Below are 53,029 nucleotides of genomic sequence, written 5' to 3'. Positions count from 1 at the left end.
TGGTCCGCCGGCTTCGGCGGGGGGCCCATTCCGGCCATGGTGGTGCCTCCCTGTCGGGACTCGTCGGGTCGCCCGTGACGGGCTTGCCGCTGGTGCGGCGGCGGTCGACGCAGGTTGCGCCGAGGGTGATGCGCGGGAACTCCCAGACCCGTACAGATCGCGAGCGGCAGTCCCGCGGTTCCAGCGATCCGGGCCCGGGGGAGGGGGTCCCGGCCCGGGGGTCAGAGGTCGCGGAGCGCGGGGTGCGGCTCGGGCTGTCGGCGACCGGCGGTCGCGTAGTGGGTCATCGTGGCTCGGTTGCAGCGGCGGTGCTCAGGAGCCGTAGGAGCCGCGCACGCGGCGTCGGGGTGGCCCAGGTCCCACGGAGCGCCGGGAGCGATCAGGACGTCATCCTCGAGGCACCGCGACCCGCGCCGGCAACGAACGGTGCCGCCCTTGACGACGGGCTCCCATGCGGCACGGTCGACTCGGTGTTGCGCTGCGCCCGCGCCGCTCGCCTGACTGGTGTAGCTGCCGTCCGCTCGCCGGGCCATCAGCTGGTCCGGCCGTGCGCTCGGTCCCAGGCTTCCTCAAGCTTGAAGGTGCGGGACATGAACGTGGCGAGGTGGTCGACCATCAGCTCGAACTCGCGGCGCACTCGGCGTGACCAGTCGCGGTGATCGTGGTCGCGCATGTAGACGGCGGCATCGTCGAGCGCGACCGTCGAGACGCGGGCGTGGAGGAGGTGCAGCACTTCGTGGGTGATGCACTCGCGGCGGGTCGCGTCGTCGAGCTTCATCCAGCTGGGGCAGAGGCGCAGCTGCGCGGTGTGCTTCTGGTCGATCCAGTCGATCGTGGCGTAGGCCTCGTCGTCGTCCTGGGTCGGTTCCTCCATGACCAGGATGCGCCAGCCCGGCATGTTGAGCAGGCCTGCGAGGTCGGCGGCGTAGTCACAGATGGCCTGGGCTTCACGCTTGGTGACGTGCGATCGGGCCACGATCACCACCTCCAGGAACGACGAACGCCCGAGCCGTGGTCGGCTCGGGCGTCGGGGTGCTGCGGGTACACGTGTGCTGCTGGCGTTATCTTCCACCATCGGCCCAAGGTTCGAGGCATCTCGGCGTCATTGCTTCTCGGCGCGTCGCCGCTTGTTCTCGTGGTAGGCGTCCGCGAAGGGCTTCACGTCGGCCAGGCGGTACAGCGGGACTAGACCGCCTCGGCCCCGGCCGGGCACGACACCGGCCGGGGTGAGGTGGCGACGGACCCCGTCGACCAGCGCACCCCGGGCCTTCCACTTCCAGATCGCGGACTCGGGGACGTCGAGCTCGACGGCGACGTGCTTGCTGTCGAGCAGCCCGTCGGCGGTCACCTGGCCGCACCCGTCTGGCCGGCCGGGGTGGCGCAGGCGCCGCACACCACCGGGCTGCCGGTCTCGACGTCCTCGTCGAGGCAGCCATGGCGGGAGGCGCGCTCCAGGGTCGGCTCGTGCCAGGCGTGCACCCGCCCGTCCGGCACCCACGCCTTCTCGCGGTCGATGTCGGGCGTCGATCGCTCAGCCACGGTCGGCGCCTCCCGCCGATGGCCGTCCGGGCGGAAAGTCCCGACACGGCTCATGATCGCGCACGCACTCACCGCCGGGACCTCGGCGGTCACAAGCCTCGGTCGCAGCGGGCGGAAGGTGTGGGCCGCGATGACACCCGCAGAGATGCCGACCACAGCCCGAGCACATACCTGCCCACTGGTCACAGCGCACCAAGCCCTCCGGGACTTCGCGCCAGGTTGTGATCGGGTGAGTGCACGGCGGCTCACTCTCGCCCGTCTGGTGGTCAGCCACGGAGCACCTCCTCGGCCGCGTCGAGCAGGAGATCCACGTCATCCACGCCGATCTCCGCGCGCCAGCCCTTGCGCTTGGCTTCCTCGTTGTTGTGACGCAGATCGGCGACCACCTCAGGGGTCAGTCGGGTCGGCACTTGCTCGCCATTCGGCTGCGTGTTCACCAGCAGCTCCCTTCGTGTCCGGCGGGCCACGAGCAGGTGGCGGGGTCGCCGTCCCGGTCGCGGTAGGTCTGGCCGCAGACGGGCTGCGTCGGTGCGGGCGGAAAGAGGAGGCGTGCGCGCATCCGGGTCTCGCCGTAGGGCTCGCTGAACACGAACTCCACGGGGTCGTCCGACGAGACGTCGAGCCCCTTCCTCACCGCCTCAGCAGCAGACCGGGCGCGGATGATGGCGACACCATCGACCTTGTAGGTGCTCCACACCTCGTACTCGCGCAGCCCGTCACTCTCGCCCTTCGGCTGCGTGCTCACCAGCAACTCCCTTCGTGTCCGGCGGGCCACGAGCAGGTGGCGGGGTCGCCGTCCCGGTCGCGGTAGGTCTGGCCGCAGACCGGCGGTTTCGGTGCGGGCGAAGCGGCTTGATCCTCGGCCTCGATCGTGTCCGCGAGGCCGGTCAGCAGGTCGAAGACGAATGACCGGAACAACGCCTCGTGAGTGGCGGCGTAGCGCAGGGCCTCGGGCGTGATTCCCGCGTTGTCGAGGTACGCGCGAACCGCTCCGATGTGCGGGTGCTCGCTCACGTCCTTCTCGCCCGCCTGCGCCGCTTCCTGGCCGGCCATCAGCACGGCACCTCGTCGGGAGGAGAGGCCGCGCGGCGTGCGTCTGCGGCCGCCTTCGCCTTGGTCCACGAGTAGCGGACCCAGGTGGCCGGCTCGCCGTTGGCGGAGACCTCCGAGACCCACCAGGCGTACTCGTCGCAGTAGCACTCGCACGAGCACTCGGGGCCGCGGTCGTGGTCGTCGTCTCGGCAGACACACCCGTCGGCCTCGCACGCGTCGTGGTTGCCGTTGCGGCAGGGCGAGCAGTCGTCCTCGCTGCACGCACAGTCGACCAGTTCGCAGCCCTCGGAGTGGTTGGACCAGGCGACCTGCACTCGGGAGAGGTCGTGGTCGACGCTCGGGGCGTCGTCGCCGGTGAGCGAGGCGACGGCCGCCCACACGGCCGCGTCGTCGTGGTGGCCGAGGACCAGGACGTCCCCGTCCTCGCCGACCGCCGTGCATCGGACCCCGGCGTAGGTGGAGAAGCTGCCGAGGACCTCGTCGAGCGACAGGGCGCGGGGCTTCTCGCCACCTAGCGCCTTGCTCAGGGCGACGATGCGAGCGGCGTGCTCGTCGCTCACCGTGGCGCGGAGTGCGACGGCGTCAGGCGTGCCGAGCGAGGACCGCTCGACCGCGTCGCAGATCGGGTCGCCCTCGCCCTTTGGCGACACGTCCTGGCCGGTCACTGGTCGGCCCCGTGCATGAGCACCGTGGTCGCCACGACCGCGCCGTCCTGCCGCTCGGCCAGGCCGTTGCGGACCAGGTCCGAGAGGTACGTCGAGAACGTCCCGCCGCTCGTCGCGAGGCCGACCGCTTCGCCGAGCTCGTCCCGGGTGAGCGGATCGGGGTACGCCTCGATGAGCGCGTCGAGCATGGACACCGCGCCCGACCGGAGGATCCCGCGGTAGTGGTCCTGCAGCTCCGCGGCGGTCATCGGCTCCGGACGGCCGCCGAGGTAGTCGAAGCCCGCGTCGGTCAGCGTGTAGCCGGCCGCGGTCTCGTCGATCAGCCCGGCCCGGCGGATGTCGGACAGGTAGGTCGACCACGTCCCGCCGCTGGTCTTCAGCTTCGCGACGGTGCCCCACTGGCTCTTGGTGAGCCGCAGAGGCGCCATCCGGCCGAGGGCCTCGACCATGCGGTGCGCGCCGGCGCGGAGCCGGACGTCACCGGAGGGAGCGCCCTGCCCAGCCGCGGGTGTGGGACCGCCTCGCGTGTCTGACCCGCCAGCCGGCCGCGCCCTACGCCGGGTCGTGGGGGCGCGGTCAGCGGCAGGACGCGGCCGGCTGGGCAGGGGAGTCGGGACACGGGCCGCTGCGGTGAGGCGGCCGTCGATCGTGGCGAGCTGCTCGAGGAGCTGCCCGGCGAGCCCGGAGAACACCTCGAGCGTCTCGTCGGGGACGACGTGGACCTCGACGCGCTCGACGGTCGGGGCGGGCGCCGGCTTCGACCGCTCGGCGGCGAGATCCCGCTCGAGCTCGGCGATGCGGCGGTGCAGGTGCTTCGGGTCGTCGGCCTTGGCCTTCTCCACGGTCGCGGTGATCCGCTCGCCGAGCGCCTGCAGGTCGAGCGCGGCGCGGGCGCCGGGCGCGACCCGCTTCTGTCCGGGCTTCGGAGTCGCGTGGGAGTCGAAGGTGCGGATCCGGCGCACGGCGACGCGCTGGAGCAGTCCCTGCATCGGGGACCACACCCAGGCGGTGCCGACGGGCAGCGACGGCAGCGTGGCCATCACCTCGTGGGCGGTGGTGTCCTCGTCGACGTGACCAGAGATCCACTCGCTGATCGACTTCAGCGAGCGGGGGCCGGTCACGCCGAGGAGGAGGAGGGTGTCCATCAGGTCGAGGACGGACTTCGCGACCTCCTGGGGCCGCTGGGTGACCACGGCCATCCCGATGCCGCGTCCGCGGCCGCGCTTCGCGATGTCCTCCATGGCGCCGAGGAGGCGGGCGGTCTCGGCGGTGGCGCGCTGGGGGATGAGGACGTCGGCCTCGTCGACGACGACGAACAGCGGGTCGCGGTTGCGGTGGTAGAGCCGCTCGGCGAACGCGACGGTGAACGCGCGGGCCTTGGTCTTCGACATGTGGGAGAGGTCGAGGACGACGGAGACGCGCTCGTCGACGACGAGGTCGGCGAGGAGTTCCCCGGCGGTGGGTTCGAGGGGGAGGTCGGCGTGGTCGCCGCCGAAGATGTAGAACGGCAGGCCGTCGGCTTGGCCGTCGGCGGATGAGCGGAGGCCCCACCAGTCGCCCTTGACGTCGAGGACGACGACGGGGACGTCGGCGCCGTGGATCTCTTCGACGAGGACGTGGGTGCTGTAGGACTTCCCGCGGCCGCGGTTGGCGAGGATGCCGATGGGCTCGGTGACCATGTCGATGGGGAGCTCGAGGTCGTCGGCGATCCGGAGGCCCGAGCTCATCACCGGATCCATCGGCCGGCCGCCTCGTCCTGGTCGCCGGTGGCTTCGTTGATCAAGGTCAGCGTCGGGCACGGGTAGGCCGTCCACTGAGGGTCGGTCTCGTGGGTGCAGTGCGTGCAGGCGGTCAGCAGGGGCGGGCAGTCGATGCAGATGCCGTCCTGGTGTACGTGCGGCGCGGGCGGCTCGGCAGTCGGGTCCTCGGGCTGGTCGGGGCCGGGGCACTGGTCGGCGGGCGGCTGGATTTCGATGGGGCGGTGGAGCTGCCGGACGCTAGTCACGGCGTCGAGGGCCTTGGTTTCCATCTCGGTGACCTTCTTCTGGTGGTTGATGAGGCCGTAGAGGTCGTGGATCGACTTCTCGGTCTTGGTCTTCGGGTTGTCGAGCCACTCGTGGCGGTGGGTGACGGCGTCGCGCTTGCAGGCGCACATCGGGTCGGGGCAGACGCAGGGCCACGGGCGGGACGAGCGGGACGTGTGGTCGAGCTCGCAGCGGGTCACGCCCTGCTGGAGGTAGCGGACGAGGGTGGGGAGCTCGCAGTGCGGGCAGGGGGAGTCGAGGACGGCGCGGTCGTTGCCCTCGACGACGAGCTCGGCCTGCTGGACGAGGTGCTCGAGCTCGCGGGCGATGGGCTGCAGCAGCCGCAGCGACGGCGCGGCGTGGACGAGCTGGCGGTGCCGGTTGACCAGGTCGGTGAACGTGGGCGCGGTGGGCTCGGTCCATGCGGGGACGGGCCGGTTGGCGGCCAGGAGGGACCGGGTCATGCGCCGGACGTGCTGGGAGACGGTGAACCACATGTCGGCTGCGGCCGCGATGCCTCGGAAGTTGCCGGGGGCGGCGACGTCGCCGGTGCCGGCGATCATGCTGGTGCGGTTGAGCCAGGCGAGGCCGACGACCGGTGCGCCGTCGTCGCTGCGGCGGGCGGGCTGGGCGCGGAGGTCGCGCTTCTCGCGGCGCGTCTGCTGGTCGAGGATCTTGCGGCCCTCGGCGGTGAGGAACCCGCGGCCGCGCTGGACGGTGTCGGTGAGCAGCTCGACGTCGTCGCTGAGGACCAGGAGCCGGGTGAGGTGGCTGGAGATCTCGGCCTGGACCGTGGCGACGTCGACCGTCTCGGCGGCGTGCTGGTCGGGGCTGGTGGCGTTCACCGGGTTGCCTCCTGGGCGTCGTGGCGTGTGCGGGCGGAGCGCGCGGCGCGGCGGCCGTCGCGGACCGCGCGGAGGCGGCGGACGAGCTGGGCGTCGTAGGCGAGGGCGTCGGGGTGGTCGAGGACCCACTGGACGCGGCGGTAGTAGGCCGGTGGTGTGAGGTTGAACCGCTCGAGCGCGGCGGACTCCTTGCGGCCCTGGTGCTTGAACCGGAGCCGCTCGAACTCCAGGAGCTCGAGGTCGCGGCGGGTCAGCGGCGGCTGCCCGGCCGGGGTGTCGGTCACCGGACGTGGCCCTTCCGGATGGTGGCGGGGTCGACCACGCACCAGCCGACCAGCAGGAGCGCGCGGGGGCCGCCGGCGGCGAGGACTGCGCAGCCGACGGGGTGGATGCCGTAGCCGTCGCGGCCGAGCTCGTGGAACCGGTCGTGGGCGCTGCGTCCGAAGTGCTCGGTGAACCAGACGTCGGAGCGGATCCCGCGGCCGGCGTCGGTCATCAGGCGGCCGCTGATGACGGCCCGGATGGTCGTGAGCTTCGGGATGGTCAGGTTGGTGCGGTCCCCGATCCAGAACGGGGCGGCCATCACCGCCTGGCCCGGCTCGACGCGGATGTGGGCGGGGTGCTCGCTGCTCATCGGTCACCGACCCGGGCGTCGATCGCGCAGGCGTTGCAGATGCCGGCGGGGCTGAGGGTGAGGCTGTGGGTCGGGCAGGTGCGGTCGCTCGGTCGGACCACGTGCAGCACCTGGCCGGGCGCTGGGAGCGCTTCCCAGGTGCCGAGGAACGCGGCGACGTAGGTCGGGGCGGGGTTGCGGCAGGTGTCGACCGCGACGCGCACCAGCGCTTCGTCGCCGTGGAGCGCGACCAGCGCGGTGAGGCGGTCGGCCTGGTCGGGGGTGAGCGCGTCGAACCGCAGCCCGCGGAGCGGGGTGTGCGCCTGGAGCTTCGAGCGGAGGATCGCGAGCGGCCCGGGGAGAGCGTCGTCGGCTGCTGCCGCTGCGTCCTCGGTTGCTGCAGCAGCAGCGGGTCGGGCCGGGCCGGGCCGGGAGGATTCGCCCCCGACTCGGCTACCCCGACTCCTACCCGATCGGGTACCTGATCGGGTACCCGATCCGTTGCTGGGGTCGGTGCAGTACGAGCACTCGGGGTCCTTGATCTTCTGGCCGACGTGCCAGCGGACGTGGTTGCCGCGCTTCCCGCCCTCGCTCTCAGCCTCGCGGCGCAGCATCACCGACCGGGCGTCGGGGTTGTAGGCGGCCCAGTCGTGGAAGCGGAAGCCGGGCTCGCCGTCGACCTCGTCGGCGTACCAGAGTCCGGCGTCGACGAGGCGCTGTGCGATGGCCTCGTGGTCGTCGTCCCACGCCTCCAGCTCGTCGGCGGGGACGAAGCCGTCGGTGAGGTTGTCGGCCGACCAGGAAGCGGCAGCCGTCCACAGGCCGAGCGCGGCGGCGTCTCGACGCTTCGTGGTGTGCGACCGGACGGCCTTGCGGGCCTTCCGGTGGCTGTGGAACTTGTCGTCCACCCTGAGCCAGGTCATGGTCAGGAGTCCTCTCGTGGGTTGGGGAAGCGGCTCGTCACCGGCCGGCCGCGCTGGCCTCGCGCGTCGCGCGGTCGGGCGGGCAGGCGTGCAGGACGTGCCAGGGCAGGTCGTAGACCTCGTCCTGGGCCTCGGGCTCGGACACGGAGCGGCGGCCCATGAGCTCGACGACCAGGTCGCGGGTGCGCCAGGCGCGGCGCTGCTCGACCGGGTACGCGGCGCCGCCGACGTGCCGCCGGCCGTCGACCGGCTTCGGGTCGAACGACCGCCACGACCCGTGCAGGCTGAACCACACGATCGGGTGTCGGCACTGGTTGCACAGCGGGTAACGGCTGCGGCGCCGCTTCGGGTGGCGCGGCACGGCCGGTCACCCCGCACCCTGCGGCTTGCCGGGCGGCTGCCAGGCACCGCTGACGCGCTTCGTCTTCGCTCTGCCGCACACGGTGCACGTGCCGTACCGCTCGGTGCGGACAGTGCCGAAGTCGGCGTCGCGGATGTGGCGGTAGGCGTGGAACTCGTACCGGTGCCGGTGAGGCCTCTGGCCCGTGACGATCGGCCACCCCACGGCGGTGCCGCCGACGCCGACTGCAACGGCTACGAGCAGGCCGACAAGTTCGCTCATGACGGCTCCCCGCCTCGGCTGCTACCGGGCGGAAGGAGGCGACGACGCTCAGCGTTCGTCAGCGGGAAGAACGAGCCGCCCCAGGACTGCGGCCGGTCGTCGGCCGTGTTGCCGCAGCACGGGGCCTTCCAGACCGAGCAGTCGGAGTAGCGACCGGTCACCTCGACCTTGCCACCGTCGTAGATCGAGCCGCACCAGCGGCAGCGGCCCGGGTGGAACATCGGCATCTCGCCTACGACCCGCGTGCCGATCCCGGTCTCGGCGTCGAAGATCGTCCACGCCTTCTTGCTCGCGGACTCAGTCATCCGATTCCACCGCCTCGGGTCCGTAGTAGTCCTCGGCGTGCACGCGGGAGCAGGTGCCGTAGTCGCACCACCAGCGGTTGTGCTGGCCGTCCTGACGACTCGTGCAGCCGAAGGCGAGACAACGCGAGTCGGCGCTGAAGCAGGAGTCGCAGTCCGCCGACCTGGTGACGACCGTCAGCGCTACGAGGCGCAGAGCGTCAGGCGAATGGCCGTCGTCGACCATCTCGTCGAGGAGTCCCCGTGCGCTGGCGAGCGACAGTGGCTCGCGAACGTCGTCCATCTCCATTGCGCGGCGCCAGTGCTCGCTCGACGAGCCCTGGTTCCACAGTGCCTCGACGATGTAGGCGTGCGGCTCTTGCTCGCCCCTCTGCTCAGTCATCGGACTCCTCCTCGGCGAAGCTCCACTCGATCTGGGTGCCGTCGCAGCGCACGCCGCGGACGTGCGGGATCACGGCGTCTGGCCGGACGCTGGTCACGAGGACCGGGCTGTCGTGGCGGACGGTTCCGAAGTCCGTCGTGCAGTCGTGGGCGACGGCGACGTGGTCGCCGGGCTTGACCTCAGGCACCGTTGACACCCCCCGTCGAGGCGGGCGATAAGCGCAGTTCGGCGAGGGTCTGCCACTCGCCGTCCCCAAGGTCCAGCACGACCTCCGGCAACTCCTCGTCACGGCTCAACGCCTCGCGCTCGGGGGTCAGCACCTCGCCGTCCCGGTAGCGGAATCCGACGCGGACCTTCGCGTCATACTCGGTCGCCGTCTGGGTGCAGGCGGCGCAGGGCTGGCGCGTCGGGGACGCCTCCTGATGCGCGGCGCAGAGTCGCCGCGCATCCGCGTCGATGTGGTCTATCTCGCCCCTCTGCTCAGTCATCGGACTCCTCCTCGGCGAAGCTCCACTCGATCTGGGTGCCGTCGCAGCGCACGCCGCGGACGTGCGGGATCACGGCGTCTGGCCGGACGCTGGTCACGAGGACCGGGCTGTCGTGGCGGACGGTTCCGAAGTCCGTCGTGCAGTCGTGGGCGACGGCGACGTGGTCGCCGGGCTTGACCTCAGGCACCGTTGACACCCCCCGTCGAGGCGGGCGGACTGATGTGGTCGCCGAACGCCGCGGCGTTCGCCCACTCGTGCATGACGGTGGCCTCTCGGTAGCCCTTGTGGGGTCCGTCGTGCCCTCGGATCGCGGTACAGACCCAGCCCTCATCCGTGGCCTCGCACGCTGCGAGCCAGGACGGGAGCCGCGCCGCTCCTGCGGTGCTCGGCACTTTCTCGCCCATGCGCTCAGTCATCGAACCCCTCCTGTCGGTACGGGTTGAAGGCGTAGACGGACTCGATCTCGCCCCCGTGGACCTTGATGCCGAACGCGGCGCCCTCGTCCCACGCCTCGCGCTTGATGGCCTCGATGTCCTCCATCGCCTGCTGGTGGCCCTGCTCAAAGCCGGCTTCAAACGGCTCAATCTCGCCCGAATGTGCCGTTTTCTGATCGGTCTTGTCGGTCATGCCACGCCTCCAAACAGGGTGTCCTGGCTGAGCCGCTTGGCCGCCAGCTCGCAGTAGCGCTCATCGAGCTCGATGCCGATCGCTCGTCGCCCCTCGTCCTTCGCGGCTCGGAGGGTCGTGCCGGAGCCGGCGTAGGGGTCGAGGACCAGGTCGCCGGGCTCGGTGAAGAGGCGGACCCAGTCGGCCACCATCGGCAGCGGCTTCGAGGTCGGGTGGCCGGTGTTCTGCACCACGGGGTGCGTCCAGACCCAGGCCCGGCCGCCGCCGTTCCAGCGGGGCTTCTCGTCGGCGCGGTGCAGGAAGAGGATCGCTTCCCAGCCCTGCCCTGGTCGGTCGGCGCTGATCTGCGGCATGGGGTTGGGCTTGACCCAGACGCCCACGCGCAGGGAACGGAGTCCCGCAGGCGGGTGCGCGTCGAACCCGAAGGCGTGGGCGTAGTCCAGGGAGGCCACGACCCAGCGGCGGGTGACCCGTCCGCACTCGGCCAGGGCAGCCATGAGGGTCTCGTCCGTGAACGCGGCGAACCCGATCGCCTTGACTCCGTGGCCGGCGCCCTTGTTCGTCTTCGCCATGCCATGCGTGCGCTCGGTGTAGGGCGGGTCGGTGATGACGCAGTCGACGGCTTGGGCCCCGAGGCGGGGCAGCAGCTCGTGCGCGTCGCCGTGGTACAGCGTCACCGCGTCGTCCTGGTAGTACGGCGCGACCGCCAGATCGATCTCGCCAGAGTGCTCAGACACGGTCCGCCTCCTCTGCTGCCTTCCGGCGCTCGTTGATGACCTCGACGAGGTTGCGGTGGAGGACGCCGTCGGGATCCATGTCGGCGGGCGCCTCGTTGCGCATCTCCTCCTCGGAGATGAGGCCGTCGACGAACGCCCAGAAGATGGGCTGCTCGTCGACGGTCGCGCGGTGGTTGAGCAGCCAGTCGACGGCGGTGTTCCACCGCTCGTCGGCAGTACGCGCCTCGAGTTCGTCGATCCGGTCGAGGAGGGCCAGAACGGTCTCCGCGTCGACGGCGGCGAGGTAGTCGGCCACGGGCGAGCGGAACCCGACGATGTCGCCGCGGTAGACCCGCGGGTCCCGCCGGTCGGTGGCGGTCGGGCAGACCTCGAAGACTGGGATCTCGTCGGCGTGTGCGAGGTGCGCCCAGCGGGAGTCGTCGTCCTTGACGGGGAACACGGGCTGCGCGCTCTGCATCCCCTTGCGGGTCTGGCCGAGGACGTACATCAGGCCGCCGCCGACGGTGCTCAGGAAGACGTTGGCGTGGCCGTCGAGGTTGCCGGACCAGCGCCAGCGGCCGCGGAGCTGGTAGTCGTCACGGAGCGTGGTCGCGAGCTCCCGGAGCCGGGCGGTGTCCGGGGCGCTCATCGGGAGCCAGCCGGGGTGCGAGGCCAGGCGGCGTCGATCGCGTCGCGCATCTCGGGGAACTTCACGAGCACGTCGCGGGACTTCGATCCCTGGGCGGGGCCGACGAAGCCGTGCTCCTCGAGCTGGTCCATCAGCGAGCCGGCCTTCACGAACCCGACGCGGAGCTTGCGCTGGAGCATCGAGGTGGAGCCGAACTGCGTGGTGACCACGAGCTCGGCGGCCTCGCGGACGAGGTCGACGTCGCTGGTGTCGTTGAGGACCGCGCGGAGGCCGCGAGCGAGCGGCCCGTCGCCCTCGACGGTCACGCTGATGCCCTCGCCGGGGCGGAGCGACGACCCGAGACCGCTGTCCGCGATCGCCGTGCGTGCCATGTCGTCGGCGAGCTGGTCGATCGCGGCGGTCTCGTCGTCGGGGTCGACGTCGATCGGTAGGCCGTGGAGCGCGCGGAGCGCCTGCTCGGCGTCGTGGTCGTGCTGGGACCGGACGTGGCGCACGGCGTCGGACAGCGAGGCGTCGGCGTCGACCTCGGACACCACGAGGGACCAGTCGCAGTACGGGCACTCCAGGGTCTCGGGCGGGTCGTCGATCGCGGCCTGGTCGGCGCGGGCGCGCTGCTCGTCGTCGGTGAGCTCCTTGATCGGGACGACGAAGCCACGGACGTGGGGCTCGGACTGCTCCCAGTCGATCGAGGCGGCCTTGCCTGCGCCGCCGAAGTGCCAGGTGAGTGGGCCGAAGGCGTGCTTGCGGACCTTCGCGATCCGCTCCAGGAACTCGGGGTTGAGGCTGATCGCGTCGGTCGACACCAGCTCGAAGTCGGCGGTGACCTTCCGCCAGGTGCCGGGGATCGGTGAGGGCTGCCCGACGACCGGGAGGTACACCCGCTCGACGTCGGGGACCTTGATGAGGGTGTACGTCGGCTCGAGGCCCTCCAGCGCGACGTCGTCGCCGGCGCCGGGCGGGATCCGGACGTCGAAGTCGATCTCGACCTGCACGTCGCCCGGGGTGTACTCCAGCTCGGCGTCGGTGTGGCGGGCGGCGAGCGCGATGACGTACCCGAGGAGCGACTTCGCGCGGCCGTCGGGGTCGGCGCTGACGACGATGCGGTCGGCGGGCTCGGACAGGGCGGGCCCGTCGCCGGTGTCGTAGTAGCTGTCGAGGTCGGGCACGAACGCGCCGAGCAGCAGGAAGCCGTCGGTGGCGAGGAGTCGGACGCCGTGCAGGTGCTCCTCGATGGTGATGGCCTTGTAGAGCGGCGCGGGGGCCTTCTTGTCGGTCGCCGCGGCGTTGGCCACGGCGAGCCAGGCGTGGGCCAGGCTGGGTCCGTCGAACCTCATTCGTCGTCCTCGCTGTCGGTGTCGGTGGGGCCGGCTGCGAGCGCGAGCCGGTGCTGGGTGTTGCGGACCGCGGCGGCGAGGTCGGTGAGGAGGTTCGCGATGCCGGGGTGGGCGGGCCGGAGCTGGTCGGCGGTGCCTCGCAGGTAGTCGAGGAGGTCCTGCCCAAGGGGCGCGGGAGCGACGGCGGCGCTGACGAGGTCGCTGATGTAGTCGTCGCGCTGGGCGTCCCACCAGAAGATGTCGATCTGTGGGACGAGGTCGTCCTGGTCGTCGTCGGCGTGGAGGTCGACGGTGGGGACGCCGAGCGGGCCACCGAGCTCGACGTGGCCGACGTCGAGCGCGTCGTACACGTCGTCGCCGCCGGCGAGGACGATGGGCACGTCGACGAACCGGCTCAGGCCGTCGTCGGCGGCGGTCGAGAGGTCGACCTGCACCCGCGGGGTGAACGCGAAGCGGACAGGCCGGTAGTCGGGGTGCTCGGCGAGCTGCGCGCGCAGCTGGCCGACGTTCATCGCCGGCTCCGCAGCACGGTGCGGAGGTGGGCGGCACGCTCGGTCGCGGTGACGTCCATCCCGGGCACGCGGCGGGGGCGCGGCGGGCGGCGAAGTCCACGGCGGCGGTTGTCGCGGGCGGCGTCCCAGGCGGCGTGTGCGCACATCAGCGCGACCATCAGCAACCCGCCGGCGATGAAGATCATGTACGCGGTCTGCTGCTCGTGGCGGGCGGCGTCGGTGGCCGCGGCGGCGAGGGCACGCATCAGGCGCCGTCCGACCCGGCGTCGTCGAGGTCGACGACGGACGCGCTGATCCAGACGTTGATCCGCTTGCAGTGGGTGTTCTTCTTGTGTGAGGGGAGGTCCCCGACGGGCTGGATCTCGCCGCGGGTGTACGCCGCGGAGAACTGCGCACCCATCAGGCCGCGGCAGTTCACGTCGGCGGGCAGCAGCGGCCGGATGTCGTTGGCCGAGAAGGGCTGGAGGGTCTGCGCGAAGAACCCGATGGCCTGGTCGATGAGCGCCTTGTCCCAGTCGGAGGCGTTGTCGGTGGCCTGTGCCATGCCGGCGTCGCGCGCAGCGCGGGCTTCGGCGATGCGCTGCCGGACGGTCGGGAGGTCGAGTGCCTCGACGGTCGCGGTGCTCATGCCTGCGCCCTGACGAGCCGGTCGAGGACGAAGCGGCGGGAGCCCTGCCGCTTCCGCTCGCCGGCGAGTGCCTGCGGGGCGAGCGCGGTGTCGATGTTGTCGAGCACGCGCTGGACGTCGCTGGGTGCCCAGGCGCGGCGGTTGTGGCGGCCGGCGTACTGGACGGTGGGGTCGCCTTCGGCGGCGGCGCCGGTGGCGCGGTGCTTGGGCTGGTAGGTCTCGGGGTGCTGCACGGGTCTGCTCCTCCGGGGTTCGGGTGGTGCGTGATGTCAGGGACGGGCGGTGGCGTTGTTGATGCCGAGGCGTGCGATGCGCTGCTCGCGGTCCTGCCAGAGCTGGTGGCGCTCGGCGCGGGTCTGGGCGTAGCCGGTGGCGACGAGGGCGTGGAACGCCTCGCTGCGGTCGCGGTTCGGGTAGTCGGCGAGCCGCTCGCGGATGTGGCCGATGAGCTGCGTGAGGGTCCGGGCCGGCTGGGTCTCGACGTGCGCGACGGGCAGCGGCTGCTCGCAGGCGGGGTGGCCGAGCAGGACGAGAGAGAGGTGGGCGACGGCTTCGATCTCTTCGAGCGTCTCGGCCATGACGGCGTCGGCCCACAGGTCGCGGCGGGTGAGGTCGCCGTAGGTGTTGCGGTAGTCGGTGGCGGTGACAGGGTTGGGCTCGGCGCGCCGGTCCCGCATCTGGCGGGACAGGCGCGCCGAGCAGCGGGCGCACACGGTGATGGCGGTCGACGGGTCGAGCGATGATCGGCGCTCGGACGAAGGGATGACCGTCAGCCGCCGCGTGTGGGCGCCGCAGGCCGGACGGCAGCGACGAGGAACGCTGCCGCCCGGGGTCAGGGGGCCGGTGTAGATGTGGGCCACACCGGTAGGGCGCGCCACCAGGACGGCGTCGGGGCCAGCGGCGTGCAGCGCGGCTTCGGCGATCACGGTCGGGCTCCTTCGGGCGCGTTCGGTAGAGGTCGCGACGGGGCGACCCCTGCTGGGAAGTGGGCGGGTGGGTGGCCGTCAGGAGGCGGCCGCGACGGACTCCTCACCGAGGAGGAGCGCGGTGGACACCCCGAGGTGGGTGGCGATGGCCTGGAGCTCGGCGACGGAGAACTCGATCTCCCCCGCGAGGCGGCGGCTGATCGCGGGCTGGGTGACGCCAAGGACGGCGGCGAGGTCGACTTGGCGCTGGTTGCGCCGAGCGGCCTCCGCCCTCACGTTCGCTGCGACGACGCTGGTGCGCTGCTGGGAATGCGTCATGCACACATTCTTATTCAGGATCTGCATGAATTACAAGACTGTGAGTCGAATCGGCGTGTCGAAAGATCGGTGAACCCGGCAGCAGTCGTTTACCGCATGCGCGTATCGCATGTACTGTTCGGGCATGACCAGCGAAGCGAACGCGATGAGCGAGACCCTGGCGGATGCAGTCGCCCGCCGTGTGCGAGGCGTCATGGGGGAGAAGCGGATCCGGCAGGCCGAGCTCGCGCTGAAGCTCGGCGTGAGCCAGCCCTCTCTCTCGCGGCGACTCAACGGGGACAGAGCCTTCGAGCTCAACGAGGTCGAACAGGTCGCCGCGGCGCTGGCCGTGAGCCCTGCCTACCTCCTCGGCTTCGCGGCTGATCGCGAAGTGGGACTACCTATGGGTAATCACTAGCGTCCTGGGACGTGAGTGACACAGACCCCCAGGGCGGGTCCCCGACCGGCCGCTCGGTGCTCGTCACCGGCGGCAACCGCGGCATCGGCCGCGCGATCGCCGAGGCGTTCCTGGCCCAGGGCGACCGGGTGGCGGTGACCACCCGCAGCGGCGGCGCCCCCGACGGGGCGCTCGACGTGCGCTGCGACGTGACCGACCCCGCCGCCGTCGACGCGGCGTTCGCCGAGGTCGAGGCCGCGCACGGTCCGGTCGAGGTGCTCGTCGCCAACGCCGGCATCACCCAGGACACGCTGCTGCTGCGGATGAGCGAGGACGACTGGTCCTCGGTCATCGACACCAACCTCACCGGTTCCTACCGGCTCGCCAAGCGCGCGGCCAAGGGGATGCTGCGGCTGCGGCGCGGCCGGATCATCCTGATCTCCTCGGTGGTCGGCCTGCTCGGCTCGGCCGGCCAGGCGAACTACGCCGCCTCGAAGGCCGGCCTGGTGGGCATGGCGCGCTCGCTGGCCCGCGAGCTGGGCTCCCGCTCGATCACCACGAACGTCGTGGCGCCCGGCTTCGTCGAGACCGACATGACCGGCGTGCTCACCGACGAGCAGCGCGACACGATCAAGGCGCAGGTGCCGCTCGGGCGCTACGCCGTGCCGGCCGAGGTCGCCTCCGCGGTGACCTGGCTGGCCTCCGACGACGCGGGGTACGTGACCGGGGCCGTGATCCCGGTCGACGGCGGCCTCGGGATGGGGCACTGACATGACCGACGGCACCGGCATCCTCGCCGGCAAGCGCATCCTCGTCGCCGGGGTGACGATGGACAGCTCGATCGGGTTCGCGACCGCCAAGGTCGCCCAGGAGCAGGGCGCCACGGTGCTCATCTCCAACTTCGGCCGGGCGCTCGGCATCACTCGACGCATCGCCAAGCGGCTCCCCGTCGAGCCGCCCGTGCTCGAGCTCGACGTCACCGACCCTGAGCACCTCGAGCGCCTGCCCGACGTGGTCCGCGAGCACGTCGACGGCCTCGACGGGGTCGTCCACTCGATCGCGTACGGCAACCCCGAGACGCTGCTGGGCGGTCGGTTCCTCGACGGCCCCTGGGAGGACGTCGCGCAGGCCGTCCAGGTGTCGGCGTACTCGCTGAAGTCGCTGGCGCTCGCGTGCCGGCCGCTGATGGGCGCCGGGGGATCCGTCGTCGGGCTGACGTTCGACGCGACCGTCGCGTGGCCGGCGTACGACTGGATGGGCGTGGCGAAGGCCGGGCTCGAGTCGACCTCGCGCTACCTCGCTCGCGACCTCGGCCCCGAGGGGATCCGCTGCAACCTGGTGTCCGCCGGGCCGCTGCGCACGCTCGCGGCCAAGGCGATCCCCGGCTTCTCCGACCTCGAGGACATGTGGGGCACGCGGGCGCCGCTCGGCTGGGACAACACCGACCAGGAGCCGACCGCTCGCGCGGTGTGCGCGCTGCTGTCCGACTTCTTCCCCGCCACCACCGGCGAGATCGTGCACGTCGACGGGGGCTTCCACGCCATGGGCGCGTGAGGCTGGAAGACTGACCCCGTGAGCGAGGACGAGGGCACCCGGACGCTGGTGGTCGTGCGGCACGCGAAGGCCGAGGCGGACGGACCGACCGACAGCGAGCGTCGGCTCGCCGAGCGCGGGCACGGCGACGCCGCAGCCGTCGGCGCGTGGCTCGCCGAGCGCGGGATCGTGCCCGACCACGCGCTCGTCTCGGCCGCGGTCCGCACCGTCCAGACCTGGGACGACATCGCCGACGCCGCCGGCTGGGACCTCGAGCCGGACGTCGACGAGACCCTGTACGCCGCCGGCCCCGAGACCGCGCTCGACCTCGTCCGCGCCGTGCCCGACGACGTGCGCACGCTCGTCGTCGTCGGCCACAACCCCACCGTCGCCACCCTCGCCCAGCTGCTCGACGACGGCGAGGGCGACGACGAGGCCGGCAACCAGCTCGCCCTCGGCTACCCCACCTCCGCCACCACCGTGCTCTCCTACGACGGCGACTGGGAGGACCTCGCCGACGCCTCCGCCTCCGTCGTCGCGTTCTTCGTCGGGCGGGGCTAGGAAGGCAGGGAGGCTCGCAGGATCCCAAGTGAACTTGGGATCCTGAAACTTCCCTGCCACCGAAGTGGCCGCGAAGTGCGCACACCGGCCGCGACGTGGGCCGCTCCTCCACAGGGCGTCAGTGACGCCGATGGTCGTGGTGACTGGCGGGCAGACGCCCGGCATGCAGATACCTCGCAACCTCCGTGAGCCGGGGGACCCCAGGAATGGCCCGGTCGTCTTTCGTCGGCAGCTGTTGGCGGAAGGTGTCACCGACCAGACCATCGCCCGGATGGTGCGCTCCGGCGTGCTCGTCCGACTGCGCGGCGGTGCGTTCGTCGACGCACGCACGTGGAGCCGCCTCGACGAGATCGGCAGGTACGGGCTGCGATGCCGTGCGGTGCTGGGACAGGCGAAGGCGCCTGTGGTCCTCTCGCACGTCTCGGGCCTGCCCGAGTGGGACGCGCCGACCTGGGGACTGCCCCTGGACGACGTGCACGTCACGAGGACCGACGGGATCCGCGGGCGGCGCGCGGTCGGTGTGCAGCAGCACGTGGGCACGGTCCGGCCCGAGGACCTGACGACGGTCAACGGCGTACCGGTGATGACGCCGGCCCGACTTGCGCTCGAGTCGGTCACGATGGGCAACTCCGAGGCGGCGCTGGCGGTCCTCAACGACCTGACGCACCGCGGCTTGGTCACCGGGCCGGAGCTGCGGGACCAGTACGTCGCGATGCAGACGTGGCCCGGCATCGCCGCTGCCGAGGTCCTGCTGCGGCTGTTGGATCCCCGCATCGAGTCGGTAGGCGAGAGCCGAACCTTCTGGGCGATCTACCAGCAGCGGCTGCCACGGCCGGTCGCGCAGTACGAGGTCAAGGACTCCTCAGGGAGGGTCCTCGCCCGGTTGGACTTCGCCTGGCCCGAGCTCCGCGTGTGGCTGGAGTTCGACGGCCGGTCCAAGTACGAGAAGTACCGGCGGCCGGGGGAGAGCATCGCGGACGCCGTCGTGCGCGAGAAGGCGCGCGAGGACCTCGTCCGGCGGGTCACCGGTTGGCGGTGCATCCGCATCACCTGGGCAGACCTCCAGGACCCGGTCCGGCTCGCGACGATCATCCACCGCGCGCTCTACCCACAAGCCGCGTGACGGCCCCCGCTCCGCGGCCTTCCCTGATGCTTCGCGGCCATTGCGATGGCGGTGAAGCATCGACATCCCAAGTCAACTTGGGATGTTGATCGAGCGCCTCAGACCGGCGGGGCGGGAGTCACGATGCCGGCAGCGGCGTCGGCGGCCTCGATCTCCTCGCGGGAGATGCCGAGGAGGTAGAGGATCGTGTCGAGGTAGGGCACGTTGACGGCGGTGTCGGCGGCGTCGCGGACCATCGGCTTGGCGTTGTAGGCGATGCCCAGGCCGGCGGCGTTGAGCATGTCGAGGTCGTTGGCGCCGTCACCGATCGCGATGACGGCGTCGAGCGGCACGCCGATGTCGGCGGCGAACTCGCGCAGGGCGCGGGCCTTGCCCGCCCGGTCGACGACCTCGCCGACGACGCGACCGGTGAGGTGGCCGTCGACGACCTCGAGCTCGTTGGCGCGGGCGTAGTGGATGCCGAGGTCGGCCGCGAGGCGGTCGGTGACCTGGGAGAACCCGCCGGAGACGATGGCGAACCGATAGCCGAGCCGCTTCAGGGTGCGGACCATCGTGCGGGCACCAGGGGCCAGCTCGAGGTTCTCGTAGACCGAGTCCAGGGCGGTGGCGGGCACGCCCGCGAGCAGGGCGACCCGGGCCCGCAGGGACTCCTCGAAGTCGACCTCGCCCCGCATCGCCCGCTCGGTCACCTCGGCGACCTCGGCCTCGCAGCCGGCGTGGGCGGCGAGCATCTCGATGACCTCGCCCTGGACGAGGGTGGAGTCGACGTCCATGACGATCAGCCGCATGCCGCGCCGCAGCAGGTCGGCGGGCTGGACGGCGATGTCGATGCCGCGCTCGGAGGCCTCGGTGGCCAGCACGGTCCGCAGCGCCGCGGGCGAGGTGCCGGAGACGTGGAGCTCGATGGCGGTGACGGGGTAGCGAGCCATCCGCTCGATGCGGTCGATGTTGGCGCCGCTCTCCGCGATGCGACCGGCGACGACGGCCATGTCGGTGGCGCGGAGGGGGGAGCCGATGACGGTGACGTGCGCCCGGCCGCCGGGCCGCGTGCGGTTGTCGCCGGTGCCGCGCTCGACCTCGACGCTCATCCCGAGCTCGTCGGCGGTGGCGGTGACGGCGTCGCGCAGCTGCTCCCAGCTGCGCGGCACGGTGACGAGCACGCCGAGGATCAGCCGACGACGCAGCACGATCTGCTCGATGTCGACGACCTCGACGCCCGTGCGGGCGAGGGTCGTGAAGATCGCCGAGGTGACGCCCGGGCGGTCCTTGCCGGTGAGCGTGATGAGCAGGGTCTCCGGGGTCTCCATCGCGGGCGAGGCTATCGCTGCCCGTCCCACTGTCGGTGGCCGCGTCCATCCTCGGGCCATGGACGCCGCCGAGACCATGACCCGCTTCTCCGACGCGATCGCCGGCCGGGACTGGCCCGGGCTCGCCGCCGTCCTGGCGCCCGGGTTCCGCGCCCGGCTGCTGCACACCGGGGAGACCTTCGACCGCGACGGCTTCGTGACCTTCAACCGCGACTACCCGGAGCCGTGGTCCTTCGTGCGTGAGCAGGTGGTCGGCGGAGGGGGGACGGCCGTGCTCCGGGCGCGCGTGACCGGGGCGGGGGTGACCTACCACGTCGCGTCCTTCGGCACCGTCGACCAGGACGGCGCGCTGACCGAGCTCGTCGAGGTCTGGACCGACGGGGTGGGGGAGGACGGCGGACCCGTCCGGCCGCACCACGGGATCGACTACGTGGAGCTCGCGGTGCCGGACCTCGGGGAGGCGGAGCGGTTCTACGGCGACGCGTTCGGCTGGAGGTTCCGGCGCTACGGCCCGGCGTACGCCGGCATCCTCGCGCCGGCCGGCCGGGCCGAGGTCGGTGGGCTCGACGCCACCGGCACGAGCGCCGGCTCCGGCCAGGGGCGCCCGCTCGTGCTGCTGCACTCCGCCGACCTCGACGCGACCGTGGCGGCGGTGCGGGCCGCTGGCGGCACGGTGGTCCGGGAGCCGTACGCGTTCCCGGGCGGCCGGCGCTTCCACCTCGTCGATCCCGGCGGCACCGAGCTCGGCGTGTGGTCGGCGTCGTGAGGCCTCAGGCGGGCGGCCAGACCTCGGGGGAGCAGGCGGCGACGAGCGCGCGCCGGCCGGCCCGTTCCAGCGGCAGCAGCGCCTCGCGCCGCGCGGTCATCTCGTACGCCGACACGGCGCCGCCGTCGTCCTCGAGCGCGAGCGCGGCGATCCCGGTCGCCTGGAGGCCGCGTGCCGCCAGGTCCACGCACCGGGCCGGCACGCCGTCGGGAGCGGCCAGCACGGGCCGGTGCCGCAGGTTCATCAGCCGGTCGGCGACCTCCGGGTTCCAGCGGGCGACGTCCAGCGCCGCGAGCGCCGAGGCGGACTCGAGCAGGGCGGCGCGCAGTCCCCGGTCCGCCTCGCCGACGTCCGGCAGCTGCCGGCGGCCGGCGGGGTGCAGCACCCACGCCACCGCGGCACCCGTCCGCTGCGGGACGAGCCCGAGGCCGGCGCCCCCGACGACGACCGCGGAGCCCGCCTCGAGGGCGGCGGCGTTGAACGGAGCCGGTCCGCCGAGGCCGACCGGGTCGCCCTCGGCCGGGAACGCCGCCCCGAAGGACGTCGCGCCCTCGGCGCGCAGCCGCGCGAGCCCGCCCACCAGGGTGTCGGTGCCCTGGAACGGGTCGGCCACCGTGTGGGTGGCGTCCCCGCCGATGACGGCGTCCACGAGCAGGTCGGTCACCACGGTGCCCCGCAGCCAGGCGGTGCCCCACCAGGCCAGTCGGGCGGCGGCCGGGAGGGACTCGGCGGGCTCGTCGTGCACGGCCGGGACTGTACGACGCCGCCCCACCGCGGCACACGACCCACTCGCTAGGGTGAGCGCCATGGCCGCTGTCCTGGAGTTCGCCGACGTGACGGTCCGCCGCGGCGAGGCCACGCTGCTCGACGAGGTGTCCTGGACCGTCGAGGAGGACGAGCGCTGGGTCGTCCTCGGCCCCAACGGCGCCGGCAAGACCACGCTGCTCCAGGTGGCCGCCGCCCAGCTGCACCCGACCTCCGGCGTCGCGGGCATCCTCGAGGAGGTCCTCGGCACCGTCGACGTCTTCGAGCTGCGTCCGCGCATCGGCCTGACCAGCGCGGCGCTCGCCGAGCGCGTCCCGCGTGGCGAGCTGGTCCGCGACGTCGTGGTGTCGGCGTCGTACGGCGTGGTGGGCCGCTGGCGCGAGGACTACGACGAGCTCGACCACGAGCGGGCGCACGAGCTGCTCGACGAGGTGCGGGCCGGGCACCTCGCCGATCGCACCTTCGGCACCCTCAGCGAGGGGGAGCGCAAGCGCGTCCAGATCGCCCGCGCCCTGATGACCGATCCCGAGCTGCTGCTCCTCGACGAGCCGGCCGCGGGGCTCGACCTCGGCGGCCGCGAGGACCTCGTCTCCACGCTCAGCGTGCTGGCGATGGACCCCGACTCGCCGGCCACGGTGCTGGTCTCCCACCACGTCGAGGAGATCCCTCCGGGCTTCAGCCACGCGCTGCTGCTGCGCCAGGGCGCGGTGGTCGCCGCCGGGCTGCTCGACGACGTGCTCACCGAGGACAACCTCGCCGCGACCTTCGGCATGCCGCTGGTGCTGACCCAGCAGGACGGCCGCTGGGCGGCGCGGCGCCGCACGCGGGCCCGCTGACCGTGGCCGGCCGCCCGCCGACGTACCGCTAGGGTCGAGGCATGGACTGGCTGGGAGACAACGCCTGGGCGGTGTGGCTCGGTCTCGGCGTGACGCTGGGCGTCGCCGAGCTGTTCAGCCTCGACCTGATCCTGCTCATGCTCGCCGCGGGCGCCCTGGTCGGGATGGTCGCCGGCCTGCTCTCCGCGCCGGTCGTCGTGCAGATCCTGGTGGCCGCCGCGACCTCGGTCGCCATGCTCGCGCTCGTGCGCCCCTCGCTGGTCAAGCGCCTCCACACCGGCCCCGAGCTCAAGCTCGGCCACAGCCGGCTCGTGGGGAAGCAGGGCGTCGTCCTCCAGGAGATCACCGGCATCGCCGCCGGCCGCGTGCGCGTGGCCGAGGAGGACTGGACGGCCCTGCCGTACGACGACACGCTGACCATCGCGGCGGGCGAGACCGTCGAGGTGCTCGAGATCCGCGGCGCGACCGCCTACGTCCACCCCGTCCTGCGTCTCGAGAGCTGAGGAGCTCCCCATGGCCCTGGCCGTCCTGATCCTGCTGGCCCTGCTGCTGGTCTTCGTGGTCACGCTGCTCGCCAAGACGGTGCGCATCGTCCCGCAGGCCCGCGCGGGGATCGTCGAGCGCTTCGGCAAGTACAAGCAGACCCTGCCCGCGGGCCTCAACATCGTCGTGCCGTTCATCGACAAGGTCCGCTACCTCATCGACCTCCGCGAGCAGGTGGTCAGCTTCCCGCCGTCCTCGGTGATCACCGAGGACAACCTGACCGTCGAGATCGACACGGTCATCTACTTCCAGGTCATCGACCCGGTGGCGGCGACCTACGAGATCGCCAACTACATCCAGGCCGTCGAGCAGATCACGATGACCACGCTGCGCAACATCGTCGGCGGCATGGACCTCGAGCAGACGCTGACCAGCCGCGAGACCATCAACTCCGGCCTGCGGGGCGTCCTGGACGAGGCGACCGGCAAGTGGGGCATCCGCGTCGGTCGGGTCGAGATCAAGAGCATCGACCCGCCGCCGTCGATCAAGGACACGATGGAGAAGCAGATGCGCGCCGATCGCGACAAGCGCGCCGCGATCCTCACCGCGGAGGGGCAGCGCCAGTCGGCGATCCTCACCGCCGAGGGCCAGAAGCAGTCCGCGATCCTCCAGGCCGAGGGCCAGCGCGAGTCGCAGATCCTGCGCGCCCAGGCCGACCGCGAGGCCGCGATCCTCCGGGCGCAGGGCGAGGGCCAGGCCATCCAGACGGTCTTCCAGGCGATCCACGACGGCCGCCCGGACCAGTCGCTGCTGGCCTACCAGTACCTCCAGATGATGCCCAAGATCGCCGAGGGCGACGCCAACAAGGTCTGGATCGTCCCGAGCGAGTTCGGCAAGGCCCTCGAGGGTCTCGGCTCGACGATGAGCCAGCTGCAGGGCATCCCGCAGGAGGTCGACGGTCCGCGCACGCGGGTCGATATGGGCCCCAGCGACCCGCAGCTGCCGAAGGGCGCGAACCGCGACGACGGTGAGCTGAGCGAGGCCAACGAGGCCGTCCAGGCGGCGATCCGCGAGGCCGCGACCGCAGCCGAGCCGCGCAGCACGGCCACCAGCGGCGCGGGCGCCACCGGCCCCGACCCGCTCGCCGTCACGTCGACCGACCCGTCCATCGACCCCGTCGACGTACCTCCGGAGCAGCAGCAGCCCCCGGCCGCTCCGCCGGTCTCCTAGGTGCTGCTGGAGTCGGTGGCGATCCTCCTGGCGGGGGTCGCCGCGGGCACCATCAACACGGTCGTCGGCTCGGGGACACTCATCACCTTCCCGACGCTGCTGGCGTTCGGTGTCCCGCCGGTGACGGCGAACGTCTCGAACAACATCGGCCTGGTGCCGGGCTCGGTGTCGGGTGCGATCGGCTACCGCCGCGAGCTCGTCGGCCAGCGGTCTCGGGTGCTGCGGCTGGCCTCGGCCTCGCTGCTGGGCGGCGTGGTCGGCGCGGTGCTGCTGCTCGTGCTGCCCGAGGGCGCGTTCGAGACGATCGTGCCGGTGCTCATCGGGCTCGGCGTCGTGCTGGTCATCGCCCAGCCGAGGGTCTCTGCTGCGGTCGCCCGCCGCCGGGAGGCGCGACCGGTCGAGGGCGACCGTCGGGATCCGTGGTGGACGTGGCCGGCGACCTCGCTCGCCGGGGTGTACGGCGGGTACTTCGGCGCGGCGCAGGGCGTGATCCTCATGGGCCTGCTCGGCATCGGCATCGAGGAGTCGCTCCAGCGGCTCAACGCGGTCAAGAACGTCCTCGCCGCGGTCGTCAACGGGGTCGCGGGACTGGTGTTCGTGGTCGTGGCCGACGTCGACTGGCGGCTGGTCGCCCTCATCGGCGTCGGGTCGGTGATCGGGGGACAGGTCGGGGCGACCGTCGGGCGACGACTGCCCTCGACCGTCCTCCGTGCGGTCATCGTGGTGGTGGGCCTGACGGCCCTGGTGTCGTTCGCGTTCTGAGCGTCGCTGCTCAGGCCTTCTTCCCGCGGCCGCGCAGGCCGAGCAGGCCGCCGACGACCGCGCCGGACGCCACGGCGGTCATGCCCTGGCCGGCCTTGACGGGCGCCGAGCCGTCCTTGGTGGCGAGGTAGCCGGTAGCCGCGTCGGCGGCATCGACGAGCACGCCGAGCAGGACGAGGTTGCGGCGGGCCGAGCCGCTGGCGAGCAGCGTGGCGAGGCCGAGGGCGATCTCCCGGGTGCCGAACAGACGGGTGACGTAGGGAACCTGCGGGTTGGCCCGCGGGTCCAGCATCAGCTGCTTGGCGGCCAGGGTGGGGTCGTAGAGCGAGACGGCGCCGATGGCGATGCGGCCCAGGGAGATTCCGGTCACGGGGTTCATGGGCCCGGACACTAGCGGGGCGCGCGGTCGCCGGGGCGGGTGTCCGCGACGCGGCGTCAGTCGACCCACGCGGCGTGCCACCGCCCGATCGCGTCGTACGCCGCGGCGCGCGGCGCGGGCAGGGAGAGCACGACGTCGTGCCGGGCACCCGCGATCGCCACGTAGGTGACGTGCGGGCCGACCGAGCCCGCCCAGCGCCGGATCTGGGGGACCTCGAGCACGATGTCGTGGCGGTGCACGGCGTCGCCCATCTCGGCCGGGCGGGCGCTCGCGTCGGAGGAGAGCACCAGCACCGGGCAGGCGATCTCGAGCCCGGCGTGCAGGCGGGCGTGGCCGCGGCGCACCGCTCGCAGCCAGCCGGCGTGGACGGCGAACGACTCCAGCGGCTTCCAGGTCAGGTCGAAGTCCCACTCGCCCTCGTGGTCGCGGTGCAGGCTGCGGGCGTAGAAGCCGGTGACGCTGCGCGGCAGCGCCCGCATCGGGGCCCGGCGACCGAGCTGGTCGAGCAGCACCGTGCCGACCGTGCGGACCAGCACGCTTCCCTGCAGGTCGAACCAAGGGGAGTTGAGGACCATGCCGCGCAGCGCGGCCGGCCGGCGGGCGTCGGCCCACAGCGAGGTGGTGAGCCCGCCGGTGGAGTGGCCGGTGAGCACGACGTGGTCGTGGCCGTCGCGGGCGGTGAGGAGCTCCCACGCGGCGTCGAGCTCGGCGGAGTACTCCTCGAGGTCGGCCACGTGGTTCGGGGTCTGGTGCGGGCGGAGCGACCGGCCGTACTTGCGCAGGTCGAGGGCGTAGAAGTCGTAGCCCCGCGCGGTCCACCACTCGGCGTACCCGGTCTGGAAGAAGTAGTCGGCGAACCCGTGCACGTGCAGCACGGCCCGTCGGGTGGGTGTGTCCGCGCGGCGCTGGACGAGGGTGGCGACGACCGGCCCCTCCTCGTCGTCGGGCAGCACGATCTCCTCGGCGCGGTAGGGGTCGCCGAGGACGTCGGGGCGCAGGGTCACCCTCGCATCCTCCTCGTCCGGCGGTCCCGGACGGCGAGGGCCTCCTCGGGCCGGTTCGTGGTGACCAGCCAGGCGCGGCCGGGCCGCAGCCAGTACTCCAGCGACCGCGGGGTGTCGATCGTCCACACCAGCAGCGGCAGCCGGCGGCGGCGGGCGAAGCCGGCGAGGCCGGCCCGGGCGAGCCAGTGGTGTGCGACCACGACGTTGGCGCGCGACTGCCGGTAGCGCAGGTGCGGCCAGACCTCAGAGGCACGCACGCGCAGCTGTCGCCACACGGGGAATCCGGTCACCTTGCGACCCAGCGAGAGGCCCACCAGCAGGTCGTGGCCGTGCGCCTCGGCCCAGTCGCGCACCTCCCGGACGGCGGCGTCGTCGAGGGTGGTCACCACCAGGTTGTCGGCGCCCAGACGGTCCACCGCGCGCGCGGTCGCCTCGGCGCAGCTGCCCACGAACTTCAGGTCCAGGTGGGCGCTCCGGCGGCCGGCGAGGGCGTCGAGCACCTCGTCGTACAGCATCAGGTCCGGCACGGCGGCCCGGAGCTGCTCGGCGGTCAGGTCCGCCAGGGCCACCTCCTCGCCGTCGACCTCCACGACCGAGTCGTGGAAGACCACGAGCGTGCCGTCGGCGCAGCGCTCGACGTCGAACTCGACGAAGTCCACGTCGAGGGCGAGGGCCCGGTCGACGGCCTCGCGGGTCAGGCACCGGTGGGCACTGAGCTGGACGGGTGCGGGTGGCGTCACGGGCACCATCCTCGGGTGCCCGGCCCGTCGGTGCGTGAGACGGTGGTGTGGTGGATCTCTCCGAGGTGATGCGCACGACGGCCGCGGTGCGGGAGTTCACCGACGACCCGCTGCCCGACGACGTGCTCCGCCGGATCCTCGACGACGCCCGCTTCGCCCCCAGCGGCGGCAACCGCCAGGGCACCCGCGTCGTCGTCGTGCGGGACCGGGTGACCCGCGAGCGGCTGGCGGAGCTGAACGGACCCGCGGTGCGGCGGTACGTCGCCCAGCAGCGAGCCGGGGAGAGCCCGTGGAACCCCGTCCACCCGGCGGGCCCGACGCCGGAGGAGATCGCGGCGACCCCGGTGCCGGCGGCGTTCACCGAGCCGGTCCTGCGGGCACCCGTCGTGCTCGTGTTCGTCGTCGACCTCGCCGTGGTCGCCGCGATGGACCAGGACCTCGACCGGGTCGGGATCGTCGGCGGGGCCTCGGTCTACCCGCTGGTGTGGAACGTCCTGCTCGCCGCCCGGGCCGAGGGGTACGGCGGCACGATCACCACCATGGCCGTCGCCGAGGAGCCGGCGGTCAAGGAGCTGCTCGGCGTCCCCGAGACGTACGCCGTCGCCGCCGTCGTGCCGCTCGGCCGGCCGGTGGAGCAGCTGACCCGGCTCCGGCGGCTGCCCGTCGACGAGCTGGCCGTCCGCGAGCGGTTCGACGGCGAGCCGCTGTGACCGCGGCGGCCGAGGCCGTCGCCTGGGCGGAGCGGTGCGTCGGCTCGCCGGTGCTGGACCGCCGTGCGATGACGGAGGGACGGACGTCGACCCTGCTGGCGCTGCGCCACGCCGACGGCACCGACAGCGTGCTGCGGGTGGTCGACCGCGAGCCGTGGGCGAGCCACCGGGTCGGGCTCACGACCCGCGAGCGGGAGGTGCAGCTGCAGCTCGCGGACACGTCCGTGCCCGCGCCCCGCAGCCTGGCGCTCGACGCGCAGGCGGGGGCCCACCTGATGACGCTGCTGCCCGGCCGCGTCGACCCCGCCCGGGCCGACGACGCCTCGCTGCACGAGCTGGTCCGGACGCTCGTGGCGGTCCACGAGGTCCGGGTCGACCCGCCGCCGCGGACCTACGAGTCGTGGGAGTGGCTCGCCAAGCACACCGTCCCGGTGTGGGCCGAGCGGCCGGACGTGTGGCGCGACGCGTTCGCCCTGCTGCGCACCGAGCCGCCGGCGTACGAGCCGACGTTCCTGCACCGCGACTTCCAGCCCTGGAACGTGCTCTGGGACGGCGACCGGGTCAGCGGCGTCGTCGACTGGGTGGAGACCTCGACCGGTCCCGCGTGGCTCGACGTCGCGCACTGCGCCACGAACCTGGCCGTGCTGCACGGGCTGGAGCGCGCCCATGCCTTCGCCGCTGCCTACACCGCGCTGACCGGCCGGCGGCGCGAGCCGCACTGGGAGGTCATGGACACCGTCGGGTTCCTGCCGCGGCCAGGTGGCGATGCGTGGGTGACCGATCCGAACGAGCAGCGTCGTGTCGAGGCTCGCCTGGTCGACGCCATGGCCGCCGTCTGACCGCCTGCGAGCGGCGGTCCACCCGGCTGCGCTTCTCGTGGTCTGGCCGGAGCCGCCCTCGCTCACCGACTCGGCGTGGAGGTGGGCGGGTCAGAGGAGGCGGGTGAGGAACACGCTGTGCGGGTCGAGGACGTAGTCGGCGAACGGGCCGCACTCGGCGAACCCGCGCGAGAGGTAGAGCGTGCGGGCGGGGAGGAAGTACGGCTGGGTGCCGGTCTCGAGGCTGATCCGCCGGTGGCCGGCCGCGGCGGCGGTGGCCAGGACGTGGTCGAGGAGACCCGCGCCGACGCCCCGGCGGCGGGCGGCCGGCGCGGTCCGCATCGACTTCAGCTCGACGTGACCGGCCCCGAGGTCCTGGAGCGCGACGCAGCCGAGCAGGGCGCCGTCGGGGTCGCGGGCGGTCCAGAACGAGGTCCCGGGCCGGTCGAGCGCGGTGGGGTCGAGCGCGTGGACGCTCTCGGCGGGGCTGGTGGCGTGCATGTCGCGCAGGTGCTCCTCGAGCAGCGCGACGACGTCGGGGAGCAGCGGCGAGTCCGGCGCGACCGTCCAGGCCGGGAGCACGTCGGTCACGAGTCGGCCCGCCCGGCGGCGTACGACGCGGCGGCGCGGACGAGCCCGGCGAGCAGGCCGACGTCCGCGGCGGTCTCGGGGTGCCACTGGACGGCGACGCAGAACCGGTCGCCGGGGACCTCCATGGCCTCCAGCGTGCCGTCGTCGGCGCGCGCGGCGGCGACCCAGCCCGGGTGCGTGGCGACCGACTGGTGGTGGTGGCAGGCGACGTCGAGCCGCTCACCGACGAGTCCGGCGACCAGCGTGCCGGGGACCGTGCGCACGGCGGTGCGGCCGAACGCGTCGCCGCCGGGGGAGTGCTCCTCGTGGCCGACGACGTCCGGGGTGTGCTGGTCCAGCGAGCCACCGGCGTGGGCCGCCATCAGCTGCATGCCGCGGCACACACCGAGGACGGGGAGACCGGCGGCCGCCGCAGCGTCGAGGAGCGCGAGCTCCCAGGCGTCGCGGTCGGACCGCCAGCCGGCCGTCCGGGGGTGCGGCGCGGCGCCGTACCGCGCCGGGTCGACGTCGGCGCCACCGCTGACGACCAGCCCGTCGAGACGGCCGACGACCACGTCCGCGGCCCCCACCTGGCCGACCGGCGGGAGCAGCACCGGGACGCCGCCGGTCGCCTCGACGGCCTCGGCGTACTGCGTGGGCAGCACGTCGGCGCGCTGGTCCCAGACCCCCCAGGCGGCCTGCTCCCGGTAGGTCGTGAGCCCGATGAGCGGCGCGCCGGTCACAGCGGCGTGACGTAGGCGCCGGAGATGCCGCCGTCGACCAGGAAGGTGTTGGCGGTCATGAACGAGGAGTCGTCGGAGGCGAGGAACAGCACCGCCGCGGCCATCTCCTCCGGCTCGCCGAAGCGGCCCATCGGTACGTGCACGAGCCGGCGGGCAGCGCGCTCGGCGTCCTTGGCGAACAGCTCCTGCAGCAGCGGGGTGTTGACCGGCCCCGGGCACAGCGCGTTGACGCGCACGCCCTGCCGCGCGAACTGCACGCCGAGCTCGCGGGTCATCGACAGCACGCCGCCCTTGGAGGCGGAGTAGGAGATCTGCGAGGTCGCCGCGCCCATGACCGCGACGAACGAGGCGGTGTTGATGATGGAGCCCTTGCCCTGCTCGAGCATGTACGGCAGAGCGGCCTTGCAGCACAGGTAGACGCTGGTCAGGTTGACCTCCTGCACCTTGCGCCAGGCGTCGAGGTCGGTGTCGAGGATCGAGTCGTCCTCCGGCGGGCTGATCCCGGCGTTGTTGAAGGCGATGTCGACCGAGCCGTAGGTGTCCTTCGCCGTCTTGAACAGCGCGTCGACCTGCTCCTTGTCGGTGACGTCGACGTGGACGTACGTCGCGTGGTCGGTGCCGCCGAGCTGGCCGACCACGGTGTGCCCGCGCTCGTCGTCGATGTCGCCGATGACGACCTTCGCGCCCTCCTCGACGAAGCGCTGCACGGTCGCCAGGCCGATGCCCGAGCAACCTCCGGTGACGACCGCGACCCGGTCCTGGATGCGTCCTGCCATGCGAGAGTCCCTCCTGGGGTCGGGTCGTGTGCCTCACGACGCGCGGGGGCGCGTCCTCGGGCACACGACCCGGGATTGGTCGTGTGGTGCGGGTCAGTGGGCGATGAAGACGTTCTTCTCCTCGGTGAACGCCATGGGGGCGTCCGGGCCGAGCTCGCGGCCGAGTCCGGACTGCTTGTAGCCGCCGAACGGCGTCCAGTAGCGGACCGAGGAGTGCGAGTTGACGCTGAGGTTGCCGGCCTCGACGGCCCGGGCGACGCGCAGCCCACGGCCGAGGTCGCGGGTGTAGATCGAACCGGACAGCCCGTAGTCGGTGTCGTTGGCGCGCGCCACGGCGTCGGCCTCGTCGTCGAACGGCATCACGGCGACGACCGGCCCGAAGACCTCCTCGCGCCAGATCCGCTGGCCCGGGTCGTCGACCGCCACGACGGACGGGGCGACCCAGAAGCCGTCCCCGCCGGGCGTGGAGCCTGCGATCGTCACGTCGACCTCGGAGAGGTAGCCCGCGACGGTGTCGCGCTGCCGGGCCGAGATCAGCGGCCCCATCTCCGAGGACTCGTCGGTCGGGTCGAGCACCCGCAGGCCCGTGACGGCCGGCTCGAGGAGCGAGAGGAACTCGTCGTACGCCGAGCGCTCGACGAGGATCCGCGAGCGGGCGCAGCAGTCCTGTCCGGCGTTGTCGAAGACGGCGTACGGCGCCGCCGCGGCCGCCGCGGCCAGGTCGGCGTCGGCAAAGACGATGTTGCTGCTCTTGCCGCCGAGCTCGAGGGTGACCCGCTTGACCTGCTCGGCGCAGCCGGCCATCACCCGCTTGCCGACCGCGGTCGAGCCGGTGAAGCAGACCTTGCGCACGAGCGGGTGGGTCACGAACCGCTCGCCGACCACGTCGCCGCGACCGGGCAGCACGGTGAGGACGCCCTCGGGGATGCCGGCCTCCAGGGCGAGCTCGGCGAGCCGCAGCGCGGTGAGCGGCGTCAGCTCGGCCGGCTTGAGCACGACGGTGTTGCCGGCGGCGAGCGCGGGGGCCATGCCCCACGCGGCGATCGGCATCGGGAAGTTCCAGGGCACGATGATCCCGACGACGCCGAGCGGCTCGTGGAAGGTCACGTCGGTGCCGCCGGCCACAGGGACCTGGCGGCCGAAGAGCCGCTCGGGAGCCCCGGCGTAGTAGTTCAGGCAGTCGCGGACGTTGCCGGCCTCCCAGCGGGCGTTGCCCCAGGTGTGGCCCGCGTTGCGGACCTCGATCTCGGCGAGCTCCTCGACGTGGGCGTCCACGACCGCGGCGTACCTGCGCAGCAGCGCGGCGCGCTCGCCGGGCGCGACGGCCCGCCAGGAGGCGAACGCCTCGTGGGCGCGGGCGATCGCGGCGTCGGCCTCCTCGACGGAGGCCAGCGGCACGTCGGTGATCGCGCGGGCGGTCGCGGGGTTGACGACGGTGAAGGTGTCAGTCACTCAAAGCCTCTCGAATCCGCGGACGAGCTCCCAGTCGGTGACGGCCGCGCGGTAGGCGGCCAGCTCGACGTCGGCCATGTTGACGTAGTGGTCGACGACCTCGTCGCCCAGGGCGGCCCGCGCGACCGCGGAGGTGGCGAAGACCTCGCGGGCCTCCGCCAGCGTCCCGGGGACCTTGGGCTTGTCGGAGGTGTAGGCGTTGCCGACGAGCTCGTCCTCGAGCGGCAGCTGCTGCTCGATGCCGTGCAGGCCGCCGGCGATCATCGCGGCCAGCGCGAGGTAGGGGTTGACGTCGGCTCCGGGGAGCCGGTTCTCCATCCGGGCGCCGGCGCCGCGGCCGACCAGGCGCACGGCGCAGGTGCGGTTGTCGGCGCCCCAGGCGATCGTCGTCGGCGCGAACGAGCCGTCGGCGAAGCGCTTGTAGGAGTTGATGTTCGGTGCGTAGAGCAGCGTGAAGTCGGGCGCGGTCGCCAGCACGCCGGCGACGAAGTGGTCGTAGAGCGGCGTCCTGGTCCCGGACTCCTCGTCCCAGAACACCAGCGACCCGTCGGTCCCGCGCAGGGAGAGGTGGATGTGGCAGGAGCTGCCCTCGCGGGCGTCGTACTTCGCCATGAACGTCAGCGACCTGCCCTGCTGCGCGGCGATCTCCTTGGCGACCGTCTTGTAGACCGCGTGGTTGTCGGCGGTGGTCAGCGCGTCGGCGTAGAGGAACCCGATCTCGTGCTGCCCGAGGTTGCACTCGCCCTTGGCGCCCTCGACGTCCAGCCCGGCGTCGTACATCGTGTTGCGGATCGCCCGCAGCAGCGGCTCGACGCGGGTGGTGCCCAGCACGGAGTAGTCGACGTTGTACTGGTTGACCGGCACCAGGCCGCGGTAGCCCGAGCGGTGCGCCTCCTCGTAGGTGGTCTCGAAGGCGATGAACTCCAGCTCCGTGCCCGAGAGGGCCGCCCAGCCCTGCTCGGCGCACCGGTCGAGCTGACGGCGCAGGACGGCACGCGGGTCCTGCACGACCGGCGCGTGCTCGCCGTCGTCGCCGGCCGGCCAGACCAGGTCGCACTGGACCATCGCGGTCGCGGGGAGGTGGGTCAGCCGGCGGATGGTGCGCTCGTCGAGGACCATCTCCATGTCGCCGTACCCGCGCTCCCAGGAGGAGATCGCGTAGCCGTCGACGGTGTTCATCTCCACGTCGACGGCTAGCAGGTAGTTGCAGCCCTCGGCGCCGTGGTCGAGCACGTGGTCGACGAAGTAGCGCCCGTGCAGCCGCTTGCCCTGCAGCCGGCCCTGCATGTCGGTGAAGGCGATCACGACGGTGTCGATCGTGCCGGCGTCGATCTCCGCGACGAGCTCCTCGCGGCTCAGGTGGCGGTCGTTCCTCTTCTGGTCCATGACGTCCTATCCCACCAGGCCGCGCAGCAGCGCGGCCGTGTCGTCGCAGTGCTCCTCCAACGCCCGGCGGGCGTGGTCGGCCTTGCCGGCCAGGATCGCGCGGACCACGGCGGCGTGCTGCCGGTCCGAGTGCGCGATGTTCGTGGGCAGGACCGGGATCGCCAGCAGCATCTCGTGCAGCGTCGCCTGCACCGACGTCACCGCCTCCACCATCCGTGGCGACCCCGTCAGCGTCGCCACGGTCAGGTGGAAGCGGGAGTCGGCCTGCCGGTGGTCCGCGGGGCGGGTCGCCGAGCGGACCGCGTCGTGCGCCTCCTCGAGCTGTGCGCGCGCCGCGTCGTCGAGGGGTACGCCGGCGGCGAGCGCGGCCGCGCCGGGCTCGACGACCCGCCGGAACTCCAGCGCGTCGAGCCGGTCGCGTCGGGTGGCCGGGTCGGTGCGTGCCGCGCGCCGGGCCGACGGCGTGCGCGGCTCGAGCGTCACCACCGTGCCGCCACCGCGGCCGCGGGTGGTCGCGACCAGCCCGGCCTGCCGCAGTGCGGCCATCGCCTCGCGCAGCGTCGCCCGCGAGACCTGCAGCCGCGCCGCCAGCTCGCGCTCGGGCGGCAGCGTGGTGCCTCGCGGGTAGACGCCGAGGCGGATCGCGGTTGCCAGCTGCTCCACGCACGCCTCGAAGGCGTGGTGGCCGCGCACGGGTCGCAGGACGGCGTCGGGGAGCCCCGCCCGGTCGGGGTCCCCCTGGGGGTGTGCGGCGCGGGCAGCGCTCACACGACCTCGTCCCGCGGCTTGGTGGTGTGCTCGTCCTTCATCCCGTGCATGAAGTTGGTCCGTCCGCCGGCGAACCACATGACCGTGGCGAGCACCAGCACGGCGAGCACGGCGACGGGGGCGTAGTTGAACGTGTCGACGGTGATCGGGCTGGCCGGCGGCAGGACGAAGAGGATGCAGATCAGCACGACCCAGGCGACCGCGACCCACCCGACGAGCGGGCTCCACCGGCCGAGGTTCCACGGGCCGGGGGTGAAGTCGGGGCTGAGGCGGCGCAGCAGCACCGGCACGACGTAGGCGATGTAGAGGCCGATGACCGCGATCGAGGTCACCGCGAAGTACGCCGTGGCGTTGAACAGGGCGGGGCTGGCCAGGAGGATCGAGAGCACGACGCAGAACCAGATGGAGTTGGTCGGCGTGCCGGTCCGCTTGTTGACCTTGGCCCAGATCCTGGAGCCGGGCAGCGCGTTGTCGCGGGAGAAGGCGAACGACATCCGGGAGTTGGCCGTCACCGACGCCATGCCGCAGAAGAACTGCGCCACGCAGACGATGAACAGCAGCAGCTTGGCGGTGAACGGGCTGTCGAGCGCGTCGAGGAACACCTGCGCCGGCGGCAGTCCGGTGTCGGAGGCCGCCAGGGCGGTCAACCCCTCCTCGGAGCCGTCGGGGATGGCGGCGGTGATGGAGTAGAGCAGCAGGAAGCCGCCGATGACCGACACGACGACGCTGAGCACGATGCCGCGCGGGGCGGCGATCTGCGCCTGCTTGGTCTCCTCGGCCACGTGGGCCGACGCGTCGTAGCCGGTGTAGGTGTACTGCGCCATCAGCAGGCCCATGAGCAGGACGTACGGCGCGAAGGTCCAGCCGGTCTCGTTGTGGTACTCCGTCAGCGTCCACGACACCGACTGGTGGGAGTCGGGCAGGATCCACAGGGCGCCGACGATGATCAGCGTCCCGAACACGTGCCACCACGCCGAGACGCTCGAGAGCAGGCTGACCAGGTTGACGCCGAAGGTGTTGAGCAGCGCGTGGACCACGATGATCGCCACGAACAGCAGGAACACCCGCTCGGGGGTCACCTGGACGTCCCACACCAGGTTGGCGAACGCCATCCAGGTCGTCGCGCAGCCGAAGTCGATGGCCGCGGTCACGGCGATCTCGCCGAGGAAGTTGAACCACCCGACGTACCACGCCCAGACGCGGCGGTTGGTCTTGGCCAGCTTGGCGGCCCAGAAGTAGAGGCCACCGGCGGTGGGGTAGCGCGAGCAGACCTCCGCCATCGCCAGGGCGACGCAGGTGACGAACAGGCCGACCACGACCCAGCCGATCGTCAGCGCCGCCGGCCCGCCGCTGCGCAGCGCGATGGCGTAGCTGGTGATGCAGCCGGCGAGGATCGAGATGATCGAGAACGACACCGCGAAGTTGGAGAACGCGGACATCCCGCGCGTCAGCTCCTGGGTGTAGCCCATCTCGGCGAGGACGCGGGCGTCCTCGTCCATGACCTCGTCGAGCGACTTGTCGGGCGCGGCGTCCTGGCTCATGGCGTCCTTTCCTGGCCGGGACGCGCGCCCCGGCCGGCGGTTGCCGCAGTGTGGCGCAGGCCGAGCGGGACGGTCAATGGTCTGGACTCAGACCATTGGACCGGTCCGCTGCACCAGGATCAGCGCAGGCCGAGGCAGCCGGAGACGTCAGGCTCCCAGGGCAGCTCGGCGTGCTCGGCGATCCGGCGGTCGAGCGCGGCGGCGACGTCCTCGGGCCACGGCGCGGTACGTCGCGTCGCCATGTCGATGTGGAGGAAGACCTCCTCCATCACGTAGCTGAGCCGCTCGTGGGTGTCGTCTAGCAGGTGCACGAGCACGTGCGCGGCGCGCTCGGAGCGGCCGAGCAGCCGCACGCGCGCCGACATCAGGTCGCCGGTCCGGAGCTCGGCGAGGTAGCTGAGGTGGTGCTCGGCGGAGAAGCAGGCGTGCCCGGAGGCCGGCCAGTTCTGCGGGATGCCGAGCTCGACGAGCGACTCGTCGAGCCCCTCGCTCGCGATGCCGGTGTAGTGGCGCACGTTGAGGTGGCCGTTGACGTCCTCGAAGGCCACCGGCACCGGTTGCTGGGCGTGGGCCGGCAGGGAGGCCAGCTGCTCGTAGCTGGGGCGTGGAGTGCTCACGCCTGGCGACCCTAGCGGCCGGGAGGGCCCCGGTGGAGAACCGCCGCGGCGGGGGACCGGCCGCACTAGTGTTCGCCGCGTGAGCCGGTCCGGGACGTTCGTCGACGACTGGCGCTCCGGATCGTGGGACAGCCAGCGTCGGGTCGTCGTGCTGCTGGGGATCGGGGTGCTGCTCGCCGGCCTGGTGTCGTGGGCGGACTACGAGACGCTGCCGGCGACGACGTACTTCGTGTGGCTGCTGCTCGGCATGCTCACGCTCCGCTTCGAGGCACTGCTGCCGCTGACCGGGCTGGTCCTGGTCGTCGCGCTGGCCGCGATGGTGCACGCGGGGCCGCTGACCGGCGCCCGCGTCGCGGTGGCCGCGACCCTGCTGGTCTCCTCGGCGCTGATCCTCTACCAGTCCAGCCGCCAGCGCAGTGGCCTGCCGGCGCCGTTGAGCGAGGCGCTGCTCGCCGAGCTCAAGGGGCGGCTGCAGGCGCAGGGGAAGGTGCCGCCGCTGCCGCCGGGCTGGTCGGCGCAGAGCGCGATGCTCGCCTCGCACGGAGCGGGGTACGCCGGCGACTTCCTGGTCGCCGACCTCACCGACGACGGCCGGCGCCTCGAGATGGTGCTGGTCGACGTGTGCGGCAAGGGCGTGGCGGTCGGTCCGCAGGCGCTGCAGTTCGCCGGCGCTCTCGGCGGACTGATCGGCGCGCTGCCGCCCGCGGAGCTGCTCCGCGCCGCCAACCGGTTCCTGCTCCGCCAGCGCTCCGACGAGTCCTTCGCGACCGCGGTGCACGTCCTGGTCGACCTCACCGACGGGGCGTGGACGGTGACCAGCGCCGGGCACCCGCCCGCACTGCGGTACGTCGCCGCCGACACGACCTGGCACGTCGACGGCGCCCGCGGGACGGCACTCGGCGTGGTGCCCGACCCCGAGCTGCACGCCAGCACCGGGACGCTCGGCCCCGGTGAGGCCCTGATGTTCTACACCGACGGCGTGGTGGAGTCCCGCGACACCGACCTCGACGAGGGGATCGCCTGGCTGCAGCGGACCGCGCGCCAGGCGGTGGCCCGCGGCTTCGCCGGTGCGGCGCGCCGCGTGCTCGCCGAGGTCCCGCGCGGGGACGACGACCGGGCGGTGCTCATCCTGCACCGGGCCGGCGGCTGACGTGCGTCCCCGTCGGCACCCGCTGTTGACCGCGGCGCCGGTCCGGCTGGCGCACTCGCCCGGCTGGCTGGCGCTCGTGCTGCTGGCCGGCTCCTTGCTCGTGGCCTCGGTCGTGGCGCCGGCGCTGTTCGCGACCAGCGCGCGCACGGCGGCGCTCGACGCGCGCCTCGACGCGGCCGCGGCCGAGCCCGCCCCGGGGGCGTCCGCCGACGTACGCGCCTCGTGGACCGGCGTGCTGCCGCCCACCGCCGAGGAGCTGGTCCTCGCCGAGCTCGACGCCCTGTCCGGGCACGGCCCACCGGTGCTGGGCGCCGCCGCGACCGCGCAGGACCGCCGGCTGCGGTCGGTCGTGCGGGTCGGCGGCACGGCCGTCGGCGCCGCGCTCTTCTTCCACGACGGGGTCGTCGAGGCGCTCGGTGGCGACGAGGGCGAGCGGGGCGTGTGGCTGCCGGCCGACGTCGCCGCCCGGCTCGGCGTGGCCCCGGGGGACCGGCTGCGGGTCGGGCTGGAGAGCGTGACGCCGGGCTCCGCGCAGAGCCGCTCGACGCCCGCCACGCTGGCCGGGACCTACGAGACCGAGCCGGGCTCGGTGCTCCCTGCGGCCGTCGCCGAGGTGCCCGGGAGCGGGGAGTGGGTGCTGCCGCTGGACCCGTCCCTCCCGGGGTCCGCGAGCCCGCTCGTGATCACCGGCCGGGAGACGTTCGCCGCCCTGGCCCGCGCGATCGACGAGGAGCCGTTGTACGCCGCGGACCTGGCGGTCGCGCCGGACCTGGACCCGGACGGCGCCGAGGCCGCGGTGGCCGAGCTGCAGCGGCTCGCGGTCGAGGCGTTCGACGACACGACGGACCTGGCGCGGGCGACCGATCGGGCCGTGCCGTTGCCGACCCGGCTCGAGGTGGCCTCGGGACTGCCGGACGTGGTGGACGACGCGGGTGCGGCCGCGGCGAGCGCCGAGCGCCAGGTCGGTCCCTACGCGACGTCCGGCCAGGTGCTCGCCGCCGCGCTGCTGGTCACCGCGTGGGTGCTGGTCGGGCGCAGCCGCCGCCGCGAGGGCGCGCTCGCCGCGGGACTCGGCGTGCACCCGGCGATGGTCGGTGGCCTCACGGTCCTCGAGCTGGCGCCACCCGCCGTGGTGGCCGTGCCGGTCGGCACGGGTCTCGCCCTGCTCGCGATCGCGGTCGCCGGGCCGCCCGCCGACCTCGGCCCGGGCGACCTGGTCGCCGGCGACCTGGCCCTCGCGGCCCTCGGCGGCGGGCTCGTCGTGCTCCTGCCGGCGCTCGTCGCACTGGCCGGCGCGGTCCGGTCCGAGCCCGGCACGGGCAGCCGCCTCGGGGCACGGGTGCGCTCGGTGCCCTGGGAGCTGCTGGTGCTGGTCGCCACGGCCGTCGTGGTCGTCGCGGTGCTCTCGCTCGAGCCGTCCCGCCGGGGCGGCTCGCCCCTGACGACCGTCCTGCCGCTGCTCGTCGCGGCCTCCGCGGCCGCGCTCGTGGCGCGGCTGGCGCCGCTCGTCCGCCTGCCGGGCGCCCGACCCGGCGGCCCGCGGTGGCTCGCCGCCCGGCGCTCCGCCGGGGCCGGGGGCCCGGAGCGTGCGTTGACCGCGGTCCTGGCGGTGACGCTCGGGCTGTTCGCCTACACCCTGGCCGTGCACCGCGGGCTGGTCGACGGGGCCGAGGACAAGGTCGCCGCGCTCGTGGGCGCCCCGACCGCCGCCTCGGTCGACGAGGGGTTGCGGGGGACCGGCAAGCGGGTGCTGGAGCCGCCGGTCGAGGGCTCCACGCTGGTGTGGCGGCAGCGCGTCACCCTGCCGCCGACGTTCGGTGCGCAGCAGCTGATGACGATCGACCCGGCGACGTTCGCGGCGGTCGCGGACTGGGGCGCGACCGGGACGCTCGAGGCCGGGCGGCCGCTGGTCGAGCGGCTCGACGAGGGCGACGCCGGCGTCGTACCGGTCCTGCTCGCCGGCGACACCGACCGCGAGGTCGGCGACCGGGGGACGCTCGAGGTCAACGAGGAGGTCGCCCTGCCGTACCTCGTCGTCGCCGTCCTGCCCGCCTTCCCCGGCTCCGAGGCCGGGACCGGCGACGCGGCCGTCGTGGCGAGCAGCCGTCGCGTCTTCCCGCTGCTGCCCCCGAACCTCGATCCCCGCGACCCGCTCTCGGTCGACAGCGCCGGGCCGTTCACCGCCGAGGTCTGGTCCGCGGCCCCACCGGGTGACCTGCGGGCCCAGCTGCGCTCCGTCGACCTCCCGCCGGCGGAGGTCGTCACCACGGCGGGCGCCGCGGTCGGCCAGGGGCTCGTCGCGACGGCGTGGGCGGCGCAGTACGTCGTCGTGCTGGGCCTGGTCGTGCTGCTGCTCGCCCTCGCGGTGGTGCTGGCGCTCGGCCTGCGCCTGGCGGACCGGGACGCGGTCGCCGACGTGCTGCTCGCCCGGATGGGGTGGCGGCCCCGCCAGCTGGCCGCGGCCCGGACCTGGGAGGTGGTCCGCGCGGTCCTGACCGCGGCGGCGGCCACGGTGGTCTCGACGGCCGCGCTGCTGCTGGCCCCCAGCCTGGTCGACCAGGTCAGCGAGGTGCTGCCGGTCAGCCGGCCGCGCCTCGGCACGCCGGAGCTGGCGGCGGTGGTGGGCCTCGCGGCGGCGTCGGTGGGCGCGGCCGCGCTGGTGGGTCTGGTCCGCGCCCGGCGGCGCACGAGTGCGGAGGTGCTGCGTGGCAACGGCTGAGCCGCTCGTCCCGTCCGGGCCGGCGGTGGTGGCGAGCGACCTGACGCGCGTCTACCGCTCGGCGACGGGGGAGACCTACGCGCTCCGGGGCGTCGACCTGACGATCGGCGGCGGCACCCTGACCGTCGTCGCCGGGCCTTCCGGCAGCGGGAAGAGCAGCCTGCTGACCCTCGTCTCGGCGCGCGAGCGGCCGAGCGCGGGCGAGCTCTCGGTGCTCGGCAGCGACGTCGCGGGCGCCCCGACCCCGGTGCTGCGACGCCTGCGGCACCGCCGGATCGGCTACGTCCCGCAGCGCGCGTCCACGGGTCTCTTCCCGCACCTGACCGCCGCCGACCATGTCCGGCAGGTCGCGACGTGGCGCCGCGCCGGCGGTGACGAGGTCGACGACGTGCTCGCCTCGGTCGGCCTCGCGGCGCGCGCCGGCCACCGGCCCGCGAGCATGTCCGGGGGCGAGCAGCAGCGGCTCGCCGTCGCGATGGCGCTGGTCGGCCGGCCCTCGCTCGTCGTCGCCGACGAGCCCACCGCCGAGCTCGACCACGGCAACGCCGACCTCGTCCTCGACGCGCTCGACGGAGTAGCGCGGGCCGGCAGCGCGGTCGTCGTCAGCAGCCACGACGCCCGGGTGACCGAGCGCGCCGGCCGCCTGCTGCGGCTGCGCGACGGGGTGCTCTCCAGCGAGACCGACCGGGCGCGGGAGACGGTTGCGGTCATCGACTCCGCCGGCCGGCTGCAGCTGCCGCCGGCCCTGCTGGAGCGGTTCCCCTCCCGTCGGGTCGTCGTCGAGGCCGACGGCCACCACGTCCGCCTGCGAGCGCCGGAGGACCCGTCGTGAGCGGGCTCGAGCTGCGCGGCGTGAGCCACGGGTACGGCGCCGGCAGCCGTCGCGTGACCGTGCTGCACGACGTCACGCTGGCGGTCGCGCCCGGCGAGCTGGTCGCGCTGCTCGGCCCCTCCGGGTCGGGCAAGACGACCGTGTGCCACCTGTCGGCCGGCTTCGAGGAGCCGGACGTCGGCACCGTCGCCGTCGACGGCCGGCCGCCGGGCGCCGCCGGTGACTGGTCGCTCGTCGCGGTCGTGCCGCAGCAGCACGGCCTGGTCGACGGGCTCGGGGTCGAGGAGAACGTGCTCCTGCCGACGTACCGCTCGACCGGCACGGCGGTCCCCTTCGCGCGCCTGGCCGACGAGCTGGACCTCGGAGCGTTCGCGCACCGGCGGGTCGGGGAGACCTCCCTCGGCGAGCAGCAGCGGGTCGCGGTCGCCCGCGGCCTGGTGCTGGCCCCGCGCGTGCTCGTGCTCGACGAGCCCACGGGCCACCAGGACGACGAGCGGGCCGACCTGGTCACCGCGGCCCTCGCGCGGGCCGCCCGGGCCGGGAGCGCCGTCCTGGTCTCCAGCCACGACCCGCGGGTCCGCGAGGTCGCCGACCGGGTGCTGCGCCTCGACGAGGGCCGGCTGCTCGAGGAGTGAGCGCTCAGCCTCCGGCGTACAGCTCGCGGATGACGTCCTCGATGGCCGGCTCCTGGAGGGAGAGGTCCGCGACGTCGTAGGCCGCGGCCACCGCGGCGACGACGGGCGCGGCGCTCGCGTCGGCCGGGAACGACAGCCACTGGCGCGGCCCCTCGACCCGGTCGGTGCTGGCGCCGGGGACGTCGATCGGCGGCGCCTCGTCGACGAGGTCGACCACGAGCGTGCGCCGCGCGCCGCCGCCCGAGCGCAGCCCGGCCAGCGGGCCGTCGAAGACGAGCGTGCCGTGGTCGACGACCATCACCCGCGAGCACAGTGCCTCGATGTCCTGCAGGTCGTGGGTGGTCAGCAGCAGGGTGGTGCCGCGCTCGTCGTTGAGCGCCCGGAGGAACTCCCGCAGCCGGCCCTTGCTCACCACGTCCAGCCCGATGGTCGGCTCGTCGAGGTAGAGGATGTCGGGGTCGTGCAGCAGCGCGGCGGTGATGTCGCCGCGCATCCGCTGGCCCAGGCTCAGCTGCCGCACCGGGGTGTCGAGGAGGTCGCCGAGGGCGAGCAGCTCGACGTACCGGTCCAGGTTGCGCCGGTACGTCGCCGGGGGCACGCGGTAGATCCGCTGCAGCAGCTCGAAGGAGTCGCGCAGCGGCAGGTCCCACCACAGGGTCGTGCGCTGCCCGAAGACCACGCCGATCCGACGCGCCAGCTCGGTGCGCCGGGCGCTCGGGTCGAGACCGGCCACGCGCAGGTGGCCCGCGGTCGGGACGAGGATGCCGGTGAGCATCTTGATGGTGGTCGACTTGCCCGCGCCGTTCGGCCCGATGTAGCCGACCATCTCCCCGGCCTCGATCGAGAACGAGAGGTCCCGCACGGCGTGGACGGTGGACCGCTCGCGCCGGAGCCGGCCGGCCCGGCGACGTACCGCGAAGGTGCGCTCCAGGTCCCGGGCCTCGATGATCGACATGCGGCCTCCAGATGCGTCCACCCGCGACCTCGGGGTCCCCGAGGCGTTGTCCGACGGAGGAGCGTAGCGGGGGAGTCGGGGAACGTCGTGGGCTGAGTTCAGCTCCCGGTGGACTCGTAGTGGCGGACACCGGCGCGCCAGACCAGCGCGGCGACGCCGCACAGGAGGAGCGCCGGCAGCGGCCCGGCGACCTGCAGCCAGGCGGGCAGGCCGAAGGGGTCGTCGCGGCCGAGGAGGTACAGGCAGGGGTACCAGTTCACGAACGCGACCGGCAGCACGAAGGTCAGCATCTTGACCAGCTCGCCGGGGAAGACGGTGAGCGGGTACTGCGTGAGCACGTTGCCGCCGTAGGTGAACGCGTTGGCGAACTCGCTGGAGTCGGCGGTCCAGAACTGCACGCTGGCGAAGGTCACGAACAAGCAGAAGAAGACCACCGATGCCGTGAGGACCATGCCGATCGCGACGAGCAGGCGCGCCGGGCTCCAGTCGACGGCGCCGAACCCGTAGGCCAGCACGGCGCTCGCCTGGGCGATCCGCCCGAGCCGGCGCAGCTGGAAGCGGTCGGCGCAGACCTGGACCAGCAGCGGCACGGGTCGCACCAGCATGACGTCGAGGGACCCGGTGCGGACGTGCTGCCCGACCTGCTCGACGCTGCCGATGAGCAGGTCGGCGACCCCGATGCCGATGCCCGACGCGCCGTAGAGCAGCGCCACCTCCTGCAGGCCGAACCCGCCGAGCCCGTCGATGGTCCCGAAGAGGATCCACACGCCGACGAAGTCCAGCGCGGTGGTGAAGAACGCGCCGATCGTCATCGTCCAGAACGACACCGGGTAGGCCAGCGACGCGCGGATCCACATCCGGGCGATCCGTCCGTAGAGCCGCACCGGCTCGAGCGCCCGCGCGGGCACCGGCTCAGCCACCCTGGACCACCACCTTCCGGGTCGCGCGGGTCAGCACGACCGCGCACAGCGCCAGCAGCGCGCCCGCCCAGAAGACCTGCAGGCCGAGACCGCCGAGCGTGGACCAGCCGGTGCGCTCGCCGAGCCAGATGTCGGCCGGGGTCTGCAGGAAGGAGGCCCACGGCAGCACGAGCGCCACCTCGCGCAGCCCGTCGGGGAAGATCACCAGCGGGACGGCCATGCCGGACAGGAACGTCGCCAGCACCACCGCGAGGAGCCGCGGGCCGGTCGCGTCGAGCAGCCAGAAGGCGAGCGCCGCGACGAGGAAGCGCATCGTGAAGCTGACGACCACGGCGAGCGCCACGCTGAGGAGCACCGCGACGGCGGTGACCGGGCCGTCCGGCGCGCTGATGTCGAAGAGCAGCGCACCGACCAGGAGCGGGACCAGCCCGCGGGTGAGCAGGTGGTACGCCGCGCGGCCGAGGTCGCCGGCGAGGTACCACCCGATGAGCCCCACCGGCCGGTAGAGGTCGATCACCACGTCCCCGGTACGGATCCGCTCGGCCAGCTCCTCGGTGGTGCCACCGCCCCAGAGCGCGACCGTCATGATCAGCGCCTGGCCGAGCCACACGTAGGTCACCGCGTCCTGCGAGGAGTAGCCGCCGGCGCCGGGCGCGGCGGCCCAGACCGCGAGGTAGACGTAGCTGTAGATCACGCCGAAGACGCAGTTGGTGAAGATGCCCGACAGCGTCGCCGCGCGGTAGGTCGAGTAGCGCCGGAAGGCCCGTCGCGCGATCGCGAGCCAGAGGCTCACGGGTCGGTCCGCGCGGGCCCCCGGGCGCCCGCCCGCGCCAGGGTGTGGGCGACGAGCAGGCCGGCGACCAGCGCCCCGAGGGTGCCCAGCGTCTCGTCGCCGAGGGTGTCCTCGTAGGCGGTGCCGGCCTCGGTGCCGTGGCGGATGAAGGTGAACCACTCGCCGAGCTCCCAGCCGATCGCGAGCACCGCGCCGAGACCGGTCACCAGGGCGACCACCGCCCACCGCGGCTCGACCGCGCGGCACAGCAGCAGCCCGAGCCCCGCGCAGAGCAGCAACCAGTTGGCGAAGTGGTTGAGGTCGTCCCACCACACCACCGCGTCGTAGAGGTCGAGGCTGTTGCCGGTCACGTCGACCAGGAACGGGAGCATCACCAGCGTGAACGCGCCGTACGGCGCCGCCGACCGCACCGCACGGCGGCGGTCCACAAGCCACCACACGGCCGGCGCGAGCAGCATCAGGACGGGATAGGCGACCAGCCGCGCGCCGAACGCCTTGCCCTCGAACCGCTCGATCCCGGGCACCCACTGCGCGACGGCGAGCTGGGCGACGGTCGCCACGAGGACCAGGACCGGGACCCACCACGACACGCGACGCACCGGCGCATCCTCGCGGAATACCGTGGCAGGATCACCGGTTGACACGGATAGTTCGGCTTTCAACCACCATTCGAGCACTCCGCGACATCCGCGAGGAACGAGGCAGGGCCATGCAGATCGGCATCTTCAGCGTCGGCGACGTGACGACGGACCCCACCACGGGTCGCACGCCGACCGAGCACGAGCGGATCAAGGCGACGGTCGCGATCGCCAAGAAGGCCGAGGAGGTCGGTCTCGACGTCTTCGCCACCGGCGAGCACCACAACCCGCCGTTCATCTCCTCCAACCCCACCGCGACGCTCGCCTACATCGGCGCGCAGACCGAGCGGATCGTGCTGTCGACCGCGACCACGCTGATCACCACCACCGACCCGGTGCTGATCGCCGAGGACTACGCGAAGATCCAGCACCTCACCGACGGCCGCGTCGACCTGATGATGGGCCGCGGCAACACCGGCCCGGTCTACCCCTGGTTCGGCAAGGACATCCGCCAGGGCATCAACCTGGCGATCGAGAACTACGCGCTCCTGCACCGCCTGTGGCGCGAGGACGTCGTCGACTGGTCCGGCCGGTTCCGCACCCCGCTGCAGGGCTACACCTCGACGCCGCGGCCGCTGGACGGCGTGCCCCCCTTCGTGTGGCACGGGTCCATCCGCAGCCCCGAGATCGCCGAGCAGGCGGCGTACTACGGCGACGGGTTCTTCCACAACCACATCTTCTGGCCGGCCTCGCACACCCAGCAGATGGTCGACCTCTACCGCCGTCGCTTCGAGCACTACGGCCACGGCCCCGCCGACACCGCGATCGTCGGCCTGGGCGGTCAGTTCTTCATGCGGCCCAACAGCCAGGACGCGGTCGCAGAGTTCCGCCCGTACTTCGACAACGCCCCGGTCTACGGCCACGGGCCCTCGCTGGAGGACTTCACCGAGGCCACCCCGCTGACCGTCGGCTCGCCCCAGCAGGTGCTGGAGCGGACGCTGTCGTTCCGCGACTACGTCGGCGACTACCAGCGCCAGCTGTTCCTCGTCGACCACGCCGGCCTGCCGCTGAAGACGGTGCTCGAGCAGCTCGACCTGCTCGGCGAGATCCTCCCCGAGATGCGCAAGGGCTTCGCCGAGGGCCGGCCCGCGCACGTCCCGGACGCCCCCACCCACGGCTCGCTGGTCGCCGCCGCCGGCGGCGCCCACGACTCCACGGTGTACGCCGCCGCCGACTCCGCCACGGGTCACCGCGCCGAGGACGTGCTGGCATGACCAGGCTGGTCGTCGTCTCCGCGGGCCTGTCGAACCCCTCGTCGACGCGGCTGCTGGCCGACCGGCTGGCCGCCGCGACGAGCGAGGCGCTCGCGGAGGCCACCGTCACCCAGGTCGAGCTGCGCGACCTGGCCCACCAGCTCACCGACCACCTGCTCACCGGCTTCCCGGGCCCCGAGCTGGCTGCCGCGATCGCCGCGGTGCGGGACGCCGACGGGCTGGTCGTCGTGACGCCGGTGTTCTCCGCGTCGTACTCCGGCCTGTTCAAGACGTTCTTCGACGTCCTCGAGCCGGGCACGCTCGACGGCACCCCGGTGCTCGTCGCGGCCACCGCCGGCACCGCCCGGCACTCCCTGGTGCTCGAGCACGCGCTGCGGCCGCTGTTCGCCTACCTGAGGGCCGTCGTCGTCCCGACCGGCGTCTTCGCCGCCACCGAGGACTTCGCCAGCCCCGACCTGGAGCAGCGGATCACCCGCGCCGCCGGCGAGCTGGCCGCCCTCGTGGGCAAGGTCAGCCCCGCCGACGCCGCGGGCTCACCTCTGCGGCGCACCGTCGACGACGAGCTCGCCGAGCCCACGCCGTTCGAGGAGCTCCTCCGCCGGGCGTCCGCTGGTTGAGCAGCGAGCGCCAGCGCCTCCGCTGGTCGAGCAGCGAGCGCCAGCGAGCGTGTCGAGACCCGGTCATGCGCTGGTTGAGCAGCGAGCGCCAGCGCCACCGCTGGTTGAGCAGCGAGCGCCAGCGAGCGTGTCGAAACCCGGCGACGGTGGCTACGGCCCTGCGCCCCACCGCTGGTTGAGCAGCGAGCGCCAGCGAGCGTGTCGAAGCCCGGTGAGGGTGGCTACGGCCCTGCGTCCGTCACCGGGTCTCGACACACCGGTCGCGACCTCGTACCTCGGTCGCGCGGCTCGCTCGACCACCATCGGCGAGTCCGCTGACGCCTCCTCGCTCAGTGCTGGTAGGTCCCGTGGAGGATCGCGCGGCCGGCGGTCTTGAACGCCAGGTTGAACGACACGACGGCGGGCGAGGCGTCGGAGTCGACCCCGAGGGTCTCCTCGGTGACCGCGTGGACGACGAAGAAGTAGCGGTGCACCTGGTCGCCCTGCGGCGGCGCCGCGCCGGTGAACGCCTTCGAGCCGCCGTCGTTGCGGCACATGAACGCGCTGCCCGGCAGGTCCGAGCCCTCGGCGCCGATGCCGGCGGGCAGCTCGGTCACGTCGGCCGGCACGTCGACGAGCACCCAGTGCCAGAAGCCGCTCGGCGTCGGCGCGTCCGGGTCGAAGCAGGTGATCGTGTAGCTCCGCGTGCCCTCCGGTGCGCCCGACCACGACAGCTGCGGCGAGGTGTCCCCACCGTCGGCGACCTGGGCGTCGTCCAGCGGCTGCCCGTCGGTGACGTCGGTGCTGGCGACGGTGAACGACGGCACGGCCGGCAGCAGCTCGTAGGGGTTCGGGGTCACCGGGCGGTCGAGGGACGAGGTCATGGCGCTCCTATCGCAGGGGACGGTCGTGGCCGAACGTAGTCCGGTCCCCGAACCCGTACCACCGGCCGCCGGCCCCCACACGCGAGAATGTGGGGGTGGACGACTTCCCGACGTACCCCGCGGGCCTGCGCCTCGCCGACCGCCGCGTCGTCGTGGTCGGGGGCGGTCACGTCGCGCAGCGCCGCGTGCCGCACCTGATCGCGGCCGGCGCCGACGTCCACGTCGTGGCCCCGCAGGTCACGCCCGCGATCGAGGGCCTGGTCGGCTCCGGTGAGGTGACCTGGCACGAGCGCGGCTTCGAGGACGCCGATCTCGACGACACCTGGTACTGCATCGCGGCGACCGACCTGCCGACCGTCAACGAGCGGGTCAGCCGCGCCGCCGAGGCGCGCCGCGTCTTCTGCGTCCGCGCCGACGACGCGACCCGGGCGACCGCCTGGACCCCGGCGACCGGCCGCCACGACGGCGTCACCGTGGCGGTCCTCTGCAACCGCGAGCCGCAGCGCTCGGCACGGATCCGCGACGAGGTCGTCGAGCAGATGCGCGAGGGCCTCCTGGGCTCGCGCCGCCAGCGGAGCCGTACGCCGGGCGTCGTGCTGGTCGGCGGGGGGCCGGGTGACCCGGAGCTGATCTCGGTGGCCGGCCGCAAGGCGCTCATGGACGCCGACGTGGTGGTGGCCGACCGGCTGGCCCCGCGCGAGCTGCTGGGCGACCTGCCGGCCGACGTGGAGCTGGTCGACGTGGCCAAGCTGCCCCGCGGGCGCAGCGCCCAGCAGGAGGAGATCAACCGGGTCATCGTCGAGCGGGCGCTGGCCGGCAAGCGCGTGGTCCGGTTCAAGGGCGGCGACAACTTCGTGTTCGGGCGCGGCTACGAGGAGGTCATCGCGTGCCGCGAGGCCGGCGTGCCGGTGACCGTCGTCCCGGGCCTCACGAGCCCCGTCTCGGTCCCGGCGGTCGCGGGGATCCCGGTGACCCACCGGGGGGTCGCCCACGAGTTCACCGTCATCTCCGGCCACCTGCCGCCAGGACACCCCGAGTCGCTGACCGCGTGGTCGGCCGTCGCCGGGCTCCGCGGGACGCTCGTGCTGATGATGGCCGTCCAGAACGCGCCCGCGATCGCCGACGCGCTCGTCGCCGGCGGCCGGGCGGCCTCCACGCCGGTCGCCGTGGTGTGCGACGGGACGATGCCGGGGGAGCGGACCGTGCTCGCGACCCTCGGCACGCTCGCCGACCGGCTGCAGGCCGAGCAGGTGAAGCCGCCGGCGATCATCGTCGTCGGCGACGTCGTCGCGGTCGCCCACCCCGGGCGCTTCGAGGCGCCCGACGCCGGGACCGACGCCGGGCCGGACGCGGTCTGATGGCGCGCCTCGTCGAGATCGACGACCCGGCCGACCCGCGGCTCGTCGACTACCGCGACCTGCGCGACGTCGAGCTCCGCAAGAACCTCGAGGCCGAGCACGGGCTGTTCCTCGCCGAGGGCGAGAAGGTCGTGCGGCGCGCCGTCGAGGGCGGCTTCACCCCACGCTCCTTCCTCATGGCGCCGCGGTGGCTCGACGGGCTCGCTGACGTGATCGACCGCTCCGACGCGCCCTGCTACGTGCTCTCCGAGGCGCTCGCGGAGCAGGTCACCGGCTTCCACGTCCACCGCGGCGCGCTCGCCTCGCTCGAGCGCCGCCCGCTGCCCAGCCCCGACGAGGTGCTCGCGGACGCGCGCTCGGTGCTCGTCCTGGAGGACGTCGTCGACCACACGAACGTCGGAGCGATCTTCCGCTCCGGCGCCGCCCTCGGGTTCGACGCGGTGCTCCTCGCGCCGCGGTGCGCCGACCCGCTCTACCGCCGGTCGATCAAGGTCGCGATGGGCACCGTCTTCGCCGTGCCGTGGACCCGGCTGCCGGACTGGCACGACGCGCTGCCGTCGCTCTCGGCGCGCGGCTTCACCACCGTCGCGCTGACCCTCGCGGCCGACTCCTCGCCCATCGAGGAGGCCGTGGCCGGGGTCGACAAGGTCGCGCTCGTGCTCGGCTCGGAGGGGCACGGCCTCTCCTCGCGGTGGGAGCAGGCCGCGGACCGGCGGGCGATCATCCCGATGGCCGAGGGCGTCGACTCGCTGAACGTCGCCGCCGCCACGGCGGTCGCCTGCTACGTTACCGCGCGGCGCTGACCGGTCCTAGGGTCGGCGGCATGGACCAGCAGCCGGCGGACTCGCCGTACCACCGCACGCTCCCGATCGGCGAGCGCCTGGACGCCTCGCCCCTCCTCGAGGGGCCCCTCACCAGCTTCGAGGACGTCCGGCTCCTGCCGCTCGCGCCGATGCTGGTGCCCGAGGAGCCGCGGCGCGGCGTCGAGGACCGGTCCGCCTGCCCGCACTGCACCCTGGGCCGGCACACGATCTGGGCCGACGACACCTGGCACGTCACCGCCGGCTGGACCCGGATGGGACTGCCGTACGTCGGCGGGCTGGCGCCCAACGAGCACTGCCGGCTCGACGACGCCCCGCCGCACGTGCTCGCCACGCTGGGCCCGCTGCTGCAGCGGCTCAGCCGGGCGGTCAAGCAGGTGCCGGGCGTCGCCCGCGTCCACTTCAGCCGCTGGGGCGACGGGTCGGAGCACTTCCACCTGTGGGCGCTGGCCCGCCCGGCGGGGATGATGCAGGGCCGGGGCGCGATGCTGGCGTTCTGGGACGACGTGCTCCCGGCCATGACGCCGGAGATGCAGGAGGAGCACCTGCGGATCGTCGCCGAGGCGCTCGCGGCGGACGGCGGGGCGGCGTACCCCGCCCGCGACTGACGATCAGCCGGTGACGGCCTTGACCGCGTCGCGGGCCCGGTCGACCAGCGAGGCGACGGGACCGGCGAGCCACTGGGCGGCGGGTGAGCCGGCGGTCGAGGGGTGAGGGTGGGTCGGGCCGACCGCCTCGGCGGCGAGCAGGGCCTTGCCCATGACCTGGCGCATCGGCTCGTCGCAGGTCTCCAGGATGCGGGGCAGCTCCTCGCGCTCCTCGGCCTCGGCGTGGCCGACGACCATCTCCTGGAACGCGGTGAACCGGGCGCCGAACTCCTCGCTCGTCGCGTCGAGGTCCTCGAGCTCGGCGAGGACGACGTTCGACTCGGCCTCCTCGCGGTTGCGGGCGTCGGCGACGTCGGCGTCGGTCCGCGCGGTGACCGGGCGGAGCACCATCTCCTCGGCCGTCTCGTGGACGGCGAGGAACGCGCGCAGGCGGTCGAACTCGTGCTGCTTGTGCTCCTCGCCCGCGCTCAGCACGGTCTGGAACATCTCGCGGATGCGGGCGTGCTGCTCGAGCAGGACGGCGACGACGTCGCCCTTCGGCAGCTCGGCGGCGCGGGCTCGCAGGTCGGCGGGCTCGGTCATGGGCGGGTGCTCCTTCCAGGGGGGCGGACACGAGCCGTGTACCCGTGCTCTCCACCAGCACACGCGACCGGCGTCACACCCCCCGTTCGAGGACCAGCTCGAGCCCGTCCTCCTCGTCCCACTGCTCGCCCACCTGCACGAAGCCGAACGGCGCGAGCACCGCGAGTGAGGCGGCATTGTCCGGCGAGACCGACGCCCGCACCACCCGTACCTCGGGGTCGCGGCGCGCCCGGTCGAGCATCGCGGCCACCGCGGCTCTCGCATGGCCCCGACTCCGCCGCGCCGGGTCGACCTTGTAGCCGATCTCCACCATCCCGTCCTCGTCCGGAGCGGCGTGGAAGCCGCCCTGGCCCACGACGACCTCCCCGACGCCCTCCCCGACGCCCTCCCCGCCGCTCGCGCCGCCGTCGCCGGATGCCCCCGCGACCAGCAGGCCGGTGACCCAGGCGGCGTCCTGCGGCGTGAGCAGGACCTGCTCGGCGCGCCGGCGCCACGTCGCGACGCAGCCCGGGTCGGTGAGCACGAAGTCGCTGAGTGGTACCGGCGACGCGGCGCGGGCGGCCGCGTGGTCGCCGGTGGCGAGGGCCTCGAGGGTGGCGGGGGAGAGGTGGACGACGCGCACGCCAGCAGCAGACCACCGCGGGCCGGCGCAGGTCCACCCCGGCCACGGGGCGACCGGGCGAGGTGCGCTGATTCGACCGGGCGCCGAGGCTCACGTACCGTCGACGGCCGTCCCGCCGGGCGGCCCACGCCGTCGTTCCGGTCGGGCTCCCGCGGCCGTAGCCGGCCGTGTCACGACCAGGAGACCCTCGCAGCACGGCGAGGGCGTCGAATCCCGTTTGGACCTCCCCATCCCCATGCCTTCCCTGCAGTCCGTCCCTTCCCTCCTGCCCGGCCGCCCGTCCCTGCGCGCGGCGACCTCGGGCCTCATGACGGCCGTCGTCCTCGCGCTGCTGCCGGCACCGGCCTCCGCCGAGGACCAGGTCGACGCACCGACCCCCGCCCCCGTCACCAGCACCGACAGCACCAGCGACACCACCGTCCGGCTCCGCGTCGGGTCGCGCGGCACCCGCTCGCTGCGGACGTCGGCCGACTGGGCCGCCGGACTCTTGCGCGAGCAGGGCGTCCGGGTCTCCCGGCGCGACCAGGTCCGCGTCGTCCGGGACGACCGCCGCGTCGCGGGCGACCGGCGCCGGCTCCGCGGCGGCGACACCGTCAAGGTGGTCCGGGTCGACCGCGAGGTCACCAGCCGCCGCGTCCGGCTCCGCGCCGGCGTCGAGGAGCGGCGTACGACGTCGCTGCGGCCCGGCCAGCGACGCGTCGTCCGCGACGGGCGGCCCGGCGTGCGCCGGGTGCGCGTCATCCGGGTGACCCACAACGAGCGCGTCGTCCGCCGCGCGGTCCGCAAGGACGTGCTGCGCGAGCCTCGGCCCCGCCGGGTGCTCGTCGGGGCCGCGCGCCGGTCCGTCCCGGGCGCGGACCACCTCGACTGGCGCGCCCTCGCCCGCTGCGAGTCGGGCGGCGACCCGCGCGCGGTCAACCCGGCCGGCTACTACGGCCTGTACCAGTTCGACGTCAGCACCTGGCGCAGCGTCGGCGGCGGCGGCATGCCGCACCGCGCGTCGGCGGGCGAGCAGACCTACCGCGCCAAGCTGCTCTACGGCCAGCGCGGTCGGTCGCCGTGGCCGCACTGCGGCCGTCACCTGTGACCTGCTGACCGAGGTCGCCGACCCGCCCCGCGGTCGTGTGCTCCGGACGCGCTGCGCCGCGTCGTCGGGCACACGACCGCGGTCGGCACCCCGATCGTCACCGCGGCCGGCACCGCGGCCGGCACCGCGGCCGGCACCGCGGCCGGCACCGCGGCCGGCACCGCGGCCGGCACCGCGGCCGGCACCGCGGCCGGCACCGCGGC

Annotated in this window: 72 protein-coding genes and 1 pseudogene (1 of these 73 cut by a window edge); 22 read left to right on the top strand and 51 right to left on the bottom strand. The window is 73.5% G+C overall.

Going from position 1 to position 53,029, the window contains the following annotated elements:
- From QWY28_RS17285 to QWY28_RS17140, 30 genes and pseudogenes are all read right to left on the bottom strand, one after another.
- A protein-coding gene (locus QWY28_RS17285; protein ID WP_300953816.1) for a hypothetical protein crosses the window boundary here: on the bottom strand, window positions 1–29 show its 5' end (the start). Its footprint begins 553 nt before the window's first position; 29 of the gene's 582 nt are visible here — the first part of the coding sequence; its start codon is at window positions 27–29; the stop codon falls past the left edge of the window.
- Window positions 30–532: 503 nt separating this feature from the next.
- Window positions 533–985, bottom strand: a complete 453-nt coding sequence (locus QWY28_RS17280) for a hypothetical protein (protein ID WP_300953815.1) — start codon at window positions 983–985, stop codon at window positions 533–535.
- A 117-nt stretch (window positions 986–1,102) separates the two neighbouring features.
- Window positions 1,103–1,348, bottom strand: coding sequence for a hypothetical protein (locus tag QWY28_RS17275; protein ID WP_300953814.1), 246 nt, complete (start codon window positions 1,346–1,348; stop codon window positions 1,103–1,105).
- Window positions 1,345–1,539: a hypothetical protein gene (locus QWY28_RS17270; protein ID WP_300953813.1), complete on the bottom strand. Its 195-nt coding sequence runs from the start codon at window positions 1,537–1,539 to the stop codon at window positions 1,345–1,347. The genes QWY28_RS17275 and QWY28_RS17270 overlap by 4 nt, the downstream gene beginning before the upstream one ends.
- A gap of 266 nt (window positions 1,540–1,805) precedes the next feature.
- Window positions 1,806–1,976: a hypothetical protein gene (locus tag QWY28_RS17265; protein WP_300953812.1), complete on the bottom strand. Its 171-nt coding sequence runs from the start codon at window positions 1,974–1,976 to the stop codon at window positions 1,806–1,808.
- A complete protein-coding gene (locus tag QWY28_RS17260; RefSeq protein ID WP_300953811.1) occupies window positions 1,973–2,284 on the bottom strand; it encodes a hypothetical protein in 312 nt (103 codons plus the stop codon). Before QWY28_RS17260 ends, QWY28_RS17265 begins: the two co-directional genes overlap by 4 nt.
- Window positions 2,281–2,598 (bottom strand): hypothetical protein, encoded by a 318-nt coding sequence (locus QWY28_RS17255; protein ID WP_300953810.1) that lies wholly within the window; start codon window positions 2,596–2,598, stop codon window positions 2,281–2,283. Before QWY28_RS17255 ends, QWY28_RS17260 begins: the two co-directional genes overlap by 4 nt.
- The gene (locus tag QWY28_RS17250; protein ID WP_300953809.1) at window positions 2,592–3,257 is read right to left on the bottom strand and encodes a hypothetical protein; all 666 of its coding nucleotides are present in this window, start codon (window positions 3,255–3,257) and stop codon (window positions 2,592–2,594) included. The genes QWY28_RS17255 and QWY28_RS17250 overlap by 7 nt, the downstream gene beginning before the upstream one ends.
- Entirely contained in the window at window positions 3,254–4,984 is a 1,731-nt protein-coding gene (locus QWY28_RS17245) for a helicase HerA domain-containing protein (protein WP_300953808.1), read from the bottom strand. Before QWY28_RS17245 ends, QWY28_RS17250 begins: the two co-directional genes overlap by 4 nt.
- Entirely contained in the window at window positions 4,984–6,126 is a 1,143-nt protein-coding gene (locus QWY28_RS17240; RefSeq protein ID WP_300953807.1) for a hypothetical protein, read from the bottom strand. Before QWY28_RS17240 ends, QWY28_RS17245 begins: the two co-directional genes overlap by 1 nt.
- Complete coding sequence (locus QWY28_RS17235) at window positions 6,123–6,410, bottom strand: DUF3263 domain-containing protein (RefSeq protein WP_300953806.1); 288 nt, start codon at window positions 6,408–6,410, stop codon at window positions 6,123–6,125. The genes QWY28_RS17240 and QWY28_RS17235 overlap by 4 nt, the downstream gene beginning before the upstream one ends.
- A complete protein-coding gene (locus QWY28_RS17230; protein WP_300953805.1) occupies window positions 6,407–6,760 on the bottom strand; it encodes a hypothetical protein in 354 nt (117 codons plus the stop codon). The genes QWY28_RS17235 and QWY28_RS17230 overlap by 4 nt, the downstream gene beginning before the upstream one ends.
- Complete coding sequence (locus QWY28_RS17225) at window positions 6,757–7,662, bottom strand: hypothetical protein (protein WP_300953804.1); 906 nt, start codon at window positions 7,660–7,662, stop codon at window positions 6,757–6,759. The genes QWY28_RS17230 and QWY28_RS17225 overlap by 4 nt, the downstream gene beginning before the upstream one ends.
- A 37-nt stretch (window positions 7,663–7,699) precedes the next feature.
- Window positions 7,700–8,023 (bottom strand): hypothetical protein, encoded by a 324-nt coding sequence (locus tag QWY28_RS17220; protein ID WP_300953803.1) that lies wholly within the window; start codon window positions 8,021–8,023, stop codon window positions 7,700–7,702.
- Window positions 8,024–8,029: 6 nt separating this feature from the next.
- A complete protein-coding gene (locus tag QWY28_RS17215) occupies window positions 8,030–8,284 on the bottom strand; it encodes a hypothetical protein (RefSeq protein WP_300953802.1) in 255 nt (84 codons plus the stop codon).
- On the bottom strand, window positions 8,281–8,589 hold the full coding sequence (locus tag QWY28_RS17210) for a hypothetical protein (protein WP_300953801.1): 309 nt from the start codon (window positions 8,587–8,589) through the stop codon (window positions 8,281–8,283). The genes QWY28_RS17215 and QWY28_RS17210 overlap by 4 nt, the downstream gene beginning before the upstream one ends.
- Entirely contained in the window at window positions 8,582–8,968 is a 387-nt protein-coding gene (locus QWY28_RS17205) for a hypothetical protein (protein WP_300953800.1), read from the bottom strand. Before QWY28_RS17205 ends, QWY28_RS17210 begins: the two co-directional genes overlap by 8 nt.
- Window positions 8,961–9,155 carry a hypothetical protein gene (locus tag QWY28_RS17200; protein WP_300953798.1) on the bottom strand — a complete coding sequence of 65 codons (195 nt, stop codon included), beginning with the start codon at window positions 9,153–9,155 and terminating at the stop codon, window positions 8,961–8,963. Before QWY28_RS17200 ends, QWY28_RS17205 begins: the two co-directional genes overlap by 8 nt.
- A complete protein-coding gene (locus QWY28_RS17195) occupies window positions 9,148–9,456 on the bottom strand; it encodes a hypothetical protein (protein ID WP_300953799.1) in 309 nt (102 codons plus the stop codon). The genes QWY28_RS17200 and QWY28_RS17195 overlap by 8 nt, the downstream gene beginning before the upstream one ends.
- A complete protein-coding gene (locus QWY28_RS17190) occupies window positions 9,449–9,643 on the bottom strand; it encodes a hypothetical protein (protein ID WP_300953798.1) in 195 nt (64 codons plus the stop codon). Before QWY28_RS17190 ends, QWY28_RS17195 begins: the two co-directional genes overlap by 8 nt.
- Before the next feature lie 221 nt (window positions 9,644–9,864).
- A complete protein-coding gene (locus QWY28_RS17185) occupies window positions 9,865–10,083 on the bottom strand; it encodes a hypothetical protein (protein WP_300953797.1) in 219 nt (72 codons plus the stop codon).
- Window positions 10,080–10,820 (bottom strand): DNA-methyltransferase, encoded by a 741-nt coding sequence (locus QWY28_RS17180; protein WP_300953796.1) that lies wholly within the window; start codon window positions 10,818–10,820, stop codon window positions 10,080–10,082. Before QWY28_RS17180 ends, QWY28_RS17185 begins: the two co-directional genes overlap by 4 nt.
- Complete coding sequence (locus QWY28_RS17175) at window positions 10,813–11,448, bottom strand: hypothetical protein (protein ID WP_300953795.1); 636 nt, start codon at window positions 11,446–11,448, stop codon at window positions 10,813–10,815. The genes QWY28_RS17180 and QWY28_RS17175 overlap by 8 nt, the downstream gene beginning before the upstream one ends.
- A pseudogene (locus QWY28_RS17170) lies at window positions 11,445–11,690 on the bottom strand (DNA translocase FtsK); the annotation flags it as partial. The pseudogene QWY28_RS17170 and the gene QWY28_RS17175, both read right to left, overlap by 4 nt.
- A gap of 1,088 nt (window positions 11,691–12,778) precedes the next feature.
- Window positions 12,779–13,294, bottom strand: coding sequence for a hypothetical protein (locus QWY28_RS17165; RefSeq protein WP_300953794.1), 516 nt, complete (start codon window positions 13,292–13,294; stop codon window positions 12,779–12,781).
- On the bottom strand, window positions 13,291–13,539 hold the full coding sequence (locus QWY28_RS17160) for a hypothetical protein (RefSeq protein WP_300953793.1): 249 nt from the start codon (window positions 13,537–13,539) through the stop codon (window positions 13,291–13,293). The genes QWY28_RS17165 and QWY28_RS17160 overlap by 4 nt, the downstream gene beginning before the upstream one ends.
- Entirely contained in the window at window positions 13,539–13,922 is a 384-nt protein-coding gene (locus QWY28_RS17155; protein WP_300953792.1) for a hypothetical protein, read from the bottom strand. Before QWY28_RS17155 ends, QWY28_RS17160 begins: the two co-directional genes overlap by 1 nt.
- Window positions 13,919–14,155, bottom strand: coding sequence for a hypothetical protein (locus QWY28_RS17150; RefSeq protein ID WP_300953791.1), 237 nt, complete (start codon window positions 14,153–14,155; stop codon window positions 13,919–13,921). Before QWY28_RS17150 ends, QWY28_RS17155 begins: the two co-directional genes overlap by 4 nt.
- A gap of 36 nt (window positions 14,156–14,191) precedes the next feature.
- On the bottom strand, window positions 14,192–14,848 hold the full coding sequence (locus QWY28_RS17145) for a hypothetical protein (RefSeq protein ID WP_300953790.1): 657 nt from the start codon (window positions 14,846–14,848) through the stop codon (window positions 14,192–14,194).
- 78 nt (window positions 14,849–14,926) lie between these two features.
- Window positions 14,927–15,166, bottom strand: coding sequence for a helix-turn-helix domain-containing protein (locus QWY28_RS17140; protein WP_300953789.1), 240 nt, complete (start codon window positions 15,164–15,166; stop codon window positions 14,927–14,929).
- Between the two features lie 124 nt (window positions 15,167–15,290).
- On the opposite strand from QWY28_RS17140, the gene QWY28_RS17135 reads away from it, so the two are divergent.
- The 5 genes from QWY28_RS17135 (at window position 15,291) to QWY28_RS17115 (ending at window position 18,759) form a co-directional block, all read left to right on the top strand.
- Window positions 15,291–15,563 (top strand): helix-turn-helix domain-containing protein, encoded by a 273-nt coding sequence (locus tag QWY28_RS17135; protein WP_300953788.1) that lies wholly within the window; start codon window positions 15,291–15,293, stop codon window positions 15,561–15,563.
- Between the two features lie 11 nt (window positions 15,564–15,574).
- Window positions 15,575–16,312 (top strand): beta-ketoacyl-ACP reductase, encoded by a 738-nt coding sequence (locus QWY28_RS17130; RefSeq protein ID WP_300953787.1) that lies wholly within the window; start codon window positions 15,575–15,577, stop codon window positions 16,310–16,312.
- Window position 16,313: 1 nt separating this feature from the next.
- Complete coding sequence (gene fabI, locus QWY28_RS17125; protein WP_300953786.1) at window positions 16,314–17,096, top strand: enoyl-ACP reductase FabI; 783 nt, start codon at window positions 16,314–16,316, stop codon at window positions 17,094–17,096.
- Between the two features lie 18 nt (window positions 17,097–17,114).
- On the top strand, window positions 17,115–17,636 hold the full coding sequence (locus tag QWY28_RS17120; protein WP_300953785.1) for a SixA phosphatase family protein: 522 nt from the start codon (window positions 17,115–17,117) through the stop codon (window positions 17,634–17,636).
- 271 nt (window positions 17,637–17,907) lie between these two features.
- The gene (locus tag QWY28_RS17115) at window positions 17,908–18,759 is read left to right on the top strand and encodes a hypothetical protein (protein WP_300953784.1); all 852 of its coding nucleotides are present in this window, start codon (window positions 17,908–17,910) and stop codon (window positions 18,757–18,759) included.
- A gap of 98 nt (window positions 18,760–18,857) precedes the next feature.
- Here the strand turns inward: QWY28_RS17115 and serB are convergent, their stop codons facing one another.
- On the bottom strand, window positions 18,858–20,066 hold the full coding sequence (serB, locus tag QWY28_RS17110; protein WP_300953783.1) for a phosphoserine phosphatase SerB: 1,209 nt from the start codon (window positions 20,064–20,066) through the stop codon (window positions 18,858–18,860).
- A gap of 58 nt (window positions 20,067–20,124) precedes the next feature.
- Here serB and QWY28_RS17105 point away from each other — a divergent pair, with 58 nt between their 5' ends.
- Entirely contained in the window at window positions 20,125–20,832 is a 708-nt protein-coding gene (locus tag QWY28_RS17105; RefSeq protein WP_300953782.1) for a VOC family protein, read from the top strand.
- A gap of 4 nt (window positions 20,833–20,836) precedes the next feature.
- Here QWY28_RS17105 and QWY28_RS17100 read toward each other — a convergent pair whose 3' ends face one another.
- On the bottom strand, window positions 20,837–21,577 hold the full coding sequence (locus tag QWY28_RS17100) for an Rv1486c family protein (RefSeq protein WP_300953781.1): 741 nt from the start codon (window positions 21,575–21,577) through the stop codon (window positions 20,837–20,839).
- A 61-nt stretch (window positions 21,578–21,638) separates the two neighbouring features.
- Here QWY28_RS17100 and QWY28_RS17095 point away from each other — a divergent pair, with 61 nt between their 5' ends.
- The 4 genes from QWY28_RS17095 to QWY28_RS17080 are packed head-to-tail and all read left to right on the top strand — an operon-like array spanning window position 21,639 to window position 24,908.
- On the top strand, window positions 21,639–22,433 hold the full coding sequence (locus QWY28_RS17095; RefSeq protein ID WP_300953780.1) for an ABC transporter ATP-binding protein: 795 nt from the start codon (window positions 21,639–21,641) through the stop codon (window positions 22,431–22,433).
- A gap of 41 nt (window positions 22,434–22,474) precedes the next feature.
- A complete protein-coding gene (locus tag QWY28_RS17090; RefSeq protein WP_300953779.1) occupies window positions 22,475–22,936 on the top strand; it encodes an NfeD family protein in 462 nt (153 codons plus the stop codon).
- A 10-nt stretch (window positions 22,937–22,946) separates the two neighbouring features.
- Window positions 22,947–24,146: an SPFH domain-containing protein gene (locus QWY28_RS17085; RefSeq protein WP_300953778.1), complete on the top strand. Its 1,200-nt coding sequence runs from the start codon at window positions 22,947–22,949 to the stop codon at window positions 24,144–24,146.
- Between the two features lie 15 nt (window positions 24,147–24,161).
- Window positions 24,162–24,908, top strand: a complete 747-nt coding sequence (locus QWY28_RS17080; protein ID WP_439117265.1) for a sulfite exporter TauE/SafE family protein — start codon at window positions 24,162–24,164, stop codon at window positions 24,906–24,908.
- A 10-nt stretch (window positions 24,909–24,918) separates the two neighbouring features.
- Here QWY28_RS17080 and QWY28_RS17075 read toward each other — a convergent pair whose 3' ends face one another.
- From QWY28_RS17075 to QWY28_RS17065, 3 genes are read right to left on the bottom strand one after another with little or no spacing between them, the layout of a single operon-like run.
- Window positions 24,919–25,287, bottom strand: a complete 369-nt coding sequence (locus tag QWY28_RS17075; protein WP_300953777.1) for a hypothetical protein — start codon at window positions 25,285–25,287, stop codon at window positions 24,919–24,921.
- Between the two features lie 56 nt (window positions 25,288–25,343).
- Entirely contained in the window at window positions 25,344–26,291 is a 948-nt protein-coding gene (locus QWY28_RS17070; protein WP_300953776.1) for an alpha/beta hydrolase, read from the bottom strand.
- Window positions 26,288–27,031: a glycerophosphodiester phosphodiesterase gene (locus tag QWY28_RS17065; RefSeq protein ID WP_300953775.1), complete on the bottom strand. Its 744-nt coding sequence runs from the start codon at window positions 27,029–27,031 to the stop codon at window positions 26,288–26,290. The genes QWY28_RS17070 and QWY28_RS17065 overlap by 4 nt, the downstream gene beginning before the upstream one ends.
- Before the next feature lie 50 nt (window positions 27,032–27,081).
- Here QWY28_RS17065 and QWY28_RS17060 point away from each other — a divergent pair, with 50 nt between their 5' ends.
- Window positions 27,082–27,741 (top strand): nitroreductase family protein, encoded by a 660-nt coding sequence (locus QWY28_RS17060; protein WP_300953774.1) that lies wholly within the window; start codon window positions 27,082–27,084, stop codon window positions 27,739–27,741.
- Window positions 27,738–28,580 (top strand): phosphotransferase family protein, encoded by an 843-nt coding sequence (locus tag QWY28_RS17055; protein WP_300953773.1) that lies wholly within the window; start codon window positions 27,738–27,740, stop codon window positions 28,578–28,580. Before QWY28_RS17060 ends, QWY28_RS17055 begins: the two co-directional genes overlap by 4 nt.
- A 90-nt stretch (window positions 28,581–28,670) precedes the next feature.
- Here the strand turns inward: QWY28_RS17055 and QWY28_RS17050 are convergent, their stop codons facing one another.
- The 8 genes from QWY28_RS17050 to QWY28_RS17015 form a co-directional block, all read right to left on the bottom strand.
- Window positions 28,671–29,150, bottom strand: a complete 480-nt coding sequence (locus tag QWY28_RS17050; RefSeq protein WP_300953772.1) for a GNAT family N-acetyltransferase — start codon at window positions 29,148–29,150, stop codon at window positions 28,671–28,673.
- A complete protein-coding gene (locus QWY28_RS17045; protein WP_300953771.1) occupies window positions 29,147–29,872 on the bottom strand; it encodes a gamma-glutamyl-gamma-aminobutyrate hydrolase family protein in 726 nt (241 codons plus the stop codon). The genes QWY28_RS17050 and QWY28_RS17045 overlap by 4 nt, the downstream gene beginning before the upstream one ends.
- A complete protein-coding gene (locus QWY28_RS17040; RefSeq protein WP_300953770.1) occupies window positions 29,869–30,648 on the bottom strand; it encodes a 3-oxoacyl-ACP reductase in 780 nt (259 codons plus the stop codon). The genes QWY28_RS17045 and QWY28_RS17040 overlap by 4 nt, the downstream gene beginning before the upstream one ends.
- 93 nt (window positions 30,649–30,741) lie before the next feature.
- On the bottom strand, window positions 30,742–32,100 hold the full coding sequence (locus tag QWY28_RS17035; protein WP_300953769.1) for an aldehyde dehydrogenase family protein: 1,359 nt from the start codon (window positions 32,098–32,100) through the stop codon (window positions 30,742–30,744).
- Complete coding sequence (locus QWY28_RS17030) at window positions 32,101–33,486, bottom strand: glutamine synthetase family protein (protein ID WP_300953768.1); 1,386 nt, start codon at window positions 33,484–33,486, stop codon at window positions 32,101–32,103.
- Window positions 33,487–33,492: 6 nt separating this feature from the next.
- A complete protein-coding gene (locus QWY28_RS17025) occupies window positions 33,493–34,254 on the bottom strand; it encodes a FadR/GntR family transcriptional regulator (protein ID WP_300953767.1) in 762 nt (253 codons plus the stop codon).
- The gene (locus QWY28_RS17020) at window positions 34,251–35,795 is read right to left on the bottom strand and encodes an amino acid permease (RefSeq protein WP_300953766.1); all 1,545 of its coding nucleotides are present in this window, start codon (window positions 35,793–35,795) and stop codon (window positions 34,251–34,253) included. The genes QWY28_RS17025 and QWY28_RS17020 overlap by 4 nt, the downstream gene beginning before the upstream one ends.
- 119 nt (window positions 35,796–35,914) lie before the next feature.
- A complete protein-coding gene (locus QWY28_RS17015; RefSeq protein WP_300953765.1) occupies window positions 35,915–36,412 on the bottom strand; it encodes a thioesterase family protein in 498 nt (165 codons plus the stop codon).
- Between the two features lie 79 nt (window positions 36,413–36,491).
- On the opposite strand from QWY28_RS17015, the gene QWY28_RS17010 reads away from it, so the two are divergent.
- Genes QWY28_RS17010 through QWY28_RS16995 form a run of 4 tightly spaced genes read left to right on the top strand, consistent with a single transcriptional unit; the run spans window position 36,492 to window position 41,748 of the window.
- Complete coding sequence (locus tag QWY28_RS17010; protein WP_300953764.1) at window positions 36,492–37,562, top strand: PP2C family protein-serine/threonine phosphatase; 1,071 nt, start codon at window positions 36,492–36,494, stop codon at window positions 37,560–37,562.
- A gap of 1 nt (window position 37,563) precedes the next feature.
- Window positions 37,564–40,281, top strand: coding sequence for a hypothetical protein (locus QWY28_RS17005; RefSeq protein WP_300953763.1), 2,718 nt, complete (start codon window positions 37,564–37,566; stop codon window positions 40,279–40,281).
- Window positions 40,268–41,113 (top strand): ABC transporter ATP-binding protein, encoded by an 846-nt coding sequence (locus QWY28_RS17000; protein ID WP_300953762.1) that lies wholly within the window; start codon window positions 40,268–40,270, stop codon window positions 41,111–41,113. The genes QWY28_RS17005 and QWY28_RS17000 overlap by 14 nt, the downstream gene beginning before the upstream one ends.
- Entirely contained in the window at window positions 41,110–41,748 is a 639-nt protein-coding gene (locus QWY28_RS16995; protein WP_300953761.1) for an ABC transporter ATP-binding protein, read from the top strand. Before QWY28_RS17000 ends, QWY28_RS16995 begins: the two co-directional genes overlap by 4 nt.
- Before the next feature lie 4 nt (window positions 41,749–41,752).
- Here QWY28_RS16995 and QWY28_RS16990 read toward each other — a convergent pair whose 3' ends face one another.
- The 4 genes from QWY28_RS16990 to QWY28_RS16975 form a co-directional block, all read right to left on the bottom strand.
- Window positions 41,753–42,703, bottom strand: a complete 951-nt coding sequence (locus QWY28_RS16990) for an ABC transporter ATP-binding protein (RefSeq protein ID WP_300953760.1) — start codon at window positions 42,701–42,703, stop codon at window positions 41,753–41,755.
- 98 nt (window positions 42,704–42,801) lie between these two features.
- Entirely contained in the window at window positions 42,802–43,623 is an 822-nt protein-coding gene (locus QWY28_RS16985) for an ABC transporter permease (RefSeq protein ID WP_300953759.1), read from the bottom strand.
- Entirely contained in the window at window positions 43,616–44,416 is an 801-nt protein-coding gene (locus tag QWY28_RS16980; RefSeq protein ID WP_300953758.1) for an ABC transporter permease, read from the bottom strand. Before QWY28_RS16980 ends, QWY28_RS16985 begins: the two co-directional genes overlap by 8 nt.
- Entirely contained in the window at window positions 44,413–45,015 is a 603-nt protein-coding gene (locus tag QWY28_RS16975; RefSeq protein ID WP_300953757.1) for a DUF2238 domain-containing protein, read from the bottom strand. Before QWY28_RS16975 ends, QWY28_RS16980 begins: the two co-directional genes overlap by 4 nt.
- Before the next feature lie 110 nt (window positions 45,016–45,125).
- Between QWY28_RS16975 and QWY28_RS16970 the strand changes: the two genes are divergently transcribed.
- Both QWY28_RS16970 and QWY28_RS16965 read left to right on the top strand, forming a co-directional pair.
- Window positions 45,126–46,268 (top strand): LLM class flavin-dependent oxidoreductase, encoded by a 1,143-nt coding sequence (locus QWY28_RS16970; protein ID WP_300953756.1) that lies wholly within the window; start codon window positions 45,126–45,128, stop codon window positions 46,266–46,268.
- A complete protein-coding gene (locus QWY28_RS16965) occupies window positions 46,265–46,885 on the top strand; it encodes an FMN reductase (protein ID WP_300953755.1) in 621 nt (206 codons plus the stop codon). The genes QWY28_RS16970 and QWY28_RS16965 overlap by 4 nt, the downstream gene beginning before the upstream one ends.
- A gap of 329 nt (window positions 46,886–47,214) precedes the next feature.
- Here the strand turns inward: QWY28_RS16965 and QWY28_RS16960 are convergent, their stop codons facing one another.
- Window positions 47,215–47,748, bottom strand: a complete 534-nt coding sequence (locus QWY28_RS16960) for a YbhB/YbcL family Raf kinase inhibitor-like protein (RefSeq protein WP_300953754.1) — start codon at window positions 47,746–47,748, stop codon at window positions 47,215–47,217.
- A gap of 95 nt (window positions 47,749–47,843) precedes the next feature.
- Between QWY28_RS16960 and cobA the strand changes: the two genes are divergently transcribed.
- Genes cobA through QWY28_RS16945 form a run of 3 tightly spaced genes read left to right on the top strand, consistent with a single transcriptional unit; the run spans window position 47,844 to window position 50,535 of the window.
- Complete coding sequence (cobA, locus tag QWY28_RS16955) at window positions 47,844–49,106, top strand: uroporphyrinogen-III C-methyltransferase (RefSeq protein WP_300953753.1); 1,263 nt, start codon at window positions 47,844–47,846, stop codon at window positions 49,104–49,106.
- Window positions 49,106–49,909, top strand: coding sequence for a TrmH family RNA methyltransferase (locus QWY28_RS16950; RefSeq protein ID WP_300953752.1), 804 nt, complete (start codon window positions 49,106–49,108; stop codon window positions 49,907–49,909). Before cobA ends, QWY28_RS16950 begins: the two co-directional genes overlap by 1 nt.
- A 20-nt stretch (window positions 49,910–49,929) precedes the next feature.
- Window positions 49,930–50,535 carry an HIT family protein gene (locus QWY28_RS16945; protein ID WP_300953751.1) on the top strand — a complete coding sequence of 202 codons (606 nt, stop codon included), beginning with the start codon at window positions 49,930–49,932 and terminating at the stop codon, window positions 50,533–50,535.
- Between the two features lie 3 nt (window positions 50,536–50,538).
- Here QWY28_RS16945 and QWY28_RS16940 read toward each other — a convergent pair whose 3' ends face one another.
- Window positions 50,539–51,117 carry a hemerythrin domain-containing protein gene (locus tag QWY28_RS16940; protein WP_300953750.1) on the bottom strand — a complete coding sequence of 193 codons (579 nt, stop codon included), beginning with the start codon at window positions 51,115–51,117 and terminating at the stop codon, window positions 50,539–50,541.
- 73 nt (window positions 51,118–51,190) lie between these two features.
- Window positions 51,191–51,739 carry a GNAT family N-acetyltransferase gene (locus tag QWY28_RS16935; RefSeq protein WP_300953749.1) on the bottom strand — a complete coding sequence of 183 codons (549 nt, stop codon included), beginning with the start codon at window positions 51,737–51,739 and terminating at the stop codon, window positions 51,191–51,193.
- A 235-nt stretch (window positions 51,740–51,974) separates the two neighbouring features.
- Between QWY28_RS16935 and QWY28_RS16930 the strand changes: the two genes are divergently transcribed.
- Window positions 51,975–52,826 (top strand): resuscitation-promoting factor, encoded by an 852-nt coding sequence (locus tag QWY28_RS16930; RefSeq protein ID WP_300953748.1) that lies wholly within the window; start codon window positions 51,975–51,977, stop codon window positions 52,824–52,826.
- On the opposite strand, the gene QWY28_RS16925 is transcribed toward QWY28_RS16930, so the two are convergent.
- Window positions 52,817–53,029, bottom strand: a 213-nt coding sequence (locus tag QWY28_RS16925) for a hypothetical protein (RefSeq protein ID WP_300953747.1), incomplete at its 5' end; no start/stop codon positions are given. The genes QWY28_RS16930 and QWY28_RS16925 overlap by 10 nt on opposite strands.

This window comes from Nocardioides oceani (assembly GCF_030412965.1).
GTDB classification, from domain to species: Bacteria; Actinomycetota; Actinomycetes; order Propionibacteriales; family Nocardioidaceae; genus Nocardioides; species Nocardioides oceani.
This window is presented reverse-complemented; position numbering and strand designations above follow the sequence as displayed.

Excerpts from the sequence above, each read along its gene's own strand:
- QWY28_RS17245 (WP_300953808.1), bottom strand. The coding sequence starts at position 4,984 with ATGAGCTCGGGCCTCCGGATCGCCGACGACCTCGAGCTCCCCATCGAC.
- QWY28_RS17230 (WP_300953805.1), bottom strand. The coding sequence starts at position 6,760 with ATGAGCAGCGAGCACCCCGCCCACATCCGCGTCGAGCCGGGCCAGGCG.
- QWY28_RS17225 (WP_300953804.1), bottom strand. The coding sequence starts at position 7,662 with ATGACCTGGCTCAGGGTGGACGACAAGTTCCACAGCCACCGGAAGGCC.
- QWY28_RS17215 (WP_300953802.1), bottom strand. The coding sequence starts at position 8,284 with ATGAGCGAACTTGTCGGCCTGCTCGTAGCCGTTGCAGTCGGCGTCGGC.
- QWY28_RS17210 (WP_300953801.1), bottom strand. The coding sequence starts at position 8,589 with ATGACTGAGTCCGCGAGCAAGAAGGCGTGGACGATCTTCGACGCCGAG.
- QWY28_RS17205 (WP_300953800.1), bottom strand. The coding sequence starts at position 8,968 with ATGACTGAGCAGAGGGGCGAGCAAGAGCCGCACGCCTACATCGTCGAG.
- QWY28_RS17195 (WP_300953799.1), bottom strand. The coding sequence starts at position 9,456 with ATGACTGAGCAGAGGGGCGAGATAGACCACATCGACGCGGATGCGCGG.
- QWY28_RS17185 (WP_300953797.1), bottom strand. The coding sequence starts at position 10,083 with ATGACCGACAAGACCGATCAGAAAACGGCACATTCGGGCGAGATTGAG.
- QWY28_RS17175 (WP_300953795.1), bottom strand. The coding sequence starts at position 11,448 with ATGAGCGCCCCGGACACCGCCCGGCTCCGGGAGCTCGCGACCACGCTC.
- QWY28_RS17165 (WP_300953794.1), bottom strand. The coding sequence starts at position 13,294 with ATGAACGTCGGCCAGCTGCGCGCGCAGCTCGCCGAGCACCCCGACTAC.
- QWY28_RS17160 (WP_300953793.1), bottom strand. The coding sequence starts at position 13,539 with ATGCGTGCCCTCGCCGCCGCGGCCACCGACGCCGCCCGCCACGAGCAG.
- QWY28_RS17155 (WP_300953792.1), bottom strand. The coding sequence starts at position 13,922 with ATGAGCACCGCGACCGTCGAGGCACTCGACCTCCCGACCGTCCGGCAG.
- QWY28_RS17140 (WP_300953789.1), bottom strand. The coding sequence starts at position 15,166 with ATGACGCATTCCCAGCAGCGCACCAGCGTCGTCGCAGCGAACGTGAGG.
- QWY28_RS17135 (WP_300953788.1), top strand. The coding sequence starts at position 15,291 with ATGACCAGCGAAGCGAACGCGATGAGCGAGACCCTGGCGGATGCAGTC.
- fabI (WP_300953786.1), top strand. The coding sequence starts at position 16,314 with ATGACCGACGGCACCGGCATCCTCGCCGGCAAGCGCATCCTCGTCGCC.
- QWY28_RS17115 (WP_300953784.1), top strand. The coding sequence starts at position 17,908 with ATGGTGCGCTCCGGCGTGCTCGTCCGACTGCGCGGCGGTGCGTTCGTC.
- serB (WP_300953783.1), bottom strand. The coding sequence starts at position 20,066 with ATGGAGACCCCGGAGACCCTGCTCATCACGCTCACCGGCAAGGACCGC.
- QWY28_RS17105 (WP_300953782.1), top strand. The coding sequence starts at position 20,125 with ATGGACGCCGCCGAGACCATGACCCGCTTCTCCGACGCGATCGCCGGC.
- QWY28_RS17095 (WP_300953780.1), top strand. The coding sequence starts at position 21,639 with ATGGCCGCTGTCCTGGAGTTCGCCGACGTGACGGTCCGCCGCGGCGAG.
- QWY28_RS17090 (WP_300953779.1), top strand. The coding sequence starts at position 22,475 with ATGGACTGGCTGGGAGACAACGCCTGGGCGGTGTGGCTCGGTCTCGGC.
- QWY28_RS17085 (WP_300953778.1), top strand. The coding sequence starts at position 22,947 with ATGGCCCTGGCCGTCCTGATCCTGCTGGCCCTGCTGCTGGTCTTCGTG.
- QWY28_RS17075 (WP_300953777.1), bottom strand. The coding sequence starts at position 25,287 with ATGAACCCCGTGACCGGAATCTCCCTGGGCCGCATCGCCATCGGCGCC.
- QWY28_RS17040 (WP_300953770.1), bottom strand. The coding sequence starts at position 30,648 with ATGGCAGGACGCATCCAGGACCGGGTCGCGGTCGTCACCGGAGGTTGC.
- QWY28_RS17030 (WP_300953768.1), bottom strand. The coding sequence starts at position 33,486 with ATGGACCAGAAGAGGAACGACCGCCACCTGAGCCGCGAGGAGCTCGTC.
- QWY28_RS17020 (WP_300953766.1), bottom strand. The coding sequence starts at position 35,795 with ATGAGCCAGGACGCCGCGCCCGACAAGTCGCTCGACGAGGTCATGGAC.
- QWY28_RS16990 (WP_300953760.1), bottom strand. The coding sequence starts at position 42,703 with ATGTCGATCATCGAGGCCCGGGACCTGGAGCGCACCTTCGCGGTACGT.
- QWY28_RS16970 (WP_300953756.1), top strand. The coding sequence starts at position 45,126 with ATGCAGATCGGCATCTTCAGCGTCGGCGACGTGACGACGGACCCCACC.
- QWY28_RS16965 (WP_300953755.1), top strand. The coding sequence starts at position 46,265 with ATGACCAGGCTGGTCGTCGTCTCCGCGGGCCTGTCGAACCCCTCGTCG.
- QWY28_RS16960 (WP_300953754.1), bottom strand. The coding sequence starts at position 47,748 with ATGACCTCGTCCCTCGACCGCCCGGTGACCCCGAACCCCTACGAGCTG.
- QWY28_RS16950 (WP_300953752.1), top strand. The coding sequence starts at position 49,106 with ATGGCGCGCCTCGTCGAGATCGACGACCCGGCCGACCCGCGGCTCGTC.
- QWY28_RS16945 (WP_300953751.1), top strand. The coding sequence starts at position 49,930 with ATGGACCAGCAGCCGGCGGACTCGCCGTACCACCGCACGCTCCCGATC.
- QWY28_RS16940 (WP_300953750.1), bottom strand. The coding sequence starts at position 51,117 with ATGACCGAGCCCGCCGACCTGCGAGCCCGCGCCGCCGAGCTGCCGAAG.
- QWY28_RS16930 (WP_300953748.1), top strand. The coding sequence starts at position 51,975 with ATGCCTTCCCTGCAGTCCGTCCCTTCCCTCCTGCCCGGCCGCCCGTCC.